This window comes from Streptomyces sp. NPDC096205 (assembly GCF_044763135.1).
Lineage (GTDB): Bacteria > Actinomycetota > Actinomycetes > Streptomycetales > Streptomycetaceae > Streptomyces.
The window spans coordinates 228,008-284,389 of sequence record NZ_JBIWFS010000002.1; the positions used below are offsets into that span (position 1 = coordinate 228,008).

Genomic DNA, 56,382 nt, shown 5'->3' on the forward strand with positions numbered 1-56,382 from the left:
CGCCGGGGCGGGGGGGCGGCCGTCCCCGGGTGGGGGGCCCGGGCGGCGCGTTTGGGGGCCTAAGGTTTCCCCCCGCCCCGCCCCCGCCGCCCGGGGGGGGGCGCCCCCCCCCCGGGGCGCCCCCCCCACCGGCGTCTCAGCACAGACTTGAAATCTCGGCACAGACTTAAAAAACGTGCGGCGCAGGGTCGTTCAGGACAGCAGGAAGTCCGCCACCCCCGCCTTGGCGCCCTCGATGAAGGCCGTCATCTCGTCGGAGGTGTAGATCAGCGCCGGCCCGTCGGGGTCGGTGGACTGCCGGACGGCGATCCGGCCGTCCGCGAGCTTCATCGCCTCCAGGCAGTTGCCCCCGTTGCCGCCGCTCCAGGGCTTGTGCCAGCCCTCGCTGCCCAACTCCCTGGCGGGCATGCCGTTGTAGATCCGCTGCCCGCGGATCCGCGGGCAGGACTGGGGGTCGATGCGATCCATTCACAGCTCCTTGCGGAGATCCCGGAGGATCTCCTTCGTGCGATGTGCCGTGGCGGCCTGCGCCGCCATGCGGTCCATGACCTCGAGATGAGTGGCCACCTCGGTGCGCGCGTCGAGATAGACGGCCCCGGTCAGGTACTCGCTGTAGACCATGTCCGGCAGTTCGGGCACGGCGAATCGGAACAGCACGAAGGGCCCGTACGTGCCGGGGTGCGGCCCCGTGGCGAACGGGACGACCTGCAGCGTGACGTTGGGCAGCTTCGCCACCTCGAGCAGTCTGTCGATCTGGGCCCGCATCACCTCCGGCCCGCCGACCGGGCGGCGCAGCACGGTCTCGTCCATCACGGCCCAAAAACGCGGCGCCCCTTCCCGGGTGAGCAGTCCCTGGCGTTGCATGCGCAGGGCCACATGCCGCTCGATGTCGTCGGGCCGGGTCTGCCCGACGGCGCCGGAGAGCATCACCCCGCGCGCGTAGTCCTCGGTCTGCAACAGGCCGGGGACGAAGTGCGGTTCGTAGCTGCGGATGAGGCTCGCGGCCCCCTCCAGGCTGACGTGCATGGAGAACCAGCCCGGCAGGACGTCGTGGAACCGCTGCCACCAGCCGGGCTTGTTGGCCTCCTCGGCCAGCTGCACAAAGGCCTCGGCCTCGTCGTCGGGGACGCCGTAGGCCTTCAGGAGCAGCTGGAGGTACGGGATCTTGAGCGAGACCTCGGCCATCTCCATCCGGCGGACGGTGGCCGGCGCGACACGCAGGACGCGGGCCGCCTCCTCGCGCTTGAGCCCCGCCTGTTCCCGCAGGTCCAGCAGGCGCCGACCGAGGACGACCTGCCCCACCGTCGGCGCGGACCGCGGCTCGCTCACCCTCCACCTCCACCGAAGAATCCCGACAGCCCTGCGGCGCCATCCGAAGACCCGTTCGAAACCTCGGGCGTCATCCTCGATGCCCACCAAAACGGCCCGATCTGGACACTTTCCGTACAGATCAGGCCGGGCCGGACATATCCGGCCGAGGTCTCGGCGATCCCAAGTGGCGCCGCTCGGCGTGCTGTTGCGAGCAGTGTGCCACGGCCTTCCACACCGTCACACAGCACTCTGCAATTTTCAGAGTGACACTTGCCAAGTGTTCACGGCGGGGAGATAGTGGCAAGCGTGATTCCGTCCGCGCCCTTAGGAACAGACGCCGCAACGGGCCCTCTCGGCCTCGGCGCCGCCTCAGGAGCCGGTCCCCTCGGGGACGGGCCCGAGCGCCGGTTCCGTTTCGAGCTGGCCGCACACCCGGGCTCCCCCGCACAGGCCAGACGACTGGCGCGGGCACGGCTGGCCGGGTGGTCGGTGTGCGAGGACACCTGTGACACCGCGGCTCTGGTCATATCCGAGCTCGTCACCAACGCGATCGTGCACACGGCGAGTTCCGTCGTCGTCTGCGAGCTGCGCGACGGCGACGAGCTGCTGCGCATAGCCGTGCGCGACGAGGGCTGCGCCCCCACCGAGCCCCACCCCTGCGCCCAGCGCACGGAGGAGGAACAGGGCAGGGGACTGCTTCTCGTGGAGGCCCTCTGCCGCGCCTGGGGCGCCCAGGAACACGGCACGGGCCTGCTGGTCTGGGTGGACCTGCCGCGCCAAGCCGACGCGGATGCCTTCGGCGACGCAGCGGGCCGGGGCGAGGCGGATGCCTTCGGCGACGCAGCGGGCCGGGGCGAGGCCGAGCCGGGCGACGACGTGGCCTGGGTGGGCATCACCACCGACATCGCCCTCGACACCGGCATCAACGTCGACCTCGACACCGGCATCAACGTCGACCTCGCCATCGACATCGAGGCACCTCGGTGCGACCTCGGCTGGGGTGCGCCCCCGAAGCCCGGTCCGGCTCCGGGCGGCTCCGGCGAGGAGGAAGAGGCCGCCGAGCGCTACGACACCGGGCGGAGGACCGCGTGAGCGCGGCCTCGGGTGCCGGCCGGGTGCTCAGCCTCGACACGCTGGTCCGGCTGGGCCGCGACACACGGTCCGGGCACACGCCCCGGCAGCTGCCCGTCCCCGCGGGCATGACCGCCCCGCTGGGCTGCGACGCGGTCGCGACGCCCGCCCGGCTCGGCCCGCAGCTGATGCCCCGCCTGCCCTGCGTGGGCTGCGTCTACGCCGACGACGCGCACTGGTGGTGGCTGCTGCCCTCCGACTCCGACTACGCCCTCGACTGGCCCGCCCCCGCGCACTACGCCCGCGGCGCCCTCGTCCCCGAGGCCCTCACGACCGGCCGGCCGCGTCTGATCCACCGCCCCGAGGGCACGCTCCCCTACAGCCCGCCGATCCCCCTCTACCTCGCGCTGTGCCGCCTGACGGGGACGACGCCGGCCTGGGCCCGGCCGGTCAGCGCATAGCGCACAGAGCCGCCGCCGGCCTCGACCTCCGCGCTCACGGCCGTACGCGAAAAAGGCCCCGGCCCTCACCGCCGTACGCGACAAAGGCCCGGCCCTCACCGCCGTACGAGAAACCGGCCGCGGCCCTCACAGCCGTACGCCAAAACAGCCCCTGTACAAGAACGCAGCCCGCGCACGCCCGCGCATACCCGCGGAAACTCCTGCGCGCCCTGCCACCACGGCGGTGGCCCCGCGATAGTGGCCCTCCGGCCACGGTCACGGGGAGGCACCGGTGGGGAAGGCGCGGCGGAAACGCCAGGTGGGGCAGGAGGACGTGTCCGAGTCGGAGCGGCTGCTGTTCGGCGGGCCGCTGCGCTACGACATGGGGTGGAACCAGCACGCGGACGCATTCCTGGAGCTGAGCTTCCGGGCCATGATCACCCGGCTGCCCGCGCTGCTCGGCTCCAGTCTGGCCCTGGCCTGGCAGGCCGACCGCCGGGCCGCGCGGATCGTGCTGGCCGCCGAGGCGGGCCGGGGCCTCGCCCAGGCGGTGAACCTGCTCGCGGTGAACGCCGTGCTGGCCCGGCTGATGGCGGGCGGCCCGATCGAGGACCGGCTGCGCGGAGCGGCTCCGGCCCTGGTCACCGTGGCCGCCGTCCTGCTGCTGGGCGCGCTGCTGCGGGCTGCGTCGACGTACGCCACCGGACGGCTGGAGCCGAAGGTGGAGCGGCTGGCCACCGAGCGGTATCTGGAACGGGCGGCGGCCGTGGAGCTGGCCGCGATCGAGGACCACGCCTTCCACAAGCTGCTGGACACCGCCCAGTACGGCGCCTCCTCCTCCCGCCGCATGATCGCCCACGCGACCCGGCTGGTGAACGCGATGATCTCGCTGATCGCGGCGGCGGGCGTGCTGACCGTGCTGCACCCTGCCCTGCTGCCGCTGCTGGTGACGATGACCCTGCCGAGCGCCTGGGGCGCGCTGACCAACGCCCGCCGCCGCTACGAGTCCTTCCACGCCTGGGTGCAGCACGCGCGGGCGGGCTATCTGCTGCAGGGCCTGCTGACGGAACCGGCCGCCGCCCCGGAGATCCGGCTGCACGGCGTGGGCCCGTTCCTGCTGCGGCACTTCCGCGCGATGTCGGAGACCGCGGAGGCCGAGCAGGCCCGCCTCGCACGCCTCGCGGCCCGTACGGGGCTGATCGCGGCGGCGTGGACGGGCCTGGCGACCGTCGCGACGTACGCCACGCTGGGCGGACTGCTGCTGGCCGGGACGATGGCGCTGTCGGTGGCGGGCACGGCCGTGATCGCGATCCGCACCGGCTCGGGCAGCCTGGACAGCCTGGTCCTGGAGGTGAACCAGCTGCACGAGGAGGCGCTGTTCGTGGGCGATCTGCAGCGGCTCTACCGGGAGGCGGCCGAGCGGGCGATCCCGGTCGGCGGGGCCGCGCTGCCGGAGCGCCCGAAGGAGATCAGGTTCGAGAACGTCACCTTCAACTACCCGGGTGACGCGGCCCGCCCCGCCCTCGACGACGTCAGCCTCTCCCTGCCGCTCGGCCGGATCGTCGCGCTAGTCGGCGAGAACGGCTCGGGCAAGACGACCCTGGTCAAGCTGCTCGCCGGGCTGTACATGCCGGACTCGGGCAAGATCCTCTGGGACGGCGTGGACGCGGCGACCGCCGACCGCCGGAAGCTCGCGGAGCGGATCGCGATGGTCGCGCAGGACTTCAAACGCTGGCCGTTCACCGCGAAGGTCAACGTCGGCATCGGGCGCCCGGCCGCACCCCTGACCGAGGAACGCCTGGCGGCCGCGGTCGCGGAGGCGGGCGCCGAGGATGTCGTCGCGGACCTGCCGCGCGGCCTGGACACCCTGCTGGCCCGCAACTTCAGCGGCGGACACGAGCTGTCGGGCGGCCAGTGGCAGCGCCTGGGCATCGCGCGGGCCGCCTACCGGCAGGGCAGCATCCTGATCGTCGACGAGCCGACCGCCGCGCTGGACGCGCGGGCCGAGCTGGAGGTGTTCGAGAAGATCCGGGCCCTGGCCGGGACCGGCCAGACGGTCGTCCTGATCACGCACCGCCTGGCGTCCGTGCGTCACGCGGATCTGGTGCACGTCCTGGCGGAGGGCCGGCTCGTGGAGTCCGGGACCCCGGACGAGCTGCTGGCCTCCGGCGGGATCTACGCGGAGCTGTACGGCCTGCAGGCCGAGCAGTTCAGCACGCGGCTGCCCGCACCGAAGGCGGGCTGACCGACCGGCCTCATTCCCCGCCGTCGCCGCGGACGATCACCAGAAACGTGTCCGTGGCGAGGTCCATCACGACCTCGGCGGGCAGCCCCTCCATACGGCGGGCCTGCGCGAACTCCTCGGCAGGCCAGGAACCACGGGGCCCGCCTGCGGGAAAGCCTTCGAGCACCTTTCGCCCGTTCACCATCCTGCACCTCCACAAAGCGTCGTACTGATATGAGTTAACGCCTGTGAAAGGGGAAAAGCCTCGTTCAGTGACGGGACTGAGACATAGTTGACACTCGTTCAGCGTCGCATGTGAGCCGGGTCTCAGGGACTTCCGCATACGGACCGGGCACGCTTCGTGTCAGTCCTCGTACTCGTCGTGATAGCGGATCCTCTCACTCCCCGCGGGCGCCCCGAAGGCCGACGCGCGCCCCTTCGGTTCCTCCCATTCCTCCTGGCGGCCCAGCGCGGTCAGGTCGAGCAGGCTGGTGGTCGAACCGAGCCCGTCCAGTCCGCGCTCGAAGGCCGAGTAGGTGTGGAACACCCGGTCGAGGTCCCGCAGGAAGCAGCTGATGCCGGGCCGCTCCACCAGCTCCCCCTCCTGCTCCAGGGTCACCTCGAAGTCCTGGTTGAAGTCGCTTTCGTACGACGAGTACCAGGGCACGGTCCAGCCCATCCGTGCCTTGAAGGGCAGAATCCGCGTGTACGGCGCCCGGGACACCGCCGCGAAGGAGGTGTTGCGGGCCTGCAGATGGGCGAGATGCCCGATCTGGTCCAGGAACGCCGAGCAGCTGCGGCAGCCCGCCTCCCAGTCCGGGGCGAACATGAAGTGGTAGACGACGAGTTGGTCCCGCCCCTCGAAGAGGTCGAGGAGGGTGGCCTTTCCGTCGCCGCCCTCGAAGACGTACTCCTCGGCCACCTCGACCATGGGCAGTCTGCGCCGCTCGGCGTTCAGCACGTCCCGCGCGCGCGTCACCACCTTCTCCTTGAGCAGCAGTTCCTCGCGTCGCGCGCGCCACTGAGCCCGCGAGACGATCTCCGGAAGCGACATGGCCCCTCCTGTGCAACGGTCCCGTTCGGGGTGGTGACCGCAGGGAGGGGCGGAACTCATCGCTCGGTCACAAGATTTTTTCCGTACGACGATGAGGCGCGTCCGTCCTGCGCTGCGTCGCGTACGTCACCGGCAGCGCGGCCAGTCCGCGGGCGCGCAGGGACGCACGCCAGCGCGGCTCGGAATCGGGCTCGTCGAGGGCGAGTTCGGGGAAGCGCTCCAGCAGTGCGGCCACCGCGATCTCGGTCTCGGCCCGGGCCAGCGGGGCGCCCAGGCAGTAGTGGATGCCGTGGCCGAGGGCCAGATGGCCGGAGGTGTCGCGGTCGAGGAGGAGCCGGTCGGGCTCGGGGAAGCGGGCGGGGTCGCGGTTGGCGGCGGCGAGGGAGACCAGCACGGTCTCCCCGGCCGGGACGGTGACTTCGCCGAAGGTGACGTCCTCGGTGGTGAAGCGCCGGATGGCGAGCAGGGCCGGGCCTTCGTGGCGGGCGAACTCCTCGACGGCGGCGGGCAGCAGGGCCGGGTCCGCGCGCAGGGCGGCGAGCTGGTCCGGGTGGTTCAGGAGTCCGAGGACCGCGTTGCCGATGAGCTGCACGGTGTTCTCGTAGCCCGCGAAGAGGATGAGGAACGCGAGGGACATCAGCTCGTCCTCGCCGAGCCGGTCGCCCTCCTCGCGGACCGCGATCAGGTCGGAGAGCAGGTCGTCGGCGCGCTCCTTCCGCTTGGCGGCGAGCAGGTCGGTGAAGAAGCCGAGCAGCCCGGCGACGGCCTCCTTGGCGGCCTGCGGGCGGGCCGGGTCCGGCGCGACGAGGCTGTCGGTCCAGACCCGGAAGTCCCGCCTGTGGTCCTCCGGCACACCGAGCAGGTCGCAGATGACGGTGATGGGCAGGGGTGCGGCGTAGGAGGCGACGAGGTCGGTGGTGCCGTGCGGGCCGAGGGCGTCCAGGAGCCGGTCGGCGGTCCGGCGGATCGGAGGGCGCAACTGCTCGACGCGGCGCGGGGTGAAGGCGCGGGCGACCAGCCGGCGGATGCGGGTGTGGTCGGGCGGGTCCATGTTGAGGAGGTTGGCGTCCAGGGCCGGCGGCAGGGCGAACCCCCGGTAGTTGCCGGGCGTCGCATGCCGTTTGTCGAGGGAGAGGCGCGGGTCGGCGAGCGCCCGGCGCGCGTCCTCGTACCGGGTGACGAGCCAGGCGGGGTTGCCGTCGGTGCCGGTGATGCGGTGCACGGGCGCGCTCTCGCGCAGACGGCGGTTGACGTCGTGGGGGCTGGCGATGAGTCCGTCGGCGGGATCCATGGAGGTCAGCCTATGTGTCGTACTGCTGGGCCCATGTGCCGTATGCCTGGGCCCAGGTGCCGCGCTGCCGGGCCCAAGTGCCGTACGTCTCGGCCTAGGTGTCGTACTGCCGAGCCCAAGTGCCGTACGCCTCGACCCATGTGTCGTACTGCCGGGCCCAAGTGCCGTATGCCTCGGCCCATGTGCCGCGCTGCCGGGCCCCAGTTCCATATGCCTCGGCCTATGCGTCGTACTCCTGGATCCTTGTCCCGTGCCCGCGGTCGACGAGGGCGGGCAGTCGTGTGCCCAACTCCCGCACGACGGCCGGGACATCGATGGTCAGCAGCTCGCGGTCGCGCATCAGGACACGGCCGTCGACGATGGTGGTGGTCACGTCCGCCGCGCGGGCGCTGTGCACGAGGGTGGCGGCGAGGTCGTGGACGGGCTGGGTGTGCGGCCCGGTGAGGTCGACGAGGACGATGTCGGCGCGCAGACCGGGTGCGATACGGCCCACCCGGTCGCCCAGTCCGACGGCCTGTGCGCTCTGCAGCGTGGCGTGATGCAGGGCCTGACGGGAGGTCAGCCAGCGCGGGTCGCCCTCGGTGGACTTCTGCACCAGCGCGGTGAGCGCCATCGACTCCCAGACGTCGAGGGAGTTGTTGGAGGCGGCGCCGTCCGTGGCGAGGCCGACGGGGATGCCGAGGGCGCGCAGTGCGCGGACGGGCGTGGTGGTGGGCCAGGCGAACTTCAGATAGCCGCGGGGCGCGCTCGCCACGGCGATCCGGCCGCGGGCCCGCTCCAGGACGGGCAGGTCGCGGTCCAGGATGCCGGTGCCGTGGGCGATGAGCAGCTCGGTCCCGAGCAGGCCGGTGCGCTCCAGGACCTCGATGGGGGTGGCGCCGTGCCGGGCGAGGCTGGTCTCGGCCTGGTCGCGGTTCTCGGCGGCGTGCAGATGCACGGGCAGGCCGTGCTCGTGCGCGAGGGCGGCGGTGGCGGCGAGGTCGTCGTCGGTGACGGTGTAGGGGGCGTGCGGGGCGAGGGCGGTGGTGATCCTGCCGCCCGCGCCGCCGCGGTGCCGCAGCGCGAACTCCAGTGAAGCCTCGCGCCCTTGGGGCTCCTGCGAGGAGAAGTACGCCTGCCCGAGGTGGGCGCGCATCCCGCACTCGGCGACGACGTCGGCGACCGCGTCCATCGCGAAGTAGTGGTCGGCGAAGCAGGTCACGCCGCCGCGGATCATCTCGGCGCAGGCCAGCCGCGCGCCCAGCGCCACGTCCTGCTCGGTGAGGTTGACCTCCACCGGCCAGACGACGTCGTTGAACCACTCCTCGGTCGGCAGGTCCTCGGCGAGACCGCGCAGGGCGACCATCGGGGCGTGCGTGTGGCAGTTGACCAGGCCGGGCATGGCCACCTGGCCGCGCGCGTCGATGCGCTCGGCGGCCGGTACGTCCAGGGCCTCGACGGCATCGGTGACGGCTGCGACGGCCCCGCCCCGTACGACGATCGCGGCGTCCTCGCGGAACCCGATCCGCTCTTGATCGTCGTGCACGAGCACGGTGCATCCGGTGATGATGAGGTCGGCGGGGGTCTGGCTCACCACGCCAACGTAGTCGGACCGGGCGGAGCGTGTGGCTCGCTCGCCGATGTACGCCGGGCCGTGTGGCTCTACCGGAAGGAGCCGGCATTGCTCCTGGGCACCTGGAACCTGGAGAACCTCTACCGGCCAGGGGGGCCGTTCGGGCCCGAGGACAGGGCCGCGTACGACACGAAGCTGGCCGCCCTGGCCGCGGTGATCACGGAGCTGGACCCGGCGCTGCTGGGCGTGCAGGAGGTCGGGGAGCCCGCGGCGCTGGCCGACCTGGTCACGACGGTGGGCGGCGACTGGCACACCGTACTGTCCGGGCACCCCGACCACCGCGGCATCCGCGTCGGCGTCCTCAGCCGTACGCCGCTGCGGGTGCTGGCCGACACGAAGGCGTTCGCGGCGCGGCTGCGGCCGGTGCAGACGGAGGACAAGGGCGGTACGACGGGCAAGGCCGGGCGTGGTCTGCTGGCCGTGGAGACGGACGGGGACGCGGGCCCGCTGCGGGTGGCGGTGGCGCATCTGAAGTCCAAGCTGCTGACGTATCCGAACAAGCGTTTCCATCCCCTCGACGAGGGCGAGCGGGTCCGCTTCGGCGCCTACGCCCTGTTCCGCCGGGCCGCCGAGGCGGCGGCGCTGCGCGAGCTGGCCGGGCAGCTGCTCGCGGGCGACGGCCGGGTGCGGGACGTGGCGGTGCTCGGCGACCTCAACGACGACGAGCACGCCGCCACCACCCAGCTGCTGCTCGGCCCGCCCGGCTCCGAGCTGGCCACGGCGGGCTTCGACCGGCCCGACCTGGGCGACGCGGAGCGGCTGTGGAACGTGGCCGGGCACATCCCGGCCGACGAACGCTTCTCCCGGGTCCATTCCGGCCGCCGCGAGCTGATCGACCACATCCTGCTCAGCCATCGCCTCATCCACCGCGTGACGACCGCGGGCACCGGCCTGCCGGACGCCGGCCCGCCGCGCCTGCCGTCGGTGGGCGAGGACCCGACACGGCGCCGGGGTGCGGTCGGCTCCGACCATGCGCCGGTGTGGGTGCGGCTTGGTGCGTGAGGGCGCAGGCCTTCATGAGGGCATCTGCCGCAAGGGCGGACCCGGGCGGTCGTACGACGCGCCGAGGCCGGCGCCTCCGGACCCGTCGCCGGGCGGTCGTACGACGCCTAGGCCGGCGCCTCCGGACCCGTCGCCGGGCGGTCGTACGACGCCGAGGCCGGCGCCTCCGGACTCGTCGCCGGGCGGTCGTACGACGCCTAGGCCGGCGCCTCCGGACCCGCCGCGGGACGCTATACGGCCACGGCACGGCACGGTGGCCGACCGGGGACGTCGACGGCGAGGTCGGGAAGCCGTAGCCCGGTCCGCTCCGCGTGGGCCGCGAGACGGTCCAGAAGGTCCCCGACCAGGCGGGTGTGCCGTGGGGTCAGCCGGCCGGTGTCGTCGAGGTGGACGGCGCAGGCGGTCGTGGTGTCGACGAGCCGCTCCAGCAGGGCGGCGGCCTCGTCGGCGCCGTGGGCGTGCCGGGCGAGGGCGGGCAGCTCGGCGGCGGCCAGGGCGATGGCGGCACGGGCCTCGGCGAGCGTGCGGTAGGCCTCGCGGCGCAGGACCCAGCGCCGGGCGCGGTCGTCGGAGCCGCTCATCACCTGCGCGAGGTAGCGCCGCGCGGCGCCGGCGGCCGCGGCGAGCCGTGCATGTACGCCACCGCCCCGCTGCCCCGGCACCGGGAGATGACCCACGACGAGGACGATCACGCAGGCCAGCAGCGTCTCACCGATCCGGCCCACGGAGGCCTGCGGTTCGCCGCCCACCATGACCAGGGCGAGCACCAGCACGGTCACGACAGCGGTCTGCGCGGCGAAATGCCGGGTGGCGACGGGAATGAGCGCCCCGCACACGGCCACAACGGCGACGAGCCCCGCGGGCCGCGGCAGTACGGCGGCGAGGCCGGCGAAGACCAGCGCCCCGAGCACGGTCCCCGCGGCCCGGCACAGCACCCGGGAGACCAGCGGGCCCAGGTCCGGCTTGACGAGGAAGACGGCGGTGGCGGGCAGCCAGTACCAGTGGGTGTGCGACCCGTACCACTGGGCGTGGTGCAGCCACTGCGCCACGGCGGCACTGCCCCCGAACGCCAACCCCGCCCGGAACCCGTACTCCCGCCCGCCGGCCCCGAATGCCGTACGCAGCAGCTCTCGGGCTCCGCGCCGACGCGTGTGAAGATCCCCGCCGTCCCCCTGGTCGAAGGCCTCGGCGGCCTTCAGCAGCGCGTCGTCGAGCGCCCGCAGCGCAGGCCCGGCCCTGCGGGGCGCGGGCAACGGCCCGCTGTGCCCACCCTCACGCACCACCCTGGCCAACCGCCGCAAGGCCGCCCCGGCGCGCCCGGCCCCCGCGACCCCGACAGCACCTTCCCGGGACCGCCCACCGAGGGCGCCGCCCCCAGCCGAAACCTCCCGATACGGCCCGCTGACGCCCTGCCCGGACCGCACGCCACCGGCCACGCAGGCCGACCCGGGGACGCCCTTCGAGGGCCAGGCCTCCGCGGCCCCGGCCTCCGCCGACCACCTGCCATCGGCTTCCCCGGACCACCCACCGACGCTCTCCCCAGACCGGACCGCCTCGGCCGTGGCCTCCCCAGACCGCCCACTGACGTCCTCCCGGGACCAGGCCGACGCGCCCCCGCCCTCCCCCGACCAGGCCAACGCCGTCGCCGCCTCCGCGAGCGGCAGAGCCGCGGCGTACTGGGCGTGCAGCCGGCGCTCGGCCGTGGAGGTCGCGCCCCTTCGGAGCCGGGGTCCGCCGAGGGCGTCCTGGGCCTGGTCGAGGGCGGCGGTGAGGGCGGCTCGGCGGGGCACGGCGGCGTCGGTCCCTGCGGCGTCGAGGAGCTCCGCGATGGCGTCGTACACCCGGGCCACGGCCGCCCGCTCCCCGTCGAACCGGAAGTCCCCGGCGAGGGCCCCCGGCCCGGGCACCACGACCCGCAGCAGCAACAGCCAACCGGCCCCGCCGCCGAAGGCGACCGCCCCGAGCCATCCCGGCTCGCCGAGCGGCATCCCGGCCCCGACCGCCGCGGCGACCAGCACCTGCGTACCCGCGGAGGAGGCCACGGGCCCCACGGCACTGACGCACCCGGCGAGCACCCCGAGCACCAGCAACCCGGCGCTCAGCACTAAGGCCCCCGCATGCTGCCCGGCGTACACCCCGGCCCCGAGCCCGAACGCCCCCGCCAGCGCGGGCACCCCGATCCGCTTCACCGCCGAACGCCGGCTCCCGGGACGGTCGTTGATCCCGGCCAACATCGCACCGATGGCCGCGACGACCCCGAGCGACACCCGCCCGACGACCAACGCCCCCACCACCAACGGCCCCGCCGCCGACACACCACGCCCCACCGCCCCCCAGGGCACAGGCCCCCGCTGGGCCCGCAGAGCATGAGCGATCCAGGGCGGAAGAACGAGGTTGCGCAACACGGGGCTCCTGTCCGTACGAGGGCGGGGTGCATCTCGGACGACGGTGGCCGGGCTGTGAGCTGTGGGCCCCAGAGTAGTGCGCCTTCTTGGAAACGAAGGCACCAGCGTGTTTCCTGGATGTGAACGATGGCCGGGAAGTCGTTTTCTTTATGAACGCAATGGCAGTGACGCCATGTCAGTCCCCCGCCATGTCCACCGCGTCCCGGCACACCCGCTCCGCTTCACCGACCGCCGCGATCAGCCGGTCGGCATCGGGGCGGAGGCCCGCGACGACATGGTCGAGGCCGCGCAGCCCGGCCCGCTCCAGCAGCCGCTTCTCGTTGGTCACCCACTCCCCGCGCGCGGCCAGCACGGCATGCGCGGCCTGCGTCGCAGCCACGGCGACGGCGCCGGCGACCTCGGTCAGACGGCCCGCGGGGGCGTGGTTGGCCTTGGCGTAGCCGAGGGTGGCCAGGGCGGTGCCGTGCCAGCGTTCGGCAGCGGCGGCCCGCAGTTTCTCGGGGTACCCCACCGGCCCCGCCACCTCCCCCCACAACACCCGATTGATCGCCAGCTCCGCCACCACCAGATAGCTCGGGATGCCGGCCAGGTGGAACAGCAGCGGCTCCACCCGGAACCGCCCCTCCTCCGCCTCCGCGAGTTCGTGTTCGACCACGTCGAGGTCGCGGTAGTGCACGTCCACGCGGCGGTCGTCGATGGTGAGCCAGGCGCCGCCGTTGAAGACGCCGCCACCCCAGGCGCCGAGTTCGGAGACCTCGCCCTCCCAGCCGAGGGCGCGCAGGCCGGCCGGGTCGAAGGGGCCGCGGTAGTAGACGGCGAGGTCCCAGTCGCTGTCGGGGCGGTGGGTGCCCTGGGCGCGGGAGCCACCGAGGGCGACGGCGTGGACGGTGGGGAGGGTGGCGAGGCGTTCGGTCACCGTGTGCAGGAAGGCGGCGTCCTCGGTGGTCAGGCCTTCGAGTTCGGGGGCGGCGCGGCCTGCGGGCATGTGTTCCTCCAGGGCTGGGCGGTGGCTAGCCGGCCGTCTCCACCCCGAAGTCGGCCCCGGAGATGTCCCCGAGCCCGGTCACGATCCGCCGCAACGGCTCGCGCAGGGCGGCGAGTTCGCCGCGCATGGCGTCCGACTCGGCCCAGGACGTCTCGTGGTCGAAGGGCGCGACGCCCTCGGGGCGACGGGCCTCGTGGGCGGCGAGGCGGGGGTGCCAGGCGGCGGTGAAGGGGCGGATGACGTCGTTGACGAGGGTGTAGGCGAGGTCCTGGACCGTCGGCGAGCCGGTCGCCGAGCCCGGCTCCAGGCGGATGCTGTACGTGCGCAGTGTGGCGCGCGTGAAGTCGATCAGCGACTTCAGCGAGGTGAGGGCCTCCCGCAGACTGCCGGTGCCCGGCGCGAGTTCCTGCACGCCGATGCGGGTGACGAGTTCGACCTGGAGGTCGAAGGCGGCCATCCGCTCCGACTCGCTGGGCGCTGCCATGGGGGCCTCCCTCCGGCTACCGGGGAAGGCCAGCGTAACCGGGCCGGCGCGCTCGTCGTCCAGCGTCCGCAGCGCGGCCCGGCGCAGCGCCTCGGTGCGGGCGGGGGCCGGGTCGTGGTGGTACCAGGCGTGCAGGGTCACGGGGTGCGGCTGCCAGCCCGCGTCGGTGTCGGCGGCCGTACCGTCGCGCAGGCCGCCGTCGGGACGGCTGGGCACGGCCGTGGGTGCGGGCGCGAGCCGACTGCGGCCGTCGTCGGGACGGCTGGGCACGACCGCGGGTGCGAGCAGGCTGCGCACATGCAGTTCCGCGATGCCGTTCGCGGCGCGGCGCCGGGCCACCGCGCGCGGCACACGGTCGGCGGTGGCCAGCACGCGCGCCGTGTCCTCGGCGGTGACGGGCAGCGGGTGCAGGGCGGCGGCGCAGCGCAGCACGTCGGCGGCGTCCTCGCCGGTCACGTCGTGCACGAGACGTGCCGTGACCTCCTCCCCCGCCAGCGTGTCGAGCAGCGATCTGCCGCGCGCGTGCAGCCGGTCGTACAGCGTGTGCGGCCGATGACCGGCCCGCACCTCGCGGCCCAGCAGCGCCAGCGCGAGCGGATGCCCGCCCACCGCCTCGGCCAGCGCCTCGTCACCGGCCAGCTCACGGGCGTGCCGGGCGTCGAGCGGCCCCAGGTCGACGGCCGCGCCCAGCACGTCGTAGGCCCTGCTGCGCAGCGTGAACAGGGTGTGGGCCAGCGGATGGGGCGGGGTCAGGTCCGCGACGGCCCGTGGCCCGAGGCGGCCCGCGGGGAGGGAGTCGACGATCCACAGGAACGGTTCACCGATGCCCTCCAGACCCTCGTACGACCGTCCGATGCCGAGGGCGCGCAGCGAGTCGTCGTACGCCTCGCCGTCCACCCGGAAGACCCCGCCCGGATACGCGGCCTCGAAGCGGACGGCGTACTCCTGCGCGAGGGCCGTCTTGCCGATGCCCGCCATGCCCCGGATCTGCGCCGCGCGGGCCACGGCCCGGCCGGTGACCAGGGGCGCGGAGTGGGCGTGCAGGGCGGAGTGCACCTGCCACAGCTCCGGCAGCCGGCCCAGGAAGCCGGCGGGTCCGCGCAGGCCCGTCCGGTGCTCCCGGATCGTCATGGGCCCCTCCAGCCGGGCCACATGGGCGCGTACGTCGGCCACGAGCGCGGCGAGGTCATGGGCCGGGGCGTGGCGGGCGTCGCGCAGCTCGACCGGGTGGATGTGCCCGGTCGTCGGCTCCGGGTTGACGACCATGACCCGGCGGCGCGGGTCGCCCTCCCCCAGCCCGGCCAGGTAGGCCGTGGTCAGCTCCCACTGACAAGCCTCCCGTTCGGGGTAGGCCGTGGAGTAGTACGCCAGGAGCGCTCTGGAGCGGGCCAGTTCGCGGCGGATGGTGTCGCTGATCCCGGCGAAGGAGGCCACACCGCTCTCGTCCGTGAACACCGCCAGACCGCCCTCGCGCAGCGCACGCGCCAGCGGACGGACCTGCTCCACATCACCGCGGCTGTAGCTGAGGAAGACGTCCCACACGGCGACTTACCCTACTGTGGACGTGGGGAGGGCGATCATGGGACACAGTCAGCGCAGGCGACGCCGGGCGAGCGGCCCGTCGCAGATCACGGCCACGCTCGCGATTCCGTTCGTCGGCGAGATCTCCGGCACCTGGCAGCCGGCCGACGCCGAGCGCAGTGCCGCCTGGGAGCTGTACCTGGAGCTGGTGACCCGCGTGTCGGTCGAGGAGCTCGACCCGGAGGAGGGCTTCCTGCGCGAGGCGCTGTCGTCGCTGTACACCTTCTTCAACACCACCCGCGAGATCCTGCGCCGCTACGGCCCGGACGTGGCGCCTCCGCTCGCGCCGGGCCACGTCAGCTTCGGTGTCCTCGCGGTCACGGTCCTCAACCGCGTACTGCGCCCGCTGCTCGCCTCCTGGCATCCCCGGCTGACCGCGTACGAGTCCCAGCGGCCCGAGGAGTGCGACCCGGTGGCCTGGGAGCGGGGCTGGGAGCACGCGCCGGCGCTGCGCGCCCAGCTCGCGGAGGTGCGGCGGACCCTGGTCTCGCTGGCCCGCACGCTCCAGGAGGTGGCCGGTGTCAGCGACCTGATCGACCTTCCGGCACCGCGCTCGCCCGGACTGGGGCCGATTGGCGCACCCCCCCCCGGCGTTTCGGAGGGGCCCTGAAGGCGGTGCCGCAAGCTGCCTGAGGGCGGGGCGGCGCAGGAAAACCGGGTGCGGCCGGCGGCCGTGATCGGGGACGATCGGCCGTCGTCGGCCACCTTGTCCCAGGAGCCCTTGTGATCCAGCGCGTCACCGTCCCCGGCCTGTTCCCACCGCCCCGCTACTCCCACGCCTCCGTGGTCGAGGCCGGCACCCGGCTCGCCTTCCTCGCCGGTTCGGTGCCGCTCGACGCCGACGGGAAGCTCGTCGGGGAAGGCGACCCGGTCCGGCAGGCGGAGCAGGTGATCGCCAACCTCGGGGAGCAACTGCGGGCCGTCGGCAGCGACTTCGCGCAGGTCCTCTCTACCGACGTGTACGTCGTCAGCAGCGAGACCGCCGTGCTGTCGGCCGTGTGGGACGTCGTCGAGGCGTCCGGACTGAGCACCGGGCCGCACTCCTCGACGCTGCTCGGTGTGAACTGCCTCGGCTACACCGGACAGTTGGTGGAGATCACGGCCACGGCCGTCGTCCCCGAGCATCCGGAGGTCACCTTGCGCCGGGCGGTCGCCGCCGACGCGGAGGCGGTGGCCGAGGTGTATCTGCGCTCGTACGACGCCGCCCTGCCGACGGTCGTCCGCCCCCACACCGACGACGCCGTACGCGCGTACATCCGTGACGTCGTGGTGCCCGGGCGGGAGACCTGGGTGGCGGAGGCGGACGGGGCCGTGGTGGGGCTGATGGTCCTTGCCGACGAGGAGATCTCACAGCTGTACCTCCACCCCGACTGGCGGGGCCGCGGCATCGGCGACCGGTTCGTCGCGCTCGCCAAGGAGCGCGCCCCGCGGGGGCTGAGCCTGTGGACCTTCCAGGTCAACGAGCCCGCACACCGCTTCTACGAGCGCCATGGGTTCCGCGCCGTGGAGCACACCGACGGCAGCGGCAACGAGGAACGCGAGCCGGACGTACGGTACGAGTGGCGGCCGTTCAGCTGAGGGGCCTTCCCCAGGTGCGCCGCTTCGGCAGCGGCCGCGCATAGCCGCCCGCGCGGCTGGTGTTGAGGCCGAGGGCCACCAGCGACTCGGCGAGACGGACGGCCGCGGCCACCCCGTCGACGACCGGCAGGCCCAGCTTGTCGCTCACCTCCCGCTGCAGGCCCGTCATGCCCGCGCAGCCCAGCACGAGCACCTCGGCGCCGGCCTCCCGGGCCCGTTCGGCCGCGGCCAGGAAGGCCGCCCGGGTGCGTTCGGCGTCGTCGAGGTCGAGCACGCCGAGGCCGGTGGCGACGACGGCGGCGCAGTTGCGGCCGACACCCGCCGTCTCCAGGCTGTCCTCGATCTGGCCGCGGGAGCGGTCGAGGGTGGTGACGACGCCGTAGCGCCGTCCGAGGAGGCAGGCGAGGTGGGCGGCGGCCTCCGTGATGTCGACGACCGGCACGTCGACCAGCTCCCGCACGCCCTCCCGCCCGTGCTCACCGAAGCCGGCCATGACGACGGCGTCGTAGGGCGGACCGTCGTACGACCGCAGCGTGTCGAGTACGGCGGCGGCGGACAGGTAGCTGTCGAGCCAGCCCTCCGCCGACTCGGGTCCCCAGGCGGGGGTGAGCCCGGTGACGGTGGTGCCCGGCCCGGCGGCGGCCCGGGCACCTCGTACGATCTCCTCGGTCATCTCCCGCGTGGTGTTGCAGTTGGTGACGACGATCCGCACGCCGCTCAGCCCTCCGCCCCGGCGGCCGTCCGCTCGGCCCGGCACAGCAGCGCGTACAGGCCCGCCGCCAGCGCCGTGCCGATGAACCAGGAGTAGGGCGCCACATCGGAGAAGGCCTTCACCAGCGCCAGCACCGCGGCGACCGCCGCCGAGGGCAGGAACGCCCACAGCGCCTTGGGGTTGACGCCCTTGCGGTAGTAGTACGGCGATCCGGGCTCGGCGCTGAACAGCTTCTGTACGTCCACCCGGCCGCGCCTGACCCAGTAGTAGTCGACCATGATCACGCCGAAGAGTGGGCCGAGGAAGGCGCCGAGTCCGCCGAGGAAGTAGTTGACGACGGTGGGGTTGGAGAAGAGGTTCCAGGGCGTGACCACCAGCGCGGCGACCGTGCTGATCATGCCGCCGACCTTGAAGGTGATCTTCTGCGGCCAGACGTTGGCCAGGTCGTACGCCGGTGAGACGAAGTTGGCGACGATGTTGACGCCCATCGTGGCGATGGCGAACGTCAGCGCGCCCACGACCAGCACCCAGGTGCTGCCGATCTCCGCGACCAGGAAAGCGGGATCGGTGATCTCCTTGCCGAACACTTCGTACGCACCTGCGGTGACGATCACCGAAACGATCACGAACGCCGTGGAGTTGACCGGCAGGCCCCAGAAGTTGCCGCGCCGCACCGTCCGGTAGTCCGGCGAGAAGCGGGAGAAGTCGCAGAAGTTGAGCATCAGCGTGCCGTAGGTGGCGAGCACCAGGCCGACCGCGCCGAACCACTGGCGCCACTGCTCGCCGGTGGAGACCGGGTGCGGGGTGGACGTCAGGGAGATGGTCCAGTCGGCCTTGGCGAGGATCCACACCGCCAGCGCGATCATCACCAGCCAGATCGCCGGGCCGCAGAAGTCCTGGAACTTGCGGACCGACTCCATGCCCCGGCTGATGATCGCCGCCTGGATCAGCCAGAGGGCGACGAAGGACACCCAGCCGAGCGCGTCGAGCCCGAGGAACGAACTACGCGTCCAGGACTCCAGCCCCGGCCAGGCCGCCAGCAGCATCACATTGACCGCGACGGAGGCGAGGTAGGTCTGGATGCCGTACCACATGATGGCGATGACGGCCCTGATCAGCGCCGGGATGTTGGCGCCCCAGACACCGAAGCTGATCCGGCTGACGACCGGGAAGGGCACGCCGGTGCGCTGACCGATACGACCCATCATGTTCATTCCGACATAGATGATCACGAAACCGATCAGCAGCGACGTGAAGATCTGCCAGACGTTCATACCGAGGAACAACAGGCCCGCGGCGAACGTGTAGTTGCCGAGGTTGTGGACGTCGGACATCCACATCGCGAAGAGGTCGAAGACCTTCCAGTTGCGCTGCTTCGCGGGTGCGAGGTCTTCGTTGGTGAGGCGGGGATCGGGGACGAAGGCGGCGGTGCCGGCGACTTCGGCACGGTCGGCGAGGGACACGGGGCCTCCCGGAACGAGGGGACGGAGGGAGCTGCGCGCGCCGTTTGGTATACCAAACTGCCGACATGGTGCCGCCGTCAAGCGTTCGGACCGATGTCCTTGCGGTTAACCCTCCGTAAAACACCCCTGGGGTCGGCGAAGATGGGCCCATGACAAAGATCGAACCCCTCGGCGCGGTGCGCGAGCGCGTCCTTGCCGCCCTGCGGCAGGAGATCATCGCGGGCCGGCTGCGCCCCGGAGACCGGCTCGTCGAACGCGAGCTGGCCGAACGCTTCGGGGTCTCCCGCGTCCCCGTCCGCGAGGCCATCCGCGCCCTGGTCGCCGAGGGCTTCGTCCACTTCGAGACCCCGCGCCGCACCGTCGTACGCCGTCTCACCCCGGCCGACGTCAAGGAACTCTTCGAACTGCGCGAGGCCCTGGAGGTCTACGCCGCCGGACTCGCCGCCATCCGGGCCACCCCGGACGACCTCGCCGAACTCGCCGAACTGCTCGACCGCGCGGCCACCGCCACCCGCGCCGACGACGCCGAGACCATCACCGACGTCAACACCCGCTTCCACGACCGCATCCTGGCCACCGCGGGCAACAGCCTGCTGATCTCCGTCATGGAACCCGTCGACGGCCGCCTGCGCTGGCTCACCCGGCGCAACGAGGAATGGCCCCAGCTCCTCACCGAACACCGCGAGCTGTACGACGCCATCGCCTCCGGCGACCCGGACCGCGCCCGCACCCACGCCCTGGGCCATGTCCGCGCCAACTACCGCTCGACCGTACGGCACCTGTTCGGCGAGAACGCGCTCTAGGACTACCCGTCGGTGTACCGCTCGGTGTACCGCCGGGTCTACCGTCGGCCGTACTTGTCCGTGGCGGCGACCAGCAGATCAGCCACTCCCGGCGCGCCCGGGTTGTGCCCCGCCTCGTCCACCACGAACAACTCGCTGCCGGGCCAGGCGTGATGCAGCCGCCAGACGATCCCGAGGAGGTTGCACCGACCCCCAGGACGCGCCCCACACCAGCCACCGGCCGATCCCCAGATGCCGCCGCAGCAGCTCCAGATCGGCCATGACATGCGCCGTCGTGTTCACGCCCATGTCGGTTCCGTACGCACTCGCCGACGGCGTCGAACGCCCCGCCCCCCGCTGGTCCAGCAGCACGATCCGGTACGCCGCCGGGTCGAAGTACCGCCGCAGATGCGGCGAGACCCCGAACCGGGACCGCCGTGCAGCACCAGCGCCGGCTACCCCTGCGGGTTTCCGCAGGTCTCCCAGTACACGCGATTGCCGTCCCCGACGTCGAGCATGCCGCTGTCGTACGGTTCGATCTCCGGGTAGAGGCCCATCCGGGCAACGCAAGCACCCGCCCGAAGGCGTGTCACCTCATTTCCCGCGGCTCCCGTTCTCCTTCGGCCGCAGCCCCGCCGCCCCGGCCGCCGCGCCCAGCACCTCCCGCAGCATCTCGGGCGTCAGTCGGCCGGTGAAGGTGTTGCGCTGACTGACATGGAAGCAGCCGAACAGCTCCAGACCCTCACCTCCCTTCCCGTCCCGCAGACTCACCCGCGCCCCGTGGCCGAACGCCGGCCGCGGCCGCGGCACCGTCCAGCCCGCCTCCGCCAACGCCGGCAGCGCCGCCTGCCAGCCGAACGCCCCCAGCACCACCACCGCCCGCAGCGTCGGCCTGAGCAACCGCAGCTCCCGCACCAGCCAGGGCCTGCACATGTCCCGCTCCCCGGGCGTGGGCCGGTTCGCCGGCGGCGCACAGTGAACCGGCGCCGTCACCCGCACCCCGTACAGCTCCAGCCCGTCGCCGACCGCCACCGACGTCGGCTGCGAGGCCAGCCCCACGTCGTACAACGCCTGGTACAGCACGTCCCCCGACCGGTCCCCTGTGAACATCCGCCCCGTCCGATTCCCCCCATGCGCCGCCGGAGCCAGCCCCACCACCAGCAGCCCCGCGTCCCCCGGCCCGAACCCCGGCACCGGCCGTCCCCAGTACGTCCACTCCACGAACGCCGCCCGCTTGGTCCGCGCCACCTCCTCCCGCCACTCCACCAGCCGCGGACAGGCCCGGCACCCTGCGATGCGGCGATCGAGAGCGGGCACGTCGACGAGGTCCGGGGGGAGGGGTTCCGTGGTGAGTGAGGCCGAGGGGAGGGAGTCGGAGGGGAGGGCGTCCGGGGCGTTCGGGGGTTGGCTGGGGTCGGTCGGGTCGGTGAGGGCTTCCGGCTCGCTGGGGCCGGTGGGGCGGGCGGCTGGGTCCATCTCTCCACGGTAGGGCGGGTGAGGGAGTTAAGGTCGATGCCATGGCTTCCCAGGACGCGGACGAGACGCAGCGCCCCGGTGCCGCCGCCGACGACGGCGCCGCCACCCAGCCCGGCCCGCAGACGGCCGACCGGACGGTCACCGACCCGAAGATCGCCGACCCGAAGGTCGCCGCCGCTGTGGCCGCGGCCGAGGCGGCCGGGCCGCCGAACGGTGAGAGCGTGCGCGTCGACAGCTGGATCTGGTCCGTACGGCTGGTCAAGACCAGGTCCGTCGGCGCCACGGCCTGCAAGGGTGGCCACGTCCGCGTGAACGGCGAGCGGGTCAAGCCCTCGCACTCCGTCCGCATCGGCGACGAGGTCCGGGTCCTGCACGAGGGCCGGGAGCGGGTCGTCATCGTCAAGCGCCTGATCCGCAAGCGGGTCGGCGCCCCGGTCGCCGTCCAGTGCTACGTCGACAACAGCCCGCCCCCGCCGCCCCGCGAGGCCGTCGCCCCGGCAGGCCTCCGCGACCGCGGAGCAGGCCGCCCCACCAAGCGCGACCGCCGCGAACTGGAACGCCTCCGCGGCCTCGGGGGCCTCGGCTTCCTCCCGGGAGGCCGGTCCCCGCAGGAGCGTCGCCCCTCGCTTCCGTCCGAGGAGGAGTGAGCGGGACCTTCGGAAGGTCCCCCCTCACGCCTCGCGTCGGACCAGCCGCAGCAGGTCCGCGTTGTGACCCCGCCGCGCCCAGGCGATCAGAGCGAGCGGCACGATGAGGATCAGCGGGGTCGCCGCGTTCTCCCCGTCGAAGACCGTCATCTGGAAGACGAACGCCCCCACCATCAGCCCGCTCAGCGCCACCGCCGCCACCGACTGGAGCACCGGCACCAACAGCGCCACGGCACCGGCCAGTTCCAGCGCCCCGATGCTGTACATCCCCACACTGCCCCACCCGATCTCATCGAAGACCTCGGCAGCGCTCGAGTGACCGATCAGCTTGGGCAGCGCGCTCGCGATCCCGAAGAACAGCGCAAGCACGATCTGCAGGCCCCGGAGGGTGATACGGGCCCAGCGGCTGTGTGCCCCGGCAGCCGCGGCGGCGGCGTTGACGCTGGTGCTGGTGCCGACGCTCGTGCCGGTGACGGTCCTCGTGCCGGTGCTCGTGCCGGTGGCGGCGCTCGTGCTGGTTACGGCTGCGGTGGTCTCGGACATGGGGTTCTCCTGTGTGCAGTGGTCCGTTCTGCGGTCACAGGGATGGACCCTCACGTCTGCCCGAACTCATCGCTCCTCAGCGAACGTTCTCACCGAACCGAGCCCGAGGATGCGCTCGACGAGTCGGTCCGTCTCATCATGTAGGTCGGCCGAGTCGCCCCTCGGCGGCCGTGGCGTCATGCACTCCTGTGCCGGAGAAGGACTGGTAGAGGCCCGCACAACTGGGCCGACTGCTGCCCCTGCTCGTACCTGCTCGTGGCCCTACGGCCGCCGCTCCTCCCCCATCTCCTCCACCTCTTCCACGCCCCGAACCGCCCTCACCCATATCCCGTCCTCCGTCAGGTACTTATCCACTCTCAGGCCCGCCTCCCCCAGCGCCTCCTCGAACTGCTCCTTGGCCAACGGCCGCGACAGGAAGGTCTGTGTCCAGACGGCGTCCGGGAACTCGTACTCGGCGCGGACCGATTCGACTCCCTCGCCGGCCGGTTCGGACGACACGATCCGCACGGTGAAGCCGCTGGGGTCGACCCGCTCGCGCGGCACGTTCGTGTGGTAGTCCGCCCCCTCCCGCTGGATGAGCGCGTGCCCGCCCTCCGCGAGATGCCGTGCGCAGGTGCGCAGCAGGCCGCGCCGCACCTCGATGTCCCCGGCATGGACCAGGAACGAGGCGAGCATCACCACGTCGAACGTCTCGCCAAGGTCCAGATCCTCGATGGAGCCGCATATCGTGCGTGCCCCGCGGACGCGGGCCAGCATCTCCGGCGACTCGTCCACCGCGGTGACCGTGAAGCCCCGTTCCAGCAGGGGATGCGTCATGCGGCCCACCCCGCAGCCCAGCTCCAGGATGTGCGCCCCTGCCGGGACGGCCCCGGCGATGATGTCCGGCTCGTCCCCGATCGGGAGCCGGGAGTAGAGCTCCACCGCACAGCCGTCGGGAGTGATCGCACCCGGTCCCGTACCGTCGTATCCCGCTCGCATTTCCAGCCTCATGCCCGTCCAACGGCCCACGCCGACACGGCCGTTCCCACCCCGGCATCGTTCACTCCTTCGTGTAGGAGCGCTCCGGCGAGGCAACCGTTCGATGGTTCGGTGCGGCCCGCCGGACCGGCTCGGCCGCCTCTTGGAGAACATCCGGCGCCGGAGTACGTTTCAAGCAGGAGCGGTGACAGCCATGCGTACGGGCAGTGAGCCGGTGACCGCGCGCAGTGCACTGCGGGCGCGCTTCTGGCTGAGCATCTGGGGTATCGTCTGGGCGATCTTCGGGACGGCCGCGTTCGCGCTGGTCGGCCGGATCGGCTGGGCGATCGCCTGCGGCGTGCTGTGGCTGGTGGCCACGATCGACCTGAGCATCGTGCTCCGGCACATCCGGCAGGGCCCGCACTATCAGCCGGGCCCCGATGTCCCGCCGTACCGGCCGCCGGAGAACCGCGGGCCCTGACCGACCGACGGTGCGTGAGCAGCCAGCGGTGCGTGAACGGACGGCGCTCCGGGCGCGGGCGGCACTCCGCTAGTGGCCTGCGGACCTTGACCGGCCGACGGGCTGTGACCGAGCGACGGACCGCGAGCCGCCGGCGCTCAGTAAGCAGCCGAACCGACGGTCCGCGCCAGCCGACCATCCGCGAGCAGCCGTCGTCCATGAGCCCGCCGACGGTCCGTGAACCGCCCGTCACGAGTCGAAGCGCGCCGCCTTGAGGTACTGCGGGTTCGGGTCGAGCGCGGCCGCGAGGCGGAAGTGGCGCTTGGCCTGGTCGGGGCGGCCCTGGCGCTCATAGGTGCGGGCGAGCGCGAAGTGGGCGAAGGCGTTGTCCGGCTCGCGTTCCAGGACGATGGTGAACTCCAGCTCGGCGGGCCGCAGTTGCGCCGCCGCGAAGAAGGCACGCGCGCGCAGCAGCCGGGCGGCGGTGTTCTCCGGATGGGCGGCGATGACCCCGTCCAGCAGCTTCACCGCGCCGCGCGGATCCCGTGCGGCGAGCAGTTGCTCAGCGGCACGGAAGTCGATGACATGCGTCTCCGGAGTACGTCCGGTCGAACCGCTGGTCTCGGGCACGGCACAGTCCTTCCCACGCTGCAGCGTTCCAACGCCCACGGCGGACAGCGCTATTCCCCGCCGTCCCTCCGCCCCTCGCCGCGACGGCACCCGTCTGAGCGTCTCAGGAAAGACCGGCACGGTCGCGGGCCCGCTCCGCGAGGTCCTCCCACACTTCGTGTACCCGGCGACGGAGTTCCGGAAGCGGCACGTCGTTGTCGATGACGATGTCGGCGATCTTCCGGCGCTCTTCCCGGGTGGCCTGGGCGGCCATACGTGCGCGGGCGTCCTCCTCGGTCATGCCGCGCAGCCGCACGAGCCGGTCGAGCTGGGTCTCCGATGGGGCGTCCACGACGATGACGAGGTCGTACAGCGACGCCAGGCCGTTCTCCGTGAGCAGTGGCACGTCATGGACGACGACGGCGTCCGCGGGGGCGGCTTCCTCCAGCTCGCGCGAGCGGGCGCCGACCAGCGGGTGGACGAGGGAGTTGAGCAGGGTCAGCTTCTCCGGGTCGCTGAAGACGATCGAGCCCAGCTTGGGCCGGTCCAGGCTGCCGTCCTCGGCGAGCACCTCGTCGCCGAACGCCTCGACGACGGCGGCGAGGCCAGGCGTCCCGGGCTCGACGATCTCACGCGCGATGCGGTCCGCGTCGATCAGTACGGCTCCGCACTCCACGAGCAGCCGAGACACCTCGCTCTTGCCGGCACCGATGCCGCCGGTCAGGCCCACTGTCAGCATGAGCGGAAGCTTAGGCCCTGCCTCTGACAGCCGCCCCGCCAGGACCGGCCGGGGTCAGCTGCGACAGGCTCAGGTCGAGCGAGGCCGGGGGCAGCTGCGACAGGCCCGGGTCGAGGGAGGCGGGGCTCAGTTGCGACAGACCCAGTCCGAGGCAGCCCGGCCTCAGCTGCCACAAACCCCGGCCAAGGCAGGCCGGCCGGCCTCAGAGGTCGCCCTCCCGCTCCGCCAAGAACTTCTCGAACTCGCGCCCGATCTCGTCCGCCGACGGGATGTCCACCGGCTCGGCGAGCATGTTGCCCCGGGTCTCGGCTCCCGCGACGGCGTCGTACTGGTGCTCCAGCCCCTGGACGAGCGAGGTGAGCTCCTCGTCGCCCTCCCGGATCTGCCGGTCGATCTCGGTCTGGGTGCGCTGCGCGTCCGTGCGCAGCGCGTGCGCGATGCCCGGCAGGACCAGTCCGGTGGCGCCCGTGATGGCCTCCAGGACGGTCAGGGCGGCGTCCGGGTAGGCGGAGCGGGCGATGTAGTGGGGGACGTGGGCAGCGACGCCGAGGACGTCGTGGCCGGCCTCCATGAGGCGGTACTCGACCAGCGACTCGGCGCTGCCGGGCACCTGGGCCTCGTCGAAGGGGCTTTGATGGCCGGGGATCAGGTCGGTGCGGTTGCCGTGCGGGGTGAGCCCGACGGGGCGTGTGTGCGGGACGCCCATGGGGATGCCGTGGAAATTGACGGCGAGACGGACGCCGAGCCGCTCCACGATCTGCTCGACGGCGACGGCGAAGCGCTCCCACTCCACATCCGGCTCGGGTCCGGACAGCACCAGGAACGGGGCTCCGGTGGCGTCCTGGACCAGGTACACGGCGAGCGTGGGCTCCTCGTAGTCGGTCCAGCGGTCGCGTCGGAAGGTCAGCAGCGGGCGGCGGGCCCGGTAGTCCACGAGCCGGTCGTGATCGAAGCGCGCCACGACCTGGTGGGGCAGCGAGTCGAGGAGCCGGTCGACGATCTGGTCGCCGGTCTCGCCCGCGTCGATGTATCCGTCGAAGTGGTAGAGCATGACAAGGCCGGCGGACTCCTGGGCGAGCGCCATGTCGACGACAGCCAGGCCCTTCGGCTCCCATGTGTACAGACTCTGCGGATCAAGCACAGTGACCGCTCCTCCTCGTGTTCACAGTGAACAACGAGGCACAACCTGTACTCATTCCCGAGATCAAAAACAGCGCCCCTATAGGGGCGCGGGGAACTGCGCCACGAGCCACGAACAATCCGCGGACGAACGATCACAGAACGCGGGAACGACCAAGGGGCCGCACCTCGAAAGATACGGCCCCTCAGTTCAGCTGTTAAGCCTCAGCGGTGAGCGTTCAGCTCTGGCCGCCCGCCAGCTTCTCGCGCAGGGCAGCCAGCGCCTCGTCCGACGCCAGGGCGCCGGAGGTGTCGCCACCCTCGGAGGAGTACGAGCCACCGGTCGCGGCCGGAGCCGCAGCCTCGCCGCCCTCGGCCGCAGCAGCGGCGTCGGCCTCGCGGGACTTGATGACCTGCTGCTGGTGCTGCTCGAAGCGGGACTGCGCCTCGGCGTACTGGCGCTCCCACTCCTCGCGCTGCTTCTCGTAGCCCTCGAGCCAGTCGTTGGTCTCGGGGTCGAAGCCCTCGGGGTAGATGTAGTTGCCCTGGTCGTCGTAGGACGCGGCCATGCCGTACAGGGTCGGGTCGAACTCGACCGAGGCCGGGTCGGCACCGAAGGACTCGTTGGCCTGCTTCAGCGAGAGGCTGATGCGGCGGCGCTCGAGGTCGATGTCGATGACCTTGACGAAGATCTCGTCGTTGACCTGGACGACCTGCTCCGGGATCTCCACGTGGCGCTCGGCCAGCTCGGAGATGTGGACCAGACCCTCGATGCCCTCGTCCACGCGGACGAACGCACCGAACGGAACCAGCTTCGTGACCTTACCGGGCACGACCTGGCCGATCTGGTGGGTGCGGGCGAACTGCTGCCACGGGTCTTCCTGGGTCGCCTTCAGCGACAGGGAGACGCGCTCGCGGTCCATGTCGACATCGAGGACCTCGACCGTGACCTCCTGGCCGACCTCGACGACCTCGGAGGGGTGGTCGATGTGCTTCCAGGAGAGCTCGGAGACGTGGACCAGACCGTCGACGCCACCCAGGTCCACGAAGGCACCGAAGTTGACGATCGAGGAGACCACACCGGAACGGACCTGACCCTTCTGGAGGGTCGTGAGGAACGTCTGGCGGACCTCGGACTGGGTCTGCTCCAGCCAGGCACGGCGGGACAGGACCACGTTGTTGCGGTTCTTGTCCAGCTCGATGATCTTGGCCTCGAGCTCCTTGCCCACGTAGGGCTGGAGGTCGCGAACGCGGCGCATCTCGACGAGGGAGGCCGGGAGGAAGCCACGGAGGCCGATGTCGAGGATGAGACCACCCTTGACGACCTCGATGACGGTACCGGTGACGATCCCGTCCTCTTCCTTGATCTTCTCGATGGTGCCCCAGGCACGCTCGTACTGGGCGCGCTTCTTCGAGAGGATCAGGCGGCCTTCCTTGTCCTCCTTCTGGAGGACCAGGGCCTCGATCTCGTCACCGACGGCGACGACCTCGTTGGGGTCGACGTCGTGCTTGATCGAGAGCTCGCGGCTCGGGATAACGCCTTCGGTCTTGTAACCGATGTCGAGCAGGACCTCGTCCCGGTCGACCTTCACGATGACGCCGTCGACGATGTCGCCGTCGTTGAAGTACTTGATCGTCTCGTCGATCGCGGCGAGGAAAGCTTCCTCGTTACCGATGTCGTTGACCGCTACCTGCGGGGTGGTGGCGGTGGTCTCGGTGCTGCTCGTCATGTGGGAAAGGGCTCCGGTACGGACATTGAAGTCGTAGGTACTGCTTACGCCGGGAGCCCGTTTCGCTCTGCAGAAGCCGGACAGCCAAGGAAGCGCCCCACCTGCAAAAACAGGTAGTGCGCCTCGACAACCGAGGGGACATACAACAGATGCGAGCGCAGCCTGCTACGTCTGAGGTGCGCAGGCCCGCAGCGCAACTTGTAGCATACGGGGGCAGCCGGGCAGGGTCAATGCGCGAAGGCGCACACCCGGGGTAGAACACCGCATACCCGGCACAAATTCAGTCTTCTGAGGCCACGCAGGGTCCGGAGCGCCCCTCTTGTGACGCCACCGGGACGGGCTGGACGGAAGAGTACGACGAGGGAGCCGATCATCCAAGAGCCCGTTTCTTCCGAGTCCGCAGCCGAACCGGAGGCCACCCGGCGCGAGGCCGGAGCGGCGGAGAGCACCCGCGCCAACCGCGGCTGGTGGGACCGCAACGCCGACGAGTACCAGGTCGAGCACGGCACGTTCCTCGGCGACGACCGCTTCGTGTGGGGCCCCGAGGGCCTCGACGAGGTGGAGGCCGAGCTGCTGGGCCCGGCGGAGGAGCTGAAGGGCAAGGACGTCCTGGAGATCGGCGCCGGCGCGGCCCAGTGCGCGCGCTGGCTGGCCGCACAGGGTGCCCGCCCGGTCGCCCTGGACCTGTCCCACCGCCAGCTCCAGCACGCGCTGCGCATCGGCGGAACGTTCCCTCTGGTGTGCGCCGACGCCGGCGCCCTGCCCTTCGCGGACGCCTCCTTCGACCTCGCGTGCTCGGCCTACGGCGCGCTGCCCTTCGTCGCCGACCCCGTCCAGGTGCTGCGCGAGGTCCATCGCGTACTGCGCCCCGGCGGCCGTCTCGTCTTCTCGGTGACCCACCCCATCCGCTGGGCGTTCCCGGACGAACCCGGCCCCGAGGGCCTGAGCATCTCCTCCTCCTACTTCGACCGCACGCCGTACGTCGAGCAGGACGAGGACGGTCGCGCGGTCTACGTCGAGCACCACAGGACGATCGGCGACCGCGTGCGGGACATCGTCGCGGCCGACCTCCGCCTGGTGGACCTGGTGGAGCCGGAGTGGCCGGCGTGGAACTCGTCGGAGTGGGGCGGCTGGTCGCCCCTGCGCGGGAACCTGATCCCGGGCACGGCGATCTTCGTGTGCGTACGGGACTGATCGCTCTCACCCGCGTACGAGATTGATCGCGCCCGCGCGTACGGGGCCGCGCGCGGAGGGAGCTGATCGTTCGCGCACGTACGACACTGTTCGACCATCCGTTCGTGCTCCTACGAGCCTCTCGTACGACACTGTGGGCGTGATCCGCTACGACGCCCTGGACGCGCTGCCCGTACGCAGCGCCCTGCCCGGTCTGCACGACGCCCTGGAGGGCCACGGCACCGCTGTGCTGGTGGCCCCGCCCGGCACCGGCAAGACGACGCTGGTGCCGCTGGTGCTGGCGGGGCTGCTCGGGGAGGGCCCCGCGCGGCAGGTGGTCGTGGCAGAGCCGCGGCGGATCGCGGCCCGCGCGGCGGCCCGGCGCATGGCGTGGCTGCTGGGCGAGAGGCCTGGCGAGAGCATCGGCTACACCGTGCGCGGCGAACGGGTCGTGGGGCGGCACACGCGCGTGGAGGTCGTCACGACCGGTGTGCTGCTGCAGCGGCTCCAGCGTGACCAGGAGCTGGCGGGCGTGGACGTGGTGGTGCTCGACGAGTGCCACGAGCGGCATCTCGACGCGGACACGGTGGCGGCGTTCCTGTGGGACGTGCGCGAGACGCTGCGGCCCGAGCTGCGTCTCGTGGCGGCGTCGGCGACGACGGACGCCGAGGGCTGGGCGCAGCTGCTGGGTGATGCGCCGGTGGTGGAGGCCCAGGGCGTCTCCCATCCGGTGCAGGTGGTCTGGGCGCCGCCCGCGCGTGCGGTACGGCCGCCGCACGGGATGCGGGTCGACCCCGCCCTGCTGGCGCATGTGGCGTCGGTGGTGCGGCGCGCGCTGGCCGAGCGGGACGGGGACGTGCTGTGTTTCCTGCCGGGGGTGGGCGAGATCGCGCGCGTGGCGGGGCAGCTCGGCGCTCTGGGGGATGTGGAGGTGCTCCAGGTGCACGGTCGGGCTCCGGCGGCCGTGCAGGACGCGGTGCTCGCGCCCGGTGCGCGGCGCCGGGTGGTGCTGGCCACGGCGGTGGCGGAGTCGTCGCTGACGGTGCCCGGAGTGCGGGTGGTCGTGGATGCGGGCCTTGCGCGCGAACCGCGGGTGGATCACGCGCGCGGGTTGAGCGCGCTGACGACGGTACGGGCCTCGCAGGCGGCCGCGCGGCAGCGGGCGGGGCGTGCCGGGCGCGAGGCGCCGGGTGCGGTGTACCGCTGCTGGGCGGAGGCCGAGGAGGCGCGGCTGCCGCGGTTCCCCTCCCCCGAGATCAAGGTGGCCGACCTGACGGCGTTCGCCCTTCAGGCGGCGTGCTGGGGCGATCCGGAGGCATCGGGGCTGGCGCTGCTCGACCCGCCGCCGGCGGGCGCGATGGCGGCGGCGCGGGCTGCTCTGACGGCGATGGGAGCGGTGGACCCGGCGGGCCGTGCCACCGAGCGAGGGCTGCGCCTGGCACGGCTGGGCCTTCATCCCAGGTTGGGGCGGGCACTGCTGGACACCGCCGGTGCGGGCGCCGAGGTAGTGGCGCTGCTGTCCGCGGAGGCCCCGCGCGAGTACGGCGACGACCTGGCTGCCGCGTGGCGGGCCGCTCGGCGTGGGGGCGACGCGTACGCGGACAGGTGGCGGCGCGAGGTTCGCCGGCTGCGGGCTGTCGCCGGGGAGGTTTCCGACGGCGTGTCCAGCGCGGTGGCCAGTGGTCGCCCCGGAGAGGTGGCCGGTGGTCGCCCCCGAGAGGTGGCCGGTGGTCGCCCCCGAGAGATGGCCGGTGGTCGCCCCCGAGAGGTGGCCGGTGGTCGCCCCCGAGAGATGGCCGGTGGTCGCCCCGGAGAGGTGGCCGACAGTCGCTCCGGCAAGGCCGGCCTCGGGGGCGGTTTCCGCGCCGGTGACGATCGGATCGCCGGGCACGTCGCCGCGCTCGCCTTTCCCGAGCGGGTCGCCAAGCTGGACGGCGGCTCGTACCTCATGGCGTCAGGAACCCGCGCCGAGCTGCCCGACGGGTCGCCCCTGCGCGGAGCCCCCTGGCTCGCGGTCGCGGTCGCCGATCGGCCGGTCGGCAAGGGGCACGCGCGTGTGCAGCTGGCCGCGGTGGTGGCCGAGGACACGGCCAGGGCGGCTGCGGCGCCGCTGTACCGCGAGGCCGAGGAGGTGCACTGGGCCGACGGGGACGTCGTCGCGCGCCGCGTGGAGCGGCTCGGGGCGATCGAGTGCGCGGCGCGCACCCTGCGGGACGCCGACCCCGGCCTCGTACGCGAAGCCCTGCTGAACGGGCTGCGTCAGGAGGGGTTCGGGCTGCTGCGCTGGTCCCCCGACGCCGAGGTGCTGCGGCAGCGGCTGGCGTTCCTGCGGCTGCACCTGGGCGAGCCCTGGCCAGACGTCTCCGATGCCGCGCTGCACGCGCGCGTGGACGAGTGGCTGGAGCCGGAACTGAGCCGGGCCCGCCGGCGGTCGGACCTCGCGCGGCTCGACGCCGGTGAGGCGCTCGGCCGACTGCTGCCCTGGGCGTCCGGGGACGCCGCGCGCCTGGACGAGCTGGCGCCGGAGCGGATCACCGTACCGAGTGGGTCCAGAATCCGGATCGACTACCAGGACCCCGAGCGGCCGGTGCTGGCGGTGAAGCTGCAGGAGATGTTCGGGCTGCACGAGTCGCCGGCGCTCGCCGGGGTCCCGGTTCTGGTGCACCTGTTGTCCCCCGCGGGGCGGCCGGCGGCCGTGACGGCGGACCTCGCGTCCTTCTGGCGGGACGGTTACAAGGCGGTGCGGGCCGAGCTGCGCGGCCGTTATCCGAAGCATCCCTGGCCCGAAGACCCGGCGACCGCGGAGCCGACCCGGCGCACCAACGCCGCGCTCAGGCGCTGACCGGCAGCTCCGGGCCGGCCGGGCGCCTGCCGCGGGCCTCCAGCCAGAGGGCGAGGGCCAGCAGCAGGACGCCGAGGGCCAGGAAGCTCCAGGGCAGGTAGGCGGTGAGCAGCAGGACCAGGGTGCGGTTGGACTTGACCAGGTCGACGGTGTGCTCGATGTAGTCCTCGCGCATCTTCACGTGCCCGGCGAAGGCGGTCACCTTGTCGCGGCCGCCGAGCAGGGTGCCGCCGCGCAACTCCTCCTTGTGGATCTCCTCGCCGTAGACAGGGGCGCCGGTGACGGGTTCGACCCAGAATCGGCGCACGGTGGTGTACCAGCGAGTGGTGCCGGTGGAGGCGACGGACTCCGGGGTGATGCCGTCGACGGGCATGACCTTGGGGAAGTTCACGCGCGTCCAGGGGACGGTCTGTTCGAAGTAGTAGACCTCCAGGCCCCGGAAGGTGCGAGTGCCTTTGTAGTGGATGGGTGCCGAAGTACGCGTTTGGGCATCGAAGTAGGCGTAGTTTCGCTTTTCGGTCAGGAACGGCCATTTGAACTCGATGCCCTCGCGTCTGACCGAGTCGCCGTCGACCGTCTCTCCGGTGGCGTGGACGGGTTCCTGGGTGTGGGCGTCGAAGATGTAGCGCTCGGGGATGCGCGAGACCATCCGGCCGTCGGGGCCTTGTACATAGGAGAGGGTGTCCCAGACGACGACGTCGCGGCCCGCTGTCCGCTCGATCCGCTCGGAGGCCTCCACGTTGCCCTTGAGGGTCTGGACGATGGTGACCTGGGGGACTTTGCGGGCCTTCATGGTGCCGTAGTCGAGGAGGGTGGCGTTCTTCGCCTCCAGGACCATGTCCTGGTACTGGTTCGGCGGGACCTTGGCGAGGCGGGGGAAGGCGTACCAGCGCAGCAGGGGGGCCAGGGCCGCGAAGAACACGGCGAGGGCGAGCAGGACCAGTCCGGACGTGCGGCGCATCTCGGCCTCCCTCGGGGCGGTCACGGGTGGGCGGGGACCGTCGTCAGCAAAGGCTTTGGGGACGTCTCGCCCGTGGCCCCGCCCAGGGCCGTGACGGCGAGGACGAGGGCGAAGGCGAGCACGAGCCCGGTCGCGGCTGCGACAAGAGCGCGCATGCGGGCCTCCCGAAGACCGGCTCGGAACTGACGTACCGTCAGATCTCGGCACCGTAGCAACGGCCGGGCGAGATGAGAACACGTCGCGCACACGGACGACGGCGCCCCCGTCGCGGTGAGCGGAGGGGGCGCCGTCGTCGGTTGCGATACCGGCTAGGCCGTGGGCGACGCCGAAGGGCTCGGCGACGGGCTCGTCGGCTCTCCGGTCGTCGGGGTCGGCGTCGGCGAGGCGGCGGCCTCCACCGTCAGTTCGACGGTGAGCGTGGCGCCACCGGTGGTGGTGATGCGCAGCAGGAACGTACCGGCGGTGTCGTCGGCGTACAGCTTCGGCAGCGTCAGCAGGCCGTTCGCGTCCGTCTCCAGCTGGGTCAGGGTGCGTACGGTCTTGCCGTCGGCGTCCTTGAAGTAGGGGCCCTTGTCGTTCACGGTCGGGTCGTCGGCCGACTTGATCAGGGTCGCCGTGGCCGCGACGCGGTCCGCGACGGCGCCCTGGTGCGTCGCCTTCACCTGGACCTGTTCGGCGAACTCGCCGCCCGCCGGGCAGGTCAGCGGGGTGTCGCCGACCCGGGTGAGGGCGTCGGCGGCGCGGGCGGTGACCGTGGCGGTGTAGTCGATGCCGGGGAGCGAACGGCCGACGACGGTGGCGCGGACAGTGAAGGTGCCGGTCTTCTCCCCGGCGCTGAGCCGGGGCGCGAGGGCGACACCGGAGCTGTCCGTGACGATCGTGGCGACGCTCTCGCCGCCGGTGAAGGTGGCGTCGGTTTCGCCGGTGATCGTGAACCGGATGCGAACCTTGCCGACGGTCTCGCCGGCCTTGGTCTCCGCCCTGGTGCTGATCCGCTTGGTGAACGCCTCGCCCGCCGTCGCGGTGAGTTTCGCGGTGCCCGCGTCCTCCAGGTGGTCCACGGTGTCGGTGGGCGTGGGCTGCTGGGTGGTCGGCGGCGGAGTGGGGGTCGGGGTCGGCGTGCCGCCGCCGGGCGTGTGGGTCGGCGGCTTGGGGGTCGGCTTCGGGTCCGGGCTCGCCGACGGCTTCGAGGAGGGGCGTGAAGCGGGCTGGTTGTCGCTGCGGTTGTCGGGCAGAGTGCCCGTGCCGTCCGGGATCTCGTGGGTGCCCTTGCGGTAGTACTCCAGCCACGACAGGACGGTGTTGAGGTAGTCGCGCGAGTTGTTGTAGCTGAGGATCGCGCGGTCGAGGTCGCCCTGGGCCGACAGGTCCCAGCCGAAGCGGCACAGGTAGTGGCCGGCCGCGAGGGCGGCGTCGTAGATGTTGTTGGGGTCCCGCAGGCCGTCGCCGTTGCCGTCGCGGCCCGCCCACTCCCAGGTGGAGGGGATGAACTGCATGGGGCCGACGGCCTGGTCGTAGCTCGCGTTGCCGTCGTAGGCGCCGTTGTCGGTGTCCTTGATGAGCGCGAAGCCGTTGCCGTCGAGCTGCGGGCCCAGGATCGGCGTGTACGTGGTGCCGTTGGCGTCGACACGACCGCCGCCGGCCTGGCCGGACTCGACCTTGCCGATGGCGGCGAGCAGTTGCCAGGGCAGGTTGCAGCCGGGCTTGGCCGCGTTCAGCCGGGCGGCGGCCTGCTTGTAGGCGTCCAGGACGGTCGCGGGTATGCCCGCCTCGGCGTGGCCGATGCCGGTCGGGGCGCCCGACGTGGTGGGCGAGGGCGTCGGACTGTTCAGCGGCGGCAGGTCCGTGTAGTACGGCGAGTTGCCGGTCGCGCTGTCGTCGGCGACGACGTCCGGTGTGGGCTGGGAGTCGGCGGTGGGCTGTCTGCCCTCATCGGTCGTCACTCCCGGAGCCTGGGACGCGGACAGTGCCGCGACCGCCGCCGCGGCCACAGCGGTGGTCGCCGCCCCCTTGCGCAGACGCCTGCCGATTTGCGCCGCCATGAAGTGAACCCCTCCCGTGGACGCCCGAGCGCCCGACTCTGCCTGTTGTACTCGCCACTGTTGTGACTGCCGACGCCCGGGGTCGGTTGCATCAGCGCCCGTTTTTCAGTGTTCTGTTCGTTCGCACGTCGGGTCTGTGCGTCCGATCAGCCGCACATACCCGCATGTGGCCCTCCGTGACCCTACGACAACTTCTGCGGGCCGGGGACCGGTTCGCGCTGCGTTTTCACGGCTTGGCCACATGGGGTCGGCCGATGTTCGGATCGGGTCAACGATCGGCGTACAGGTCGGTCGCGCATACTGAACCACTCAGACGATCACCGGACAGCGACCCGGTTCAACGCCCGTCACGAGGAGGCCACTTGCCGTTCACCTTGAGTCATGCGGCAGCCGCGCTGCCCCTCATGCGCACCGACGGAACCGGCCGCGGGGCACTTGTCCCCTCCGTACTGGTGGCGGGCACGTTCTCACCCGACTTGACCTATTACGCGGCGAGTGTGCTGTCCGGGGCGATGGAGTTCGGTGATGTGACGCACTCCTTCCCCGGGGTGTTCACGGTCGACGTGCTCATCTCCTGGGCGCTGGTCGGACTGTGGCTGCTGGTGCGCGAACCGCTGGTGGCACTGCTGTCCCGGAACCGGCAGCACCGCACGGCCACCCTGCTGCGCTGCGGGGCGCCACGCGCACGCGTGCGGCCGTCGACGGCGGCCTGGTGGTACGTCTCCGCGGCCCTCGGCGCGCTGACACATGTCGTGTGGGACGCCTTCACGCACCTCGACCGGTGGGGCATGCGGCTCTTCCCGGTACTGGGCCGGGAGATCGCGGGCTCCCCGCTGTACTGGTACCTGCAGTACGGCGGTTCCGCCGTGGCCGCCGTAGTGATCGTGGTGTTCCTGGTGCGGGCGCTGCGGCACGCACCGGCGGCCGAGCCGGTGGGCGTACCCCTGCTGTCCCTGCGCGACCGGTGGGCGGCCGGTGTGCTGATCGGTGGCTGCGCCCTGGTCGCGGCAGTGCAGCGGGCGACGCGATGGTGGGCCCAGTGGAAGCCCATCGCCGAGCCGTGGGAGCTGATCCCGACGCTGTGCTTCGGGGCGGGCGCGGGCCTGTTTCTCGGCGTCCTGCTGTACGCCGTGACGGTCCGAGTGTGGCGCCCGGCCCCGGTTCCGGGCCCGGTCAGCAGGGAGCCGCGCAGCCCGGTGGCCCGCTGAGCGGGGGCACACCCGCGACGAACACGGTCAGGGTGCCGCCCGGGCGGGTGCGGGGCAGCAGCGTGAGCAGCAGCGCCACATAGCCGCGGGCCAGGTCGGCCCACAGCCGCCAGCGGGCCGGGTCGCGGGTGCGCCCCACGGCGACGAGAGTCCCTCGAATCGGCCGGCACTCGCCGAGCGATCTGAGAAGCCGACAGTGGCTCAGCGCGCGGCCCAGGTCCACAGCGGCGCGGCGCACGGCCTCCGCGGGGCCGACAACGAGACGGGCGGTGCTTGCACCGACCGCGAAGGCCGGGACCGGCACGAGCGGCAAAGGCGCCGGCCGGCGGTTGAGCATGCGTATACCCATGCCCGCATCCTCAGGGCCAACGCCCCCGGCCTGCTTTTCCGCGGGGGCCACGCGGGTGACGGCCCTCTGGGGGGTGGGGGGTGGGCGTGCCCCGCTCGGCCGGGCCGGGGCCACGCTTGTGCAGGGGCTTCGCGGAGCTGAAGGCGAGAGCAGGGCGCCGGGTTGCCTGGGCGGCAGGCACGCCGGGGGCTTCGCGGAGCTGAAGGCGAGACAGGGCCGGGTCGCCTGGGCGGCAGGCACGCATGGGCTTCGCGGAGAGGGCGAGGGCGTTCCGGGCCTGGGGCAGCTGGTGCGCTCTTGGACCGGTGGCGAGCCACGCCCGGCGGCCGGTAGGCGCCCAGCAGCCTCGTGGACGGGCGCGAACGCACCGCCGGGCCGGCACATCAGCTGTCCAGGCGCCTCTCGCAACAGGCGCTGGGAGCAGGCCCGGCCTGGTCGGCGCGGAGGCCGGCCAGGCGTGGGCCTGTCGTGTCCGTCAGTGCGCCGCCGACTCCCAGTCCGGGCCCACGCCCACCGAGACGTCCAGGGGGGCGCGCAGGTGCACGGCGCCCGCCATTTCGCGGCGGACGAGTTCCTCGGCCGCGGCGCGCTCGCCGGGGGCGATCTCGAGGACGATTTCGTCGTGGACCTGGAGGAGCATGCGGGACTTCAGGTCGGCCTCGCGCAGCGCACGGTCCACGTGGAGCATGGCGATCTTGACGATGTCGGCCGCCGTGCCCTGGATCGGCGCGTTGAGGGCCATGCGCTCGGCGGCCTCGCGACGCTGACGGTTGTCGCTGTTGAGGTCGGGCAGATAGCGGCGGCGGCCGAACAGCGTGGCCGTGTAACCGGTGGCCCGGGCCTCGTCGACGACCCGGCGCAGGTAGTCCCGTACCCCGCCGAAGCGCTCGAAGTATGTGTCCATCAGGGCGCGCGCCTCGCCGGCCTCGATGTTCAGCTGCTGGGACAGACCGAACGCCGACAGACCGTACGCCAGGCCGTACGACATGGCCTTGATCTTGCGCCGCATCTCCGCGTCCACCGCAGTGCGCTCGACGGCGAACACCTGCGAGGCCACGGTGGTGTGCAGGTCCTCGCCGGAGGTGAACGCCTCGATCAGGCCCTCGTCCTCGGACAGATGGGCCATCACCCGCAGCTCGATCTGGCTGTAGTCCGCGGTCATCAGGGACTCGAAGCCCTCGCCGACCACGAAGCCGCGCCGGATGGCCCGGCCCTCGTCGGTGCGGACCGGGATGTTCTGCAGGTTCGGGTCCGTGGAGGACAGGCGGCCGGTGGCGGCGACCGTCTGGTTGAACGTCGTGTGGATACGGCCGTCCGTCGCGATGGTCTTGATCAGGCCCTCGACGGTGACCCGCAGCTTCGCCTGCTCACGGTGGCGCAGCATGATCACCGGAAGCTCGTTGTCCGTCTGGGTCGCGAGCCAGGCCAGCGCGTCGGCGTCGGTGGTGTAGCCGGTCTTCGTCTTCTTCGTCTTCGGCAGGCCCAGCTCGCCGAAGAGGACCTCCTGGAGCTGCTTGGGCGAGCCCAGGTTGAACTCGTGCCCGGCCGCCGCGTGTGCCTCCTTCACGGCCTGCTGCACGGCGCCCGCGAACATCTGCTCCATGGCCTCCAGGTGGGCACGGTCCGCCGCGATGCCGTGCCGCTCCATCCGGGCGAGCAGCGTCGAGGTCGGCAGCTCCATGTCACGCAGCAGCTCCGCGGCGCCGACGTCCTTCAGCCGGCCCTCGAAGGCCTCGCCGAGGTCCAGGATCGCGCGGGCCTGGATCATCAGCGCCTCGGCCTCGGCGCCGTCGTCCGCGCCGAACGCCAGCTGCCCGTCGGCCGCGGCCGCGGGGGCCAGCTCGCGGTGCAGGTACTCCATGGACAGCGCGTCCAGGTCGAAGGAGCGGCGGCCGGGCTTGACCAGGTAGGCGGCGAGCGCGGTGTCCATGCCGACACCGGCCACGCTCCAGCCGTGCTCGGCGAAGACGCGCATCGCGCCCTTGACGTTGTGCAGCACCTTGGGCCGGGTCTCGTCGGCCAGCCAGGCCGCCCATGCCTGCTCGTCGGCCTCGTCGAGCTCGGACGGGTCGAACCAGGCGGCGGCCCCGCCGGGCGCGGCCAGCGCGACCTCGGCGACCGAGCCGGAGCCCAGCGCCCAGGTGTCGACGGTGGCCACACCGAGCACCGCACCGCCGTGCTCCCCGAGCCAGCCGGCCAGCTCGCCGGTGCCCAGGACGGTGCCCTCCAGCTCGACGCCGTCGGCGACGACCGGGGTGACCTCGGCCTCCTCGGCGCCCGGGTCGACGGCCAGCAGCCGCTCGCGCAGCGAGGGGTTCCTGATCTCCAGGGCGTCCAGGATCATCGCGACGGCCTTGCGGTCGTACGCGGGGCGGGCGAGGTCGGCGACCGTCTTGGGCAGCTCGACGGTGCGCACCATCTCGGTGAGCCGGCGGTTGAGCTTGACGGCCTCCAGGTGGTCGCGCAGGTTCTGTCCGGCCTTGCCCTTGACCTCCTCGACGCGCTCGACCAGCTCGGCGAAGGAACCGAACTGGTTGATCCACTTCGCGGCCGTCTTCTCGCCGACGCCCGGGATGCCCGGGAGGTTGTCCGACGGGTCGCCGCGCAGGGCGGCGAAGTCCGGGTACTGCGCGGGCGTCAAGCCGTACTTCTCGAAAACCTTCTCCGGGGTGAACCGGGTCAGCTCGGAGACGCCCTTGGTCGGATACAACACCGTGGTGTGCTCGCTGACCAGCTGGAACGAGTCGCGGTCGCCGGTGACGATCAGCACCTCGAAGCCCTCGGCCTCGGCCTGGGTGGCCAGCGTGGCGATGACGTCGTCCGCCTCGTAGCCGTCGACGGCGAAGCGGGACACATGCATCGCGTCGAGCAGCTCACCGATCAGCTCGACCTGGCCCTTGAACTCGTCCGGGGTCTTGGAGCGGTTCGCCTTGTACTCGGTGAACTCCTCCGAGCGCCAGGTCTTGCGCGAGACGTCGAAGGCCACGGCGAAGTGTGTGGGCGCCTCGTCGCGCAGGGTGTTGGCCAGCATCGACGCGAAGCCGTAGATCGCGTTCGTCGGCTGGCCGGTCGCGGTGGTGAAGTTCTCCGCGGGCAGCGCGAAGAACGCGCGGTAGGCCAGCGAGTGCCCGTCCATGAGCATCAGCCGCGGACGGTCGCCGCCGGAGGTCTTCTCGGTCTTGTTCGGTGCTGTCTCTGCCACGCCCCCGATCCTGCCACGCCCCACTGACAGCGGACCGCCATCGCGGACTCCGACCGGTCCGGCACGGCCCGGCTCAGGCCGCCGGGCCAGGCGCTCATGGGCTCAGGCACCGTCCGGCTCCGCTATCCCCAGGCTCCCCCACCACCCGGCTCCGGTATCCCCAGGCACCCCACCGCCCGGCACTCGCACCGCAAGACACCGGCACAGCGGCACCCCGCACTACGACCCGTCCCGCCCCGGCGCCACGACCCCCGCACCGCCCGACTCCCGCACCGTCCAACTCCTGCGCCCCCGCTCCCGTACCGCCCAACTCCGGCACCCCGCGCCCGTACCGCCCAGCTCCCCCACCGCCGACGCCCACCCCGCCCGACTCCCCCACCATGCCGATCACACTGTGCCGATCACGCCACCCCAGCCAAGCCCTGCCGGCGCCCGCGCCCCTTACACCGCGCCGACACCCCCGCGACGCCCAGCCCCACAGCAAGCGCAGCCAGTGACAGCAAGCGCAGCCCATGGCTGCGCCCTCGGCACCCGACGCCCGGTCACCGCTGTCGGTGCCGCGTGCGAGGATCGGAGACGTACTTCACACACGCAGTCGAAGGAGACCGTGCGATGGCGACGAAGCCGCCCAAGGCCGACCCGGTCCAGGACGCGCCCCAGGTCGCGGAGCCGCAGCACGCGGCGGCGGGGCTGCCGGCCATCGGGCACACGCTGCGCATGGCCCAGCAGCAGATGGGCGTCAAGCGGACCGCGCTGACCCTGCTCAGCGTGAACCAGAAGAACGGCTTCGACTGCCCCGGCTGCGCCTGGCCCGAGCCGGACCACCGGCACAAGGCGGAGTTCTGTGAGAACGGCGCGAAGGCGGTCGCCGAGGAGGCCACCCTGCGCCGGGTCACCCCCGAGTTCTTCGCCGCGCATTCCGTGGCCGACCTCGCCGGCCGCAGCGGCTACTGGCTGGGCCAGCAGGGCCGGCTCACGCACCCCGTGTATCTGCCCGAGGGCGGCGAGCACTACGAGCCGGTCACCTGGGAGCGCGCCTTCGACATCATCGCGGAGGAGATCGACGCGCTCTCCTCCCCCGACGAGGCCGTCTTCTACACCTCGGGCCGCACCAGCAACGAGGCCGCGTTCCTCTACCAGCTCTTCGCGCGCGAGCTGGGCACCAACAACCTGCCGGACTGCTCCAACATGTGCCACGAGTCCTCGGGCTCGGCGCTCAACGAGACCATCGGCATCGGCAAGGGCAGCGTCCTGCTGGAGGACCTGTACAAGGCGGACCTGATCGTCGTGGCCGGGCAGAACCCGGGCACCAACCATCCGCGCATGCTCTCGGCCCTGGAGAAGGCGAAGGCGAACGGCGCGAAGATCATCAGCGTCAACCCGCTGCCCGAGGCGGGCCTGGAGCGCTTCAAGAACCCGCAGACGCCCAAGGGCCTGACCACCGGCGCCTCCCTCACCGACCTGTTCCTGCAGATCCGCATCGGCGGCGACCAGGCCCTCTTCCGCCTGCTCAACAAGCTGATCCTGGAGGCGGAGGGCGCGGTCGACGCGGAGTTCGTGCGCGAGCACACGCACGGCTTCGAGGAGTTCGCCGAGGCCGCGCGCGCGGCCGACTGGGACGAGACCCTCGAGGCGACCGGCCTCACGCGCGCGCAGATCGAAGAGGCCCTGCGCATGGTCCTCGCCTCGCAGCGCACCATCGTCTGCTGGGCCATGGGCCTGACGCAGCACAAGCACTCGGTGCCGACCATCCGCGAGGTGGTCAACTTCCTGCTGCTGCGCGGCAACATCGGGCGCCCCGGCGCGGGCGTGTGCCCGGTGCGCGGCCACTCCAACGTGCAGGGCGACCGCACGATGGGCATCTTCGAGCGGCCCGCGCCCGCCTTCCTGGACGCCCTGGAGAAGGAGTTCGGGTTCGCGCCCCCGCGCGAGCACGGCTTCGACGTCGTACGCGCCATCCAGGCACTGCGCGACGGCGAGGCGAAGGTCTTCTTCGCCATGGGCGGCAACTTCGTGGCGGCCTCCCCCGACACCGAGGTCACCGAGGCGGCCATGCGGCGCGCCCGCCTGACGGTGCATGTGTCGACGAAGCTGAACCGCTCGCACGCCGTCACGGGCGCGCGGGCGCTGATCCTGCCGACGCTCGGCCGCACCGAGCGCGATCTCCAGGGCGGCGGCGAGCAGTTCGTGACCGTCGAGGACTCCATGGGCATGGTGCACGCCTCGCGCGGACGTCTGGAGCCCGCGAGCCGTCATCTGCTGTCGGAGCCGGCGATCGTGTGCCGGCTGGCGCGCCGGGTGCTGGGCGAGCGGTCGAACACGCCGTGGGAGGAGTTCGAGAAGGACTACGGCACGATCCGGGACCGCATCGCGCGCGTGATCCCCGGCTTCGAGGACTTCAACGCCCGCGTGGCCCGCCCCGGGGGCTTCACGCTGCCGCACGCGCCGCGCGACGAGCGCCGCTTCCCCACGGCGACCGGCAAGGCCAACTTCACCGCCGCGCCGGTGGAGTACCCCGACCTGCCCGAGGGGCGGCTGCTGCTGCAGACGCTGCGCTCGCACGACCAGTACAACACCACGATCTACGGCCTGGACGACCGCTACCGCGGCATCCGGGGCGGCCGCCGGGTGGTCCTGGTCAACCCCGAGGACGCGCGCACGCTCGGCCTCGCCGACGGCGTGTACGTGGACCTGGTGAGCGAGTGGAGGGACGGCGTGGAGCGCCGGGCGCCCGGCTTCCGCGTGGTGCACTACCCGACCGCGCGGGGCTGCGCCGCCGCCTACTACCCGGAGACCAACGTCCTCGTCCCGCTGGACGCCACCGCGGACACCAGCAACACCCCGGCCAGCAAGTCCGTGGTGGTCCGTCTGGAACAATCGGCCACCGACTGAGCGTTTGCTCAGCGGGGTGAGCCGTTTTGATCGGCTCATCCGAACGAGCCGTGACTGATCGGCTCGTCGATACGAGCCGTACTGATCGAACGAACGGAGCCGGGCCCATGGGCGAGCAGCAGCATGTGAAGTTCCCGCAGGAGGTCATCGACGAGTACGCGGCCCTCGGCGTCGACCTGCCCGCGCTGTTCTCCGCCGGGCACCTCGGCATGCGCATGGGCGTGCAGATCCTGGAGGCCTCCGCCGAGCGGGTCGTCGGCACGATGCCGGTCGAGGGCAACACCCAGCCCTACGGCCTGCTGCACGGCGGCGCCTCCGCGGTCCTGGCCGAGACCCTCGGCTCGGTGGGCTCCATGCTGCACGGCGGCGTCTCCAAGATCGCCGTCGGTGTCGACCTGAACTGCACGCACCACCGCGGGGTGCGCTCCGGCCTGGTCACCGGCGTGGCCACGCCTGTGCACCGCGGCCGGTCCACGGCGACGTACGAGATCGTGATCAGTGACGAGGAAGGGCGGCGGGTGTGCACCGCGCGGCTGACCTGCATGCTGCGCGACGTCGGCCCGAAGGACGCCGAGCAGGTCGGCTCCGCCGGCTGACCGGCGGAGCGGATCCGGACGCAGGAGGGGGTGGTCGCGAAGGTGCGACCGCCCCCTCCGGCGTCTCACGAAGCCCAACATGCCACTGTCCGCGGGCGTTTGACGTACCGTCGGACGCAGTGCGGCGGACGCGGACGGTCACGGGATCGCCCGCGAAGCGCCGACGCGTTTCCCCCACCCGGTGATCGAATACGGAAAAGTGCCCCAGAACGCCGGACTCCCTTTCCGGCCTGTAACCCTGCGTAATTCACAAGCAATCAAGAAAAACGGAATCCGCAGCTCCACACCCCCTTCCTTTTCGGACCGAACGTGGCATACTCCCCGCCCCTCTCCCGCCTCAAGTAGCCTCCGGCAACAAGTCGCGTCAGTACCAAAACAAAGAAACGGTGCTGCATTCGATCGAGGCGCACCCTGCGCATTCTCACTATGCGGACAGCGCGAACCGGCTGGAATTCCCCCCTTCCGCCCACGGTGTCGCGCTCTCCGATACTCCGCGGCATAACAAGAGCGTCACAGCCTTGGCCAGACCACTCCTGCATTTCCGTCGACGCGCCTAGAGTCACGGCCAGTCACCGCGCCACCGGATTCGAAGCCACTTCGGTCCAGCGCTCGACTCGGCGCGTTCCACGGGGAACCGCCGTGCCAGGGAAAGGACTGACTCGTGCGTCAACGTTCGCTCATAGCCATCACCGCCGTCCTCGCGGCGGGATCGCTCACCCTGACCGCCTGTGGCTCGCGCGACGACGACGGTGGCGGCAAAGGCGGCGGCGACAAGACCACTGTGGTGATCGGCCTCGACGCTCCGCTGACCGGCGACCTGTCGGCCCTCGGCCTCGGCATGCGCAACTCCGCCGACCTCGCCGCCAAGACCGCCAACAAGCAGGAATACGTCGAGGGCGTCGAGTTCAAGATCGAGCCCCTCGACGACCAGGCGCAGCCGTCCGTCGGCCAGCAGAACGCCCAGAAGTTCATCAGCAACAAGGACGTCCTCGGCGTCGTCGGCCCGCTGAACTCCAGCGTCTCCCAGCAGATGCAGAAGCCGTTCAACGACGCCGGCCTCACCCAGATCTCCCCCGCCAACACCGGCACGGAGCTGACCCAGGGCGACGGCTGGAAGACCGGCAACTCGGTCCGCCAGTTCAAGACGTTCTTCCGCACCGCCACCACGGACGAGATCCAGGGTGCCTTCGCCGCCGAGTACCTCTTCACCAAGGCCGGCAAGAAGAAGGTCTACCTGATCGACGACCAGAAGACCTACGGCGCGGGCCTGGCCGCCTCCTTCAAGGAGAACTTCACCAAGCTCGGCGGAAAGATCGTCGGCAGCGACCACATCAACCCCGACGACCGCGACTTCAACTCCGTCGTGGCCAAGATCAAGAAGACCGGTGCCGAGGCCCTCTACTACGGCGGCGAGTACCCGGCCGCCGCGCCCCTGAGCCAGCAGCTCAAGGACAGCGGCCAGAACATCCCGCTCATGGGCGGCGACGGCATCTACTCCGGTGAGTTCCCCAAGCTGAACAAGAAGGCCGAGGGCGACCTCGCCACCTCCGTCGGCAAGCCCGTCGAGCAGCTCGACTCCGCCAAGGAGTTCATCAAGAACTACGAGGCCGGCAGCTACGAGGACGCCTACGAGGCCTACGGCGGCCTGACCTACGACGCCACCTGGGCCATCATCGAGGCCGTCAAGCTGGCGGTCGAGGGCAACGACGGCAAGCTCCCGTCCGACGGCCGCAAGGCGGTCCTGGACGCCATGGCCAAGGTCAAGTTCGACGGCGTCACCGGCACCATCTCCTTCGACGAGTTCGGTGACACCACCAACACGCTGATGACCGCCTACAAGGTCACCAAGGGCGCGTGGGCGCCCGAGTACAGCGCCTCCCCCAAGGTGGGCTGACCAGGGGACGAGTAAGAGACCCCCACTCACACATTGATCCAGGCCGCGCGGGAAGCGCCCACCAGCGCTCCCGCGCGGCGCCATATCCGAACCACTCCCACGGAGGCCCTGCGGTGAACGAACTGCCGCAACAGCTGGCCAATGGACTCATCCTCGGCGCGATGTACGGACTCATCGCGATCGGCTACACGATGGTCTACGGCATCGTCCAGCTCATCAACTTCGCCCACGGCGAGATCTTCATGGTCGGGGGCTTCGGGGCCCTCACCGTCTGGCTCGTACTCCCCGACGGCTTCGGCCTCGGCGCAGCCGTACCCCTCATGATCATCGGCGGGATCATCGTCTCCGTCGCCGTCGCCACCGCGGCGGAACGCTTCGCCTACCGGCCTCTGCGCACCGCTCCACGGCTGGCACCCCTCATCACCGCCATCGGCCTGTCCATCGTCCTCCAGCAGGTCGTATGGATGTGGTACCCCGACGCCAAGAAGGACCACCCCTTCCCGCAGTTCCAGGGCGAGCCCTTCGAAATCCTCGGCGCCACCATCCAGCGCGGTGACGTGTTCGTCCTGATCGCCGCCCCGCTCTGCATGGTCGCCCTCGGCTTCTTCGTCACCAAGACCCGCTCCGGCCGGGGCATGCAGGCCACCGCCCAGGACCCCGACACCGCCAAGCTGATGGGCATCAACACCGACCGCATCATCGTCATGGCCTTCGCCATCGGTGCCGCGTTCGCCGCCATCGCGGCCGTCGCCTACGGCCTCAAGAACGGCCAGGTCGGCTTCCGCATGGGCTTCCTGATGGGCCTCAAGGCCTTCACCGCGGCCGTCCTCGGCGGCATCGGCAACATCTACGGCGCCATGCTCGGCGGCCTCGTCCTCGGCGTCGCCGAATCTCTCGCCACCGGCTACATCGGCGACATCCCCGGCATGGACCTCTTCGGCGGCGGCGCCTGGAAGGACGTATGGGCCTTCGCCCTCCTCATCCTCGTCCTGCTCTTCCGGCCACAAGGCCTGCTCGGCGAACGCGTCGCGGATCGGGCGTGATCACATGACCAACAACACGATCGAAACCACCAAGACAAACCCCTCGGAAGCCACCGCGATCATCCCGATGCCGCCCGCCGCGGCACGCGCGATCACCCTCGCCGGCTCCGCCATCGCCCTCGCGGGCACCTTCCTCGCCTGGACCTGGACCGAGGAATTCCCCGGAAACCTCACCGTCACCGGCTACCCCGGCGGCCTGCAGGTGCTCACGCTCGTGGGAGCACTCCTCACGCTGCTGCTCACCCTGTCCGGCTACGGCATCCGGGGCCTCGGCTGGCTCACCCCCGGCGGCACCAACAGCCCCGTCCGACTGATGGCCCTCGGCGTCCTCGGCACCACCGGCTACGCCATCGGCGCCATCAGCTACGAACTCGGTGGCATCGTCAACCTCGAGCCCGGCGCCTACGTCTCCGGCATCGGCGCCCTCCTCGCGGTCATCGGCGCCTTCTGCCTCCCCGCCGACCAGCCCTACACCGGCCAGAACCCCGACCCCAGCCCCTGGGCCGTCCTGCGCCACGTACTCAGCGCCCCCGACCCTCGCCGCGCCAAGGAACTCCCCTCCTGGGCCGAGATCCTGATCATCGCCGCCGGCTTCGGCGTCGGCCTGTACGTCTTCTCGTACGGCATCAGCACCGAGTACTCCGAGCTGTTCATCGGCTTCCTGATCATCGCCGGCTTCGGCTTCACCGCCGTCAACCGCGCAGGTCTGCTCAAGCGACTCTCGGCACTCACCGCCAAGAACCGCAACGTCACCATGGCCGCGGCGTTCGTCGCAGCGATCTGCTTCCCGTTCACTCAGTCAAACGATCAGTTCGCGCTGATCGGAGCGAACATCCTCATCTTCGCCACCGTCGCTCTGGGCCTGAACGTCGTCGTCGGCCTCGCCGGCCTGCTCGACCTCGGATACGTCGCCTTCCTCGGCGTCGGCGCCTACGCCGCCGCCCTGGTCTCCGGCTCACCCCAGTCGACCATCGGCGTCCACTTCCCGTTCTGGGCGGCCGTCCTCACCGGCGCCCTCGCCTCGCTGATCTTCGGCGTGGTGATCGGCGCACCGACCCTGCGACTGCGCGGCGACTACCTCGCCATCGTCACGCTCGGCTTCGGTGAGATCTTCCGCATCACCATGAACAACCTCAACGGCAACAGCGGACCCGACGTCACCAACGGCTCCAACGGCATCCCGAACATCCCCGACCTGGAGATCTTCGGCTTCAACCTCGGCCTGCCGCACGACGTCCTCGGCCACGAGCTCACCCGCTCCGGCAACTACTACCTGCTGATGCTGCTGTGCACGATCGTCGTCGTCATGGTCTTCCGCCGCTCCGCGGAATCCCGCATCGGCCGCGCCTGGGTCGCCATCCGTGAGGACGAGACCGCCGCCACCGCCATGGGCATCAACGGCTTCCGCCTCAAGCTCCTCGCCTTCGCTCTCGGCGCCTCCCTCGCCGGTCTCGCGGGCACCGTCCAGGCCCACGTCTCCTACAGCGTGACCCCCGAGCAGTACCAGTTCGCCGGCTCCGTGCCGCCCAACTCGGCCTTCCTGCTCGCCGCCGTCATCCTCGGCGGCATGGGCACCATCAGCGGACCCCTCATCGGCGCCGCCCTGCTCTACCTGATCCCGGCCAAGCTCCAGTTCATGGCGGAGTACCAGCTCCTCCTCTTCGGCGTCGCGCTCATGCTCCTCATGCGCTTCCGCCCCGAAGGCCTGGTCGCCGACCGCAGGAAGCAGCTCGAATTCCACGAGACCGGACAGCTCGACGTACCGGAGGACAAACCGCTGCCCGACGGCGCGACCGGCGTCGCGAAGGCAGGTGCGTGACCGCCATGACCACCACCGCAACCACCACCAAGGTGCTCGACGCCACCGACGTCACCATGCGCTTCGGCGGCCTCACCGCCGTACGCTCCGTCGACCTCACCGTCAACACCGGTGAGATCGTCGGCCTGATCGGACCCAACGGCGCCGGCAAGACCACCTTCTTCAACTGCCTCACCGGCCTGTACGTCCCGACCGAAGGCACCGTCAAGTACAAGGACACCGTCCTGCCGCCCAAGCCGCACCTGGTCACCCAGGCCGGCATCGCCCGCACCTTCCAGAACATCCGGCTCTTCGCCAACATGACCGTTCTGGAGAACGTGCTGGTCGGACGGCACACCCGCACCAAGGAGGGCCTCTGGTCCGCCCTCCTGCGCCTCCCCGGCTTCAAGAAGGCCGAGGAGGAGTCCCGCGAACGCGCCATGGAACTCCTGGAGTTCACCGGACTCGCCGCCAAGGCCGACCACCTCGCCCGCAACCTGCCCTACGGCGAACAGCGCAAGCTGGAGATCGCCCGCGCACTCGCGAGCGAACCCGGCCTGCTCCTCCTCGACGAGCCCACCGCGGGCATGAACCCGCAGGAGACCCGAGCGGCCGAAGAACTCATCTTCGCCATCCGGGACAAGGGCATCGCCGTCCTCGTCATCGAGCACGACATCCGGTTCATCATGAACCTCTGCGACCGGGTCGCCGTGCTCGTCCAGGGCGAGAAGATCGTCGAAGGCCCCGCCGAAGTCGTCCAGGCCGACGAACGCGTCATCGCCGCCTACCTCGGCACCCCCTTCGAGGGCGCCCCGGGCAGCGACGAAGCCGCCGAGGTCGATGCGGCCGAGACGCAGAGCACCACGGAAGGGGACGACAAGTGACCGCACTGCTCGAGGTCGAGGACCTCAGGGTCGCCTACGGCAAGATCGAGGCCGTCAAAGGCATCTCGTTCAAGGTCGAAGCGGGCGAGGTCGTCACCCTGATCGGCACCAACGGCGCCGGCAAGACCACGACCCTGCGCACCCTCTCCGGACTGCTCCAGCCGGTCTCCGGCGACATCCGCTTCGAGGGCAAGTCGCTCAAGAAGGTCCCCGCCCACAAGGTCGTCTCGCTGGGACTCGCCCACTCCCCCGAGGGGCGGCACATCTTCCCGCGCATGACGATCGAGGACAACCTCCGCCTCGGCGCCTTCCTCCGCAACGACAAGGAAGGCATCGAGAAGGACATCCAGCGCGCCTACGACCTCTTCCCCATCCTCGGGGAGCGCAGGAAGCAGGCCGCCGGCACCCTCTCGGGCGGCGAGCAGCAGATGCTCGCCATGGGACGCGCCCTCATGTCACGCCCCAAGCTCCTGATGCTCGACGAGCCCTCCATGGGCCTGTCGCCGATCATGATGCAGAAGATCATGGCCACCATCCAGGAGCTCAAGTCCCAGGGCACCACCATCCTGCTCATCGAGCAGAACGCCCAGGCCGCCCTGTCCCTCGCGGACCACGGCCACGTCATGGAGGTCGGCAAGATCGTCCTCTCCGGCACGGGCCAGGACCTGCTCGTCGACGAGTCGGTACGCAAGGCGTACCTCGGCGAGGACTAGAAGGTTCTTGTACGTGACTGAGGCCCGCGCCCCTTGCCTTACGCAGGGGACGCGGGCCTCAGCCGTGCGGTGCGGGCCGGTTCAGCCCTTGTCGGAGGTCTTCGCGGCCTTCTTCTCCTCGGCGTCCTGGATGACGGCCTCGGCGACCTGCTGCATCGACATACGCCGGTCCATGGAGGTCTTCTGGATCCAGCGGAACGCGGCCGGCTCGGTCAGGCCGTACTCCGTCTGCAGGATCGACTTCGCCCGGTCCACCAGCTTGCGGGTCTCCAGGCGCAGGGTGAGGTCGGCGACCTCCTTCTCCAGCTCCTTCAGCTGCGTGTAGCGCGAGACGGCCATCTCGATCGCCGGAACGACGTCGCTCTTGCTGAAGGGCTTCACGAGGTACGCCATGGCGCCGGCGTCCCTGGCGCGCTCCACGAGGTCGCGCTGCGAGAACGCGGTGAGCATCAGCACCGGGGCGATCGACTCCTCGGTGATCTTCTCGGCCGCGGAGATGCCGTCGAGCTTGGGCATCTTCACGTCCAGGATCACGAGGTCCGGCTTGTGCTCACGGGCCAGCTCCACGGCCTGCTCACCGTCACCGGCCTCACCGACGACCGTGTAGCCCTCCTCCTCCAGCATCTCTTTGAGGTCGAGCCGGATCAGTGCCTCGTCCTCGGCGATGACGACACGGGTCGTCAGCGGAGGCACGTGCGACTTGTCGTCGTCGGGCGCGTCTACGGGCTGGGGCGACTCGGGCGCGGTCACGGGGGCTCCTTGTTCAGGCAGGGGTACTGCTGACAAGAGCCTACCTAGCTGCGGTAAGGTGGGGGCACGGCGGGTGACCGTCGTCCTTTATTTCCAAGGGAGCCCCGGTAGCCCAGCGGTAGAGGCAATGGTCTCAAACACCATACAGCGTCGGTTCGAATCCGACCCGGGGTACTTTTCCTCCGAATCCAAGGTCGCCATTCCCAAGCGGATGTTCCCGTTCTCGTGAACATCCGCTTTTCGCTGCATACCGAGGCGATCATTCTCACGCAGTGGTCATGTGTATGACATCAGCACCCGAAAGCATGCCCTGGCGCTGGTCGTCATCGACGCCGCCCGCAAAGCCTCAGTAGCCCTGCTCGACGCCCATGCAGGCCCGGAACACCGAAGCCCCGCTTATCGCGACGCCTCTCCGATGTGGTGCACCCGGACCAGGTTGGTCGTGCCGGACACCCCGGGCGGGGAGCCGGCCGTGATGACGACCGTGTCGCCCGGCCGGCAGCGGCCGTACTTGAGCAGCAGCTCGTCCACCTGGTCGACCATCGCGTCGGTGGAGTCGACGCTCGGGCCGAGGAAGGTCTCCACGCCCCAGGTCAGGCTGAGTTGGGAGCGGGTCGCCGGGTCGGGGGTGAAGGCGAGCAGCGGGATCGGGGAGCGGTAGCGGGAGAGGCGGCGGGCGGTGTCGCCGGACTGGGAGCAGGCGACGAGGAACTTGGCGCCGAGGAAGTCGCCCATTTCCGCGGCCGCGCGGGCGACCGCACCGCCTTGCGTGCGGGGCTTGTTGCGTTCGTTCAGCGGCGGCAGGCCCTTGGCGAGCATGTCCTCTTCTGCCGCTTCGACGATGCGGGCCATCGTCTTGACCGTTTCCACGGGGTACTTGCCGACGCTCGTCTCGCCGGACAGCATCACCGCGTCCGTGCCGTCGATGACCGCGTTGGCGACGTCCGACGCCTCCGCCCTGGTCGGGCGTGAGTTTTCGATCATCGAGTCGAGCATCTGTGTCGCAACGATCACCGGCTTGGCGTTTCGCTTGGCGAGTTTGACCGCGCGCTTCTGGACGATCGGCACCTGCTCCAGGGGCATCTCCACGCCGAGGTCGCCGCGGGCGACCATGATGCCGTCGAAGGCGGCGACGATGTCGTCGATCGCGTCGACGGCCTGGGGCTTCTCGACCTTGGCGATGACGGGGATTCGGCGGCCCTCTTCGTCCATGATGCGGTGGACGTCCTCGGCGTCGCGTCCGCTGCGGACGAACGAGAGGGCGATGACGTCGAAGCCGGTGTGCAGGGCCCAGCGGAGGTCCTCCTCGTCCTTCTCCGACATCGCGGGGACGGAGACGGCTACGCCCGGGAGGTTGAGGCCCTTGTGGTCGGAGACCATGCCGCCTTCGACGACGGTGGTGTGGACGCGGGGTCCGTCGACGGAGGTCACCTCCAGGCAGACCTTGCCGTCGTCGACGAGGATGCGTTCACCGGGGGTGACGTCGGCGGCGAGGCCCTGGTAGGTGGTGCCGCACTGTTCGCGGTCGCCTTCGGCGCCTTCTTCGACGGTGATGGTGAAGGCGTCGCCGCGTTCGAGGAGTACGGGTCCTTCGGTGAAACGGCCGAGTCGGATCTTCGGGCCCTGAAGGTCGGCGAGGATGCCGACGCTGCGGCCGGTCTCGTCGGCGGCCTTGCGGACGCGGTGGTAACGCTCCTCGTGCTCGGCGTGGGTGCCGTGGCTGAGGTTGAATCGGGCGACGTCCATTCCGGCTTCGACCAGTGCCTTGATCTGGTCGTACGAGTCGGTGGCGGGGCCCAGGGTACAGACGATCTTCGCTCGGCGCATGGTCCGAGCCTATGCCTTACCGGTGGGTAGAGAATTGGCCGGGCATGACCACTCAACCACCTTTGGATGAAGGGGTGTTGACAAGTGTTGAATTGTGCAGACGCCCGCTCCGATGAGCATTTCACCCGCACCCGACCAGCATTCCGCCCTGTATTCGAATTCCGCTTCCGTGAATGAATTTCTACAGTCGCGGCGGATGCATCGTGAATCGGGCGTTGACCGTGGCGTACACGTGCTGGCGTTCGGGTTCCAGATCGAGTGGGGCGGCGGCCTCCGTCTCCGCGGCCATGCTGTAGGCGGCGGAGCGCATCCGGCCGGCGGCGGCCGGGTGGGGCATGGGGTTCTCCGCACCGATGTCGGCGAGTTCGACGAGGGCGGCGAGGGTGGTGCCGAGGGCTTCGGCGTATTCGCGGGCGCGTTGGACGGCTTCGCGCACTGCTTGCGTGCGGGCGTCGCGGTGGGCGGGTGAGTCGGGGCGCAGGGCCCACCAGGGGCCGTCGACGTGGGTGAGGTCCAGGTCGGCGAGGCGGGTGGTGAGTTCACCGAGGGCGGTGAAGTCGGTGAGTTCGGCGGTGATGCGTACGGCGCCGTGGTAGGTGCGGATGCGTTCGCCGCGGCCGTGTTTGGTGAGTTCGGGGGTGACGGAGAAGGCGCCGGTCTCCAGGCGTTCGACGGCGTCCCCGTAGGACTTGACCAGGTCGAGGGTGGTGGTGTTGCGGCGGGTGAGGTCGTCGAGGGCGGAGCGGCGGTCGCGTCCGCGGGCGGTGACGGTGATGCCGAGGCGAGCGATCTCGGGGTCGACTTCGAGGTGGGCTTCGCCGCGAACGGCGATGCGGGGTGCGTCGGGGGTGCCGTAGGGGACGGGCGGTTGGGGACCGGCGGCTTCGGGTGTGGTCATACGTCCCACTCTGTCACCGATCGGACCGATCAAGGCTGTTCGTTCATCGCTCGGGTCACTCAATCGCAACCTGCTGGGTCTATTGCTGCTTGCCGTGAGCGGGTCAGAATCTACGCGCGTTATCTACGCGCGTTGTGACCGTTTCGCGTGGCCGAGGAGAGTTCGAACATGGGGTTGGACCGCCGGAAGTTCCTGAAGAAGTCCGCCGTGACCGGGGCGGGGGTGGCGCTGGCCGGTGCGGCGGCGGTTCCCGCGGCTCAGGCGGCGGAGAGTGCGCCGGCGGCGAAGGGGGGCCGTGAGAAGCGGTACTCGCTCACCGTGATGGGCACGACCGATCTGCACGGCAATGTCTTCAACTGGGACTACTTCAAGGACGCGGAGTACGCGGACGCGAAGGGCAACGCCAAGGGTCTGGCGCGTATCTCGACGCTGGTGGACCAGGTGCGCGAGGAGAAGGGCCGCTGCAACACGCTGCTGCTGGACGCCGGCGACACGATCCAGGGCACCCCGCTGACGTACTACTACGCGAAGGTGGACCCGATCACCGCCGAGGGCGGTCCGGTGCACCCGATGGCCCAGGCGATGAACGCGATCGGGTACGACGCGGTGGCGCTGGGCAACCACGAGTTCAACTACGGCATCGAGACGCTGCGCAAGTTCGAGGAGCAGTGCGACTTCCCGCTGCTGGGCGCGAACGCGGTGGACGCGAAGACGCTGCGGCCGGCGTTCCCGCCGTACTTCATGAAGACCTTCCATGTGAAGGGCGCGCGGCCGGTGAAGGTGGCGGTGCTGGGTCTGACGAACCCGGGCATCGCGATCTGGGACAAGGCGTACGTCCAGGGCAAGCTGGCGTTCCCGGGTCTGGAGGAGCAGGCGGCGAAGTGGGTGCCGAAGCTGAAGTCGATGGGCGCGGACGTGGTGATCGTGTCGGCGCACAGTGGTTCGTCGGGTACGTCGTCGTACGGTGACCAGTTGCCGTACGTGGAGAACGCGGCGGCGAACGTGGCGCGTCTGGTGCCGGACATCGACGCCATCCTGGTGGGTCACGCGCATGTCGAGATCCCGGAGCTGAAGGTCGTCAACGAGAAGACGGGCAGGACGGTCGTGCTGTCGGAGCCGCTGTGCTACGCGGAGCGGCTGACCCTGTTCGACATCGACCTGGTGTTCCGCAAGGGGCGTTGGGTGGTCGAGTCGGTCGCGGCGTCGCTGCGTAACTCGAACACGGTGGCGGACGACCCCGAGATCTCCAAGCTGCTGGACGACCAGCACGCGAGGGTCGTGGAGTACGTCAACCAGGTGGTCGGTACGGCCACGGAAACGCTCACGACGGTCGAAGCGCGCTACAAGGACGCTCCGATCATCGATCTGATCACAAAGGTTCAGGAGGACGTGGTCAGGGCGGCGCTGGCGGGCACGGAGTATGCGTCGCTGCCGGTGATCTCGCAGGCGTCGCCGTTCTCGCGGACGTCGGAGATCCCGGCGGGCAAGGTGACGATCCGGGATCTGTCGAGCCTGTACGTGTACGACAACACGCTGGTCGCGAAGCTGATGACGGGTGCGCAGCTGAAGGCGTACCTGGAGTACTCGGCGGAGTACTTCGTGCAGACGGCGGCGGGTGCTCCGGTGGACGTGGAGAAGCTGACGAACGCGAACAACCGCCCGGACTACAACTACGACTACGTGTCGGGGCTGTCGTACGAGATCGACATCGCCCAGCCGGCCGGTTCGCGGATCAGGAATCTGTCGTACAACGGCGGCGTGCTGGACGATGCTCAGAAGTTCGTGTTCGCGGTGAACAACTACCGCGCGAACGGTGGCGGGGCGTTCCCGCACGTGGCGTCGGCGCAGGAGCTGTGGTCGGAGTCGACGGAGATCCGGACCAGGATCGCGGAGTGGGTGACGGCGAAGGGCGTGCTGGACCCGAAGGACTTCGCGTCGGTGGACTGGAAGCTGACGCGTGAGGGCACGCCGGTGTTCTGATGTTCGTTTTCTGAGCGAACGGCCTCAGATTCCGTCCGCGAGGGGGATGAGTTCCCTCGGTTGTCGTGCGGGCGGGATCTGGGGCTGTCGTTGTTCCAGGCCGAAGGTGGTGAAGGCGGTGCGGGTGGGCAGCGGGTAGGGCTCTTTGCCGGTGAGGGTGTTGAGGATGTCGGCGCTGCGCCAGGCGGTGAGGCCGAGGTCGGGTGCTCCGACACCGTGGGTGTGGCGTTCGGCGTTCTGGACGTAGATGGTGCAGCCGGCGCCGCTGACGGAGGGGTCGGTGACGAGGCGGAAGTGTTCGTCGATTCGCGGGCGTTCGCTGCTGTCGCGGCGCAGGTAGGGGTCGAGGGCGGCGAGGAGGCGGCCGAGGGGACGTTCGCGGTAGCCGGTGGCGAGGACGACGGCGTCGGTGGTGAGGCGGCTGCGGGTGCCCTGCTGCAGGTGTTCGAGATGGAGTTCGACCTTGGTGGTGGCGATGCGTCCGGCGGTACGGACGTGGACTCCGGGGGTGAGCACGGTGTCGGGCCAGCCGCCGTGCAGGCTGCGGCGGTAGAGCTCGTCGTGGATGGCCGCGATGGTGTCGGCGTCGATGGCCTTGTGGAGCTGCCACTGTGAGGCGACGAGTTTGTCGCGGACCGGTTCGGCGAGGGCGTGGAAGTAGCGCGTGTAGTCGGGTGTGAAGTGTTCCAGGCCGAGCTTGGAGTACTCCATGGGGGCGAAGGCCGGGGTGCGGCCGAGCCAGTGGAGGCCTTCGTGGCCGGGCGGGCGGTGGCGGAGCAGGTCGAGGAAGATCTCGGCGCCGGACTGTCCGGAGCCGATGACGGTGACGTGGTCGGCCTTGAGCAGGCCATCGCGGTGGTCGCGGTAGTGGGCGGCGTGCAGGACGGGGACACCGGGGGCGTCGACGAGGGGCTTGAGCGGCTCCGGGACGTAGGGCTCGGTGCCGATGCCGAGGACGATGTTCCTGGTGGTGGTGCGGCCGAGGGCCTCGGCTTCGCCGTCGGCGTCGAGTTGGGTGTAGTCGACCTCGAAAACATCGCGTTCGGGGTTGAAGC

The 56,382-nt window shown here is 71.2% G+C and carries 49 protein-coding genes, 1 tRNA gene and 2 pseudogenes (1 of these 52 running past the window's edge); 23 read left to right on the forward strand and 29 right to left on the reverse strand.

Features of this window, described 5'->3' with window-relative positions; translation table 11 throughout:
- Positions 1-192: 192 nt before the first annotated feature.
- Together ACIQ6Y_RS07445 and ACIQ6Y_RS07450 are read right to left on the reverse strand one after the other, a co-directional pair.
- On the reverse strand, positions 193-468 hold the full coding sequence (locus ACIQ6Y_RS07445; RefSeq protein ID WP_404034132.1) for a DUF397 domain-containing protein: 276 nt from the start codon (positions 466-468) through the stop codon (positions 193-195).
- Positions 469-1,329 carry a helix-turn-helix transcriptional regulator gene (locus ACIQ6Y_RS07450; protein WP_404034134.1) on the reverse strand — a complete coding sequence of 287 codons (861 nt, stop codon included), beginning with the start codon at positions 1,327-1,329 and terminating at the stop codon, positions 469-471.
- A gap of 288 nt (positions 1,330-1,617) precedes the next feature.
- Between ACIQ6Y_RS07450 and ACIQ6Y_RS07455 the strand changes: the two genes are divergently transcribed.
- From ACIQ6Y_RS07455 to ACIQ6Y_RS07465, 3 genes are all read left to right on the forward strand, one after another.
- Positions 1,618-2,403, forward strand: coding sequence for an ATP-binding protein (locus tag ACIQ6Y_RS07455; RefSeq protein WP_404034136.1), 786 nt, complete (start codon positions 1,618-1,620; stop codon positions 2,401-2,403).
- Positions 2,400-2,843, forward strand: coding sequence for a hypothetical protein (locus ACIQ6Y_RS07460; protein WP_404034138.1), 444 nt, complete (start codon positions 2,400-2,402; stop codon positions 2,841-2,843). The genes ACIQ6Y_RS07455 and ACIQ6Y_RS07460 overlap by 4 nt, the downstream gene beginning before the upstream one ends.
- A 361-nt stretch (positions 2,844-3,204) precedes the next feature.
- Positions 3,205-5,067 carry an ABC transporter ATP-binding protein gene (locus tag ACIQ6Y_RS07465; protein WP_404036325.1) on the forward strand — a complete coding sequence of 621 codons (1,863 nt, stop codon included), beginning with the start codon at positions 3,205-3,207 and terminating at the stop codon, positions 5,065-5,067.
- A gap of 10 nt (positions 5,068-5,077) precedes the next feature.
- Here ACIQ6Y_RS07465 and ACIQ6Y_RS07470 read toward each other — a convergent pair whose 3' ends face one another.
- The 4 genes from ACIQ6Y_RS07470 to ACIQ6Y_RS07485 form a co-directional block, all read right to left on the reverse strand.
- Positions 5,078-5,251: a hypothetical protein gene (locus tag ACIQ6Y_RS07470; RefSeq protein ID WP_404034140.1), complete on the reverse strand. Its 174-nt coding sequence runs from the start codon at positions 5,249-5,251 to the stop codon at positions 5,078-5,080.
- Positions 5,252-5,410: 159 nt separating this feature from the next.
- Entirely contained in the window at positions 5,411-6,100 is a 690-nt protein-coding gene (locus ACIQ6Y_RS07475) for a DUF899 domain-containing protein (protein WP_404034142.1), read from the reverse strand.
- Between the two features lie 67 nt (positions 6,101-6,167).
- Complete coding sequence (locus tag ACIQ6Y_RS07480) at positions 6,168-7,391, reverse strand: cytochrome P450 (protein WP_404034143.1); 1,224 nt, start codon at positions 7,389-7,391, stop codon at positions 6,168-6,170.
- 220 nt (positions 7,392-7,611) lie between these two features.
- Complete coding sequence (locus ACIQ6Y_RS07485) at positions 7,612-8,964, reverse strand: amidohydrolase (RefSeq protein ID WP_404034145.1); 1,353 nt, start codon at positions 8,962-8,964, stop codon at positions 7,612-7,614.
- An 87-nt stretch (positions 8,965-9,051) separates the two neighbouring features.
- On the opposite strand from ACIQ6Y_RS07485, the gene ACIQ6Y_RS07490 reads away from it, so the two are divergent.
- Positions 9,052-10,005: an endonuclease/exonuclease/phosphatase family protein gene (locus tag ACIQ6Y_RS07490; RefSeq protein WP_404034147.1), complete on the forward strand. Its 954-nt coding sequence runs from the start codon at positions 9,052-9,054 to the stop codon at positions 10,003-10,005.
- A gap of 230 nt (positions 10,006-10,235) precedes the next feature.
- Here the strand turns inward: ACIQ6Y_RS07490 and ACIQ6Y_RS07495 are convergent, their stop codons facing one another.
- Positions 10,236-12,194, reverse strand: a complete 1,959-nt coding sequence (locus tag ACIQ6Y_RS07495) for an FUSC family protein (RefSeq protein WP_404034149.1) — start codon at positions 12,192-12,194, stop codon at positions 10,236-10,238.
- 52 nt (positions 12,195-12,246) lie between these two features.
- Here ACIQ6Y_RS07495 and ACIQ6Y_RS07500 point away from each other — a divergent pair, with 52 nt between their 5' ends.
- A complete protein-coding gene (locus tag ACIQ6Y_RS07500; RefSeq protein ID WP_404034151.1) occupies positions 12,247-12,375 on the forward strand; it encodes a hypothetical protein in 129 nt (42 codons plus the stop codon).
- 210 nt (positions 12,376-12,585) lie between these two features.
- On the opposite strand, the gene ACIQ6Y_RS07505 is transcribed toward ACIQ6Y_RS07500, so the two are convergent.
- Together ACIQ6Y_RS07505 and ACIQ6Y_RS07510 are read right to left on the reverse strand one after the other, a co-directional pair.
- The gene (locus ACIQ6Y_RS07505; RefSeq protein ID WP_404034153.1) at positions 12,586-13,395 is read right to left on the reverse strand and encodes a nucleotidyltransferase domain-containing protein; all 810 of its coding nucleotides are present in this window, start codon (positions 13,393-13,395) and stop codon (positions 12,586-12,588) included.
- Positions 13,396-13,420: 25 nt separating this feature from the next.
- On the reverse strand, positions 13,421-15,421 hold the full coding sequence (locus ACIQ6Y_RS07510; protein WP_404034155.1) for a TIR domain-containing protein: 2,001 nt from the start codon (positions 15,419-15,421) through the stop codon (positions 13,421-13,423).
- 37 nt (positions 15,422-15,458) lie between these two features.
- Here ACIQ6Y_RS07510 and ACIQ6Y_RS07515 point away from each other — a divergent pair, with 37 nt between their 5' ends.
- From ACIQ6Y_RS07515 to ACIQ6Y_RS07525, 3 genes and pseudogenes are all read left to right on the forward strand, one after another.
- Positions 15,459-16,070: a hypothetical protein gene (locus tag ACIQ6Y_RS07515; RefSeq protein ID WP_404034157.1), complete on the forward strand. Its 612-nt coding sequence runs from the start codon at positions 15,459-15,461 to the stop codon at positions 16,068-16,070.
- A 113-nt stretch (positions 16,071-16,183) separates the two neighbouring features.
- Positions 16,184-16,582 (forward strand): annotated as a pseudogene (locus ACIQ6Y_RS07520) (RidA family protein); the annotation flags it as partial.
- On the forward strand, positions 16,556-17,038 hold the full coding sequence (locus ACIQ6Y_RS07525; protein ID WP_404036328.1) for a GNAT family N-acetyltransferase: 483 nt from the start codon (positions 16,556-16,558) through the stop codon (positions 17,036-17,038). The pseudogene ACIQ6Y_RS07520 and the gene ACIQ6Y_RS07525, both read left to right, overlap by 27 nt.
- On the opposite strand, the gene ACIQ6Y_RS07530 is transcribed toward ACIQ6Y_RS07525, so the two are convergent.
- Positions 17,031-17,750 (reverse strand): aspartate/glutamate racemase family protein, encoded by a 720-nt coding sequence (locus ACIQ6Y_RS07530; protein WP_404034159.1) that lies wholly within the window; start codon positions 17,748-17,750, stop codon positions 17,031-17,033. The two genes, ACIQ6Y_RS07525 and ACIQ6Y_RS07530, sit on opposite strands and share 8 nt — an antisense overlap.
- A 5-nt stretch (positions 17,751-17,755) precedes the next feature.
- Complete coding sequence (locus ACIQ6Y_RS07535) at positions 17,756-19,213, reverse strand: NCS1 family nucleobase:cation symporter-1 (RefSeq protein ID WP_404034161.1); 1,458 nt, start codon at positions 19,211-19,213, stop codon at positions 17,756-17,758.
- Between the two features lie 149 nt (positions 19,214-19,362).
- Here ACIQ6Y_RS07535 and ACIQ6Y_RS07540 point away from each other — a divergent pair, with 149 nt between their 5' ends.
- Positions 19,363-20,016 carry a GntR family transcriptional regulator gene (locus tag ACIQ6Y_RS07540; RefSeq protein ID WP_404034163.1) on the forward strand — a complete coding sequence of 218 codons (654 nt, stop codon included), beginning with the start codon at positions 19,363-19,365 and terminating at the stop codon, positions 20,014-20,016.
- A 38-nt stretch (positions 20,017-20,054) separates the two neighbouring features.
- On the opposite strand, the gene ACIQ6Y_RS07545 is transcribed toward ACIQ6Y_RS07540, so the two are convergent.
- The 3 genes and pseudogenes from ACIQ6Y_RS07545 to ACIQ6Y_RS07555 all read right to left on the reverse strand — a co-directional run bounded on the left by ACIQ6Y_RS07545 (position 20,055) and on the right by ACIQ6Y_RS07555 (position 21,471).
- Positions 20,055-20,282, reverse strand: a complete 228-nt coding sequence (locus ACIQ6Y_RS07545) for a hypothetical protein (protein ID WP_404036421.1) — start codon at positions 20,280-20,282, stop codon at positions 20,055-20,057.
- Positions 20,200-20,552 (reverse strand): annotated as a pseudogene (locus ACIQ6Y_RS07550) (alpha/beta fold hydrolase); the annotation flags it as partial. The pseudogene ACIQ6Y_RS07550 and the gene ACIQ6Y_RS07545, both read right to left, overlap by 83 nt.
- A gap of 37 nt (positions 20,553-20,589) precedes the next feature.
- Positions 20,590-21,471 (reverse strand): uracil-DNA glycosylase, encoded by an 882-nt coding sequence (locus tag ACIQ6Y_RS07555; protein ID WP_404034165.1) that lies wholly within the window; start codon positions 21,469-21,471, stop codon positions 20,590-20,592.
- 41 nt (positions 21,472-21,512) lie between these two features.
- Between ACIQ6Y_RS07555 and ACIQ6Y_RS07560 the strand changes: the two genes are divergently transcribed.
- The gene (locus ACIQ6Y_RS07560; protein ID WP_404034167.1) at positions 21,513-22,118 is read left to right on the forward strand and encodes an RNA-binding S4 domain-containing protein; all 606 of its coding nucleotides are present in this window, start codon (positions 21,513-21,515) and stop codon (positions 22,116-22,118) included.
- Positions 22,119-22,142: 24 nt separating this feature from the next.
- Here the strand turns inward: ACIQ6Y_RS07560 and ACIQ6Y_RS07565 are convergent, their stop codons facing one another.
- Both ACIQ6Y_RS07565 and ACIQ6Y_RS07570 read right to left on the reverse strand, forming a co-directional pair.
- The gene (locus ACIQ6Y_RS07565; RefSeq protein WP_404034169.1) at positions 22,143-22,661 is read right to left on the reverse strand and encodes a DoxX family protein; all 519 of its coding nucleotides are present in this window, start codon (positions 22,659-22,661) and stop codon (positions 22,143-22,145) included.
- 261 nt (positions 22,662-22,922) lie between these two features.
- Positions 22,923-23,639: a class I SAM-dependent methyltransferase gene (locus ACIQ6Y_RS07570; RefSeq protein WP_404034171.1), complete on the reverse strand. Its 717-nt coding sequence runs from the start codon at positions 23,637-23,639 to the stop codon at positions 22,923-22,925.
- 193 nt (positions 23,640-23,832) lie between these two features.
- Here ACIQ6Y_RS07570 and ACIQ6Y_RS07575 point away from each other — a divergent pair, with 193 nt between their 5' ends.
- Positions 23,833-24,099 (forward strand): DUF6343 family protein, encoded by a 267-nt coding sequence (locus ACIQ6Y_RS07575; protein ID WP_404034173.1) that lies wholly within the window; start codon positions 23,833-23,835, stop codon positions 24,097-24,099.
- 228 nt (positions 24,100-24,327) lie between these two features.
- On the opposite strand, the gene ACIQ6Y_RS07580 is transcribed toward ACIQ6Y_RS07575, so the two are convergent.
- From ACIQ6Y_RS07580 to rpsA, 4 genes are all read right to left on the reverse strand, one after another.
- On the reverse strand, positions 24,328-24,708 hold the full coding sequence (locus ACIQ6Y_RS07580) for a tetratricopeptide repeat protein (RefSeq protein ID WP_404034175.1): 381 nt from the start codon (positions 24,706-24,708) through the stop codon (positions 24,328-24,330).
- A gap of 103 nt (positions 24,709-24,811) precedes the next feature.
- Positions 24,812-25,426, reverse strand: coding sequence for a dephospho-CoA kinase (gene coaE / locus ACIQ6Y_RS07585; protein WP_404034177.1), 615 nt, complete (start codon positions 25,424-25,426; stop codon positions 24,812-24,814).
- 202 nt (positions 25,427-25,628) lie between these two features.
- Positions 25,629-26,567, reverse strand: a complete 939-nt coding sequence (locus ACIQ6Y_RS07590) for a PAC2 family protein (protein WP_404034179.1) — start codon at positions 26,565-26,567, stop codon at positions 25,629-25,631.
- Positions 26,568-26,784: 217 nt separating this feature from the next.
- On the reverse strand, positions 26,785-28,275 hold the full coding sequence (rpsA, locus tag ACIQ6Y_RS07595) for a 30S ribosomal protein S1 (protein ID WP_399639853.1): 1,491 nt from the start codon (positions 28,273-28,275) through the stop codon (positions 26,785-26,787).
- A gap of 321 nt (positions 28,276-28,596) precedes the next feature.
- Between rpsA and ACIQ6Y_RS07600 the strand changes: the two genes are divergently transcribed.
- Complete coding sequence (locus ACIQ6Y_RS07600; protein ID WP_404034181.1) at positions 28,597-29,469, forward strand: class I SAM-dependent methyltransferase; 873 nt, start codon at positions 28,597-28,599, stop codon at positions 29,467-29,469.
- 139 nt (positions 29,470-29,608) lie between these two features.
- Positions 29,609-32,290 (forward strand): ATP-dependent RNA helicase, encoded by a 2,682-nt coding sequence (locus ACIQ6Y_RS07605; protein ID WP_404034183.1) that lies wholly within the window; start codon positions 29,609-29,611, stop codon positions 32,288-32,290.
- On the opposite strand, the gene ACIQ6Y_RS07610 is transcribed toward ACIQ6Y_RS07605, so the two are convergent.
- The 3 genes from ACIQ6Y_RS07610 to ACIQ6Y_RS07620 form a co-directional block, all read right to left on the reverse strand.
- Complete coding sequence (locus tag ACIQ6Y_RS07610) at positions 32,280-33,251, reverse strand: DUF3068 domain-containing protein (RefSeq protein ID WP_404034185.1); 972 nt, start codon at positions 33,249-33,251, stop codon at positions 32,280-32,282. The two genes, ACIQ6Y_RS07605 and ACIQ6Y_RS07610, sit on opposite strands and share 11 nt — an antisense overlap.
- Before the next feature lie 20 nt (positions 33,252-33,271).
- On the reverse strand, positions 33,272-33,406 hold the full coding sequence (locus ACIQ6Y_RS07615; protein WP_404034187.1) for an SPW_0924 family protein: 135 nt from the start codon (positions 33,404-33,406) through the stop codon (positions 33,272-33,274).
- 153 nt (positions 33,407-33,559) lie between these two features.
- Positions 33,560-35,293, reverse strand: a complete 1,734-nt coding sequence (locus tag ACIQ6Y_RS07620; RefSeq protein ID WP_404034189.1) for a lytic transglycosylase domain-containing protein — start codon at positions 35,291-35,293, stop codon at positions 33,560-33,562.
- Between the two features lie 362 nt (positions 35,294-35,655).
- Here ACIQ6Y_RS07620 and ACIQ6Y_RS07625 point away from each other — a divergent pair, with 362 nt between their 5' ends.
- Positions 35,656-36,501 carry a DUF4184 family protein gene (locus ACIQ6Y_RS07625; protein WP_404034191.1) on the forward strand — a complete coding sequence of 282 codons (846 nt, stop codon included), beginning with the start codon at positions 35,656-35,658 and terminating at the stop codon, positions 36,499-36,501.
- Here the strand turns inward: ACIQ6Y_RS07625 and ACIQ6Y_RS07630 are convergent.
- Together ACIQ6Y_RS07630 and polA are read right to left on the reverse strand one after the other, a co-directional pair.
- On the reverse strand, positions 36,467-36,850 hold the full coding sequence (locus tag ACIQ6Y_RS07630; protein ID WP_404034193.1) for a hypothetical protein: 384 nt from the start codon (positions 36,848-36,850) through the stop codon (positions 36,467-36,469). The genes ACIQ6Y_RS07625 and ACIQ6Y_RS07630 overlap by 35 nt on opposite strands.
- A gap of 475 nt (positions 36,851-37,325) precedes the next feature.
- Positions 37,326-40,052, reverse strand: a complete 2,727-nt coding sequence (polA, locus tag ACIQ6Y_RS07635; protein WP_404034195.1) for a DNA polymerase I — start codon at positions 40,050-40,052, stop codon at positions 37,326-37,328.
- Positions 40,053-40,664: 612 nt separating this feature from the next.
- Here polA and ACIQ6Y_RS07640 point away from each other — a divergent pair.
- The 7 genes from ACIQ6Y_RS07640 to ACIQ6Y_RS07670 all read left to right on the forward strand — a co-directional run bounded on the left by ACIQ6Y_RS07640 (position 40,665) and on the right by ACIQ6Y_RS07670 (position 49,872).
- Positions 40,665-42,944, forward strand: coding sequence for an FdhF/YdeP family oxidoreductase (locus ACIQ6Y_RS07640; RefSeq protein ID WP_404034197.1), 2,280 nt, complete (start codon positions 40,665-40,667; stop codon positions 42,942-42,944).
- Between the two features lie 107 nt (positions 42,945-43,051).
- A complete protein-coding gene (locus ACIQ6Y_RS07645; protein WP_404034199.1) occupies positions 43,052-43,540 on the forward strand; it encodes a hotdog fold thioesterase in 489 nt (162 codons plus the stop codon).
- A 661-nt stretch (positions 43,541-44,201) separates the two neighbouring features.
- Positions 44,202-45,434, forward strand: a complete 1,233-nt coding sequence (locus tag ACIQ6Y_RS07650; protein ID WP_404034201.1) for a branched-chain amino acid ABC transporter substrate-binding protein — start codon at positions 44,202-44,204, stop codon at positions 45,432-45,434.
- Positions 45,435-45,547: 113 nt separating this feature from the next.
- Positions 45,548-46,477 (forward strand): branched-chain amino acid ABC transporter permease, encoded by a 930-nt coding sequence (locus ACIQ6Y_RS07655; protein WP_404034203.1) that lies wholly within the window; start codon positions 45,548-45,550, stop codon positions 46,475-46,477.
- 4 nt (positions 46,478-46,481) lie between these two features.
- Positions 46,482-48,296 carry a branched-chain amino acid ABC transporter permease gene (locus tag ACIQ6Y_RS07660; RefSeq protein WP_404034205.1) on the forward strand — a complete coding sequence of 605 codons (1,815 nt, stop codon included), beginning with the start codon at positions 46,482-46,484 and terminating at the stop codon, positions 48,294-48,296.
- Positions 48,293-49,159 (forward strand): ABC transporter ATP-binding protein, encoded by an 867-nt coding sequence (locus ACIQ6Y_RS07665; RefSeq protein ID WP_404034207.1) that lies wholly within the window; start codon positions 48,293-48,295, stop codon positions 49,157-49,159. The genes ACIQ6Y_RS07660 and ACIQ6Y_RS07665 overlap by 4 nt, the downstream gene beginning before the upstream one ends.
- On the forward strand, positions 49,156-49,872 hold the full coding sequence (locus ACIQ6Y_RS07670; protein ID WP_404034209.1) for an ABC transporter ATP-binding protein: 717 nt from the start codon (positions 49,156-49,158) through the stop codon (positions 49,870-49,872). Before ACIQ6Y_RS07665 ends, ACIQ6Y_RS07670 begins: the two co-directional genes overlap by 4 nt.
- An 81-nt stretch (positions 49,873-49,953) precedes the next feature.
- On the opposite strand, the gene ACIQ6Y_RS07675 is transcribed toward ACIQ6Y_RS07670, so the two are convergent.
- A complete protein-coding gene (locus ACIQ6Y_RS07675) occupies positions 49,954-50,622 on the reverse strand; it encodes an ANTAR domain-containing response regulator (protein WP_404034211.1) in 669 nt (222 codons plus the stop codon).
- A gap of 101 nt (positions 50,623-50,723) precedes the next feature.
- Between ACIQ6Y_RS07675 and ACIQ6Y_RS07680 the strand changes: the two genes are divergently transcribed.
- A tRNA-Leu gene (locus ACIQ6Y_RS07680) sits at positions 50,724-50,796 on the forward strand.
- Positions 50,797-51,018: 222 nt separating this feature from the next.
- Here ACIQ6Y_RS07680 and pyk read toward each other — a convergent pair.
- Both pyk and ACIQ6Y_RS07690 read right to left on the reverse strand, forming a co-directional pair.
- Positions 51,019-52,449 (reverse strand): pyruvate kinase, encoded by a 1,431-nt coding sequence (gene pyk / locus ACIQ6Y_RS07685; RefSeq protein ID WP_404034213.1) that lies wholly within the window; start codon positions 52,447-52,449, stop codon positions 51,019-51,021.
- A gap of 181 nt (positions 52,450-52,630) precedes the next feature.
- On the reverse strand, positions 52,631-53,347 hold the full coding sequence (locus ACIQ6Y_RS07690; RefSeq protein WP_404034215.1) for an SIMPL domain-containing protein: 717 nt from the start codon (positions 53,345-53,347) through the stop codon (positions 52,631-52,633).
- A gap of 168 nt (positions 53,348-53,515) precedes the next feature.
- On the opposite strand from ACIQ6Y_RS07690, the gene ACIQ6Y_RS07695 reads away from it, so the two are divergent.
- Positions 53,516-55,327, forward strand: coding sequence for a bifunctional metallophosphatase/5'-nucleotidase (locus ACIQ6Y_RS07695; RefSeq protein WP_404034217.1), 1,812 nt, complete (start codon positions 53,516-53,518; stop codon positions 55,325-55,327).
- Between the two features lie 24 nt (positions 55,328-55,351).
- Here the strand turns inward: ACIQ6Y_RS07695 and ACIQ6Y_RS07700 are convergent, their stop codons facing one another.
- Positions 55,352-56,382, reverse strand: partial view of a lysine N(6)-hydroxylase/L-ornithine N(5)-oxygenase family protein gene (locus tag ACIQ6Y_RS07700; protein WP_404034219.1) — the 3' portion only. 391 nt of this gene lie beyond the right edge of the window; 1,031 of the gene's 1,422 nt are visible here — the last part of the coding sequence; the start codon falls outside the window, past its right edge; the stop codon is at positions 55,352-55,354.

What these genes read in the sequence shown, in the direction of transcription:
- ACIQ6Y_RS07445 (WP_404034132.1), bottom strand. Translation starts at nt 468, where the DNA reads ATGGATCGCATCGACCCCCAGTCCTGCCCGCGGATCCGCGGGCAGCGG.
- ACIQ6Y_RS07465 (WP_404036325.1), top strand. Translation starts at nt 3,205, where the DNA reads ATGGGGTGGAACCAGCACGCGGACGCATTCCTGGAGCTGAGCTTCCGG.
- ACIQ6Y_RS07470 (WP_404034140.1), bottom strand. Translation starts at nt 5,251, where the DNA reads ATGGTGAACGGGCGAAAGGTGCTCGAAGGCTTTCCCGCAGGCGGGCCC.
- ACIQ6Y_RS07475 (WP_404034142.1), bottom strand. Translation starts at nt 6,100, where the DNA reads ATGTCGCTTCCGGAGATCGTCTCGCGGGCTCAGTGGCGCGCGCGACGC.
- ACIQ6Y_RS07480 (WP_404034143.1), bottom strand. Translation starts at nt 7,391, where the DNA reads ATGGATCCCGCCGACGGACTCATCGCCAGCCCCCACGACGTCAACCGC.
- ACIQ6Y_RS07500 (WP_404034151.1), top strand. Translation starts at nt 12,247, where the DNA reads ATGGCCGCGACGACCCCGAGCGACACCCGCCCGACGACCAACGCCCCC.
- ACIQ6Y_RS07505 (WP_404034153.1), bottom strand. Translation starts at nt 13,395, where the DNA reads ATGCCCGCAGGCCGCGCCGCCCCCGAACTCGAAGGCCTGACCACCGAG.
- ACIQ6Y_RS07515 (WP_404034157.1), top strand. Translation starts at nt 15,459, where the DNA reads ATGGGACACAGTCAGCGCAGGCGACGCCGGGCGAGCGGCCCGTCGCAG.
- ACIQ6Y_RS07540 (WP_404034163.1), top strand. Translation starts at nt 19,363, where the DNA reads ATGACAAAGATCGAACCCCTCGGCGCGGTGCGCGAGCGCGTCCTTGCC.
- ACIQ6Y_RS07545 (WP_404036421.1), bottom strand. Translation starts at nt 20,282, where the DNA reads ATGTCATGGCCGATCTGGAGCTGCTGCGGCGGCATCTGGGGATCGGCC.
- ACIQ6Y_RS07555 (WP_404034165.1), bottom strand. Translation starts at nt 21,471, where the DNA reads ATGGACCCAGCCGCCCGCCCCACCGGCCCCAGCGAGCCGGAAGCCCTC.
- ACIQ6Y_RS07560 (WP_404034167.1), top strand. Translation starts at nt 21,513, where the DNA reads ATGGCTTCCCAGGACGCGGACGAGACGCAGCGCCCCGGTGCCGCCGCC.
- ACIQ6Y_RS07565 (WP_404034169.1), bottom strand. Translation starts at nt 22,661, where the DNA reads ATGTCCGAGACCACCGCAGCCGTAACCAGCACGAGCGCCGCCACCGGC.
- ACIQ6Y_RS07570 (WP_404034171.1), bottom strand. Translation starts at nt 23,639, where the DNA reads ATGCGAGCGGGATACGACGGTACGGGACCGGGTGCGATCACTCCCGAC.
- ACIQ6Y_RS07575 (WP_404034173.1), top strand. Translation starts at nt 23,833, where the DNA reads ATGCGTACGGGCAGTGAGCCGGTGACCGCGCGCAGTGCACTGCGGGCG.
- coaE (WP_404034177.1), bottom strand. Translation starts at nt 25,426, where the DNA reads ATGCTGACAGTGGGCCTGACCGGCGGCATCGGTGCCGGCAAGAGCGAG.
- rpsA (WP_399639853.1), bottom strand. Translation starts at nt 28,275, where the DNA reads ATGACGAGCAGCACCGAGACCACCGCCACCACCCCGCAGGTAGCGGTC.
- ACIQ6Y_RS07610 (WP_404034185.1), bottom strand. Translation starts at nt 33,251, where the DNA reads ATGCGCCGCACGTCCGGACTGGTCCTGCTCGCCCTCGCCGTGTTCTTC.
- ACIQ6Y_RS07615 (WP_404034187.1), bottom strand. Translation starts at nt 33,406, where the DNA reads ATGCGCGCTCTTGTCGCAGCCGCGACCGGGCTCGTGCTCGCCTTCGCC.
- ACIQ6Y_RS07620 (WP_404034189.1), bottom strand. Translation starts at nt 35,293, where the DNA reads ATGGCGGCGCAAATCGGCAGGCGTCTGCGCAAGGGGGCGGCGACCACC.
- ACIQ6Y_RS07630 (WP_404034193.1), bottom strand. Translation starts at nt 36,850, where the DNA reads ATGGGTATACGCATGCTCAACCGCCGGCCGGCGCCTTTGCCGCTCGTG.
- ACIQ6Y_RS07640 (WP_404034197.1), top strand. Translation starts at nt 40,665, where the DNA reads ATGGCGACGAAGCCGCCCAAGGCCGACCCGGTCCAGGACGCGCCCCAG.
- ACIQ6Y_RS07645 (WP_404034199.1), top strand. Translation starts at nt 43,052, where the DNA reads ATGGGCGAGCAGCAGCATGTGAAGTTCCCGCAGGAGGTCATCGACGAG.
- ACIQ6Y_RS07660 (WP_404034205.1), top strand. Translation starts at nt 46,482, where the DNA reads ATGACCAACAACACGATCGAAACCACCAAGACAAACCCCTCGGAAGCC.
- pyk (WP_404034213.1), bottom strand. Translation starts at nt 52,449, where the DNA reads ATGCGCCGAGCGAAGATCGTCTGTACCCTGGGCCCCGCCACCGACTCG.
- ACIQ6Y_RS07690 (WP_404034215.1), bottom strand. Translation starts at nt 53,347, where the DNA reads ATGACCACACCCGAAGCCGCCGGTCCCCAACCGCCCGTCCCCTACGGC.
- ACIQ6Y_RS07695 (WP_404034217.1), top strand. Translation starts at nt 53,516, where the DNA reads ATGGGGTTGGACCGCCGGAAGTTCCTGAAGAAGTCCGCCGTGACCGGG.